The sequence below is a fragment of the Blastococcus sp. TF02-09 genome, from assembly GCF_003319105.1.
GTDB lineage: Bacteria > Actinomycetota > Actinomycetes > Mycobacteriales > Geodermatophilaceae > Blastococcus.
Genome location: NZ_QOHH01000004.1, coordinates 171,314 through 226,059, shown reverse-complemented (window position 1 = coordinate 226,059; position 54,746 = coordinate 171,314). Strand labels below are relative to the sequence as shown.

Annotated in this window: 64 protein-coding genes, 1 tRNA gene, 1 pseudogene and 1 riboswitch (2 of these 67 running past the window's edge); of the genes and pseudogenes, 22 read left to right on the top strand and 44 right to left on the bottom strand. The window is 74.3% G+C overall.

Features of this window, described 5'->3' with window-relative positions; translation table 11 throughout:
- Positions 1-639: the 5' portion of a tRNA dihydrouridine synthase DusB gene (gene dusB, locus DQ239_RS08495; RefSeq protein WP_113833967.1), read on the bottom strand. It extends 522 nt beyond the left edge of the window; only the first 639 of its 1,161 coding nucleotides appear in the window; its start codon is at positions 637-639; its stop codon lies beyond the left edge, outside the window.
- A 141-nt stretch (positions 640-780) separates the two neighbouring features.
- Here dusB and DQ239_RS08490 point away from each other — a divergent pair, with 141 nt between their 5' ends.
- Positions 781-1,857, top strand: coding sequence for a type IV toxin-antitoxin system AbiEi family antitoxin domain-containing protein (locus tag DQ239_RS08490; protein WP_158544802.1), 1,077 nt, complete (start codon positions 781-783; stop codon positions 1,855-1,857).
- 114 nt (positions 1,858-1,971) lie between these two features.
- Positions 1,972-2,604, top strand: coding sequence for a class I SAM-dependent methyltransferase (locus DQ239_RS08485; protein ID WP_199582776.1), 633 nt, complete (start codon positions 1,972-1,974; stop codon positions 2,602-2,604).
- 4 nt (positions 2,605-2,608) lie between these two features.
- On the opposite strand, the gene DQ239_RS08480 is transcribed toward DQ239_RS08485, so the two are convergent.
- From DQ239_RS08480 to DQ239_RS08445, 8 genes are all read right to left on the bottom strand, one after another.
- Positions 2,609-3,271: a methyltransferase domain-containing protein gene (locus tag DQ239_RS08480; RefSeq protein WP_113833966.1), complete on the bottom strand. Its 663-nt coding sequence runs from the start codon at positions 3,269-3,271 to the stop codon at positions 2,609-2,611.
- Between the two features lie 10 nt (positions 3,272-3,281).
- Positions 3,282-4,700, bottom strand: a complete 1,419-nt coding sequence (locus tag DQ239_RS08475; RefSeq protein WP_113833965.1) for a glycine--tRNA ligase — start codon at positions 4,698-4,700, stop codon at positions 3,282-3,284.
- Positions 4,701-4,771: 71 nt separating this feature from the next.
- On the bottom strand, positions 4,772-5,206 hold the full coding sequence (locus DQ239_RS08470; protein ID WP_113833964.1) for a hypothetical protein: 435 nt from the start codon (positions 5,204-5,206) through the stop codon (positions 4,772-4,774).
- A 74-nt stretch (positions 5,207-5,280) separates the two neighbouring features.
- Positions 5,281-5,670, bottom strand: coding sequence for an HNH endonuclease signature motif containing protein (locus DQ239_RS08465; RefSeq protein ID WP_233488929.1), 390 nt, complete (start codon positions 5,668-5,670; stop codon positions 5,281-5,283).
- A gap of 46 nt (positions 5,671-5,716) precedes the next feature.
- Positions 5,717-6,124 carry a rhodanese-like domain-containing protein gene (locus DQ239_RS08460; RefSeq protein WP_113833963.1) on the bottom strand — a complete coding sequence of 136 codons (408 nt, stop codon included), beginning with the start codon at positions 6,122-6,124 and terminating at the stop codon, positions 5,717-5,719.
- 25 nt (positions 6,125-6,149) lie between these two features.
- Positions 6,150-6,416 (bottom strand): antibiotic biosynthesis monooxygenase, encoded by a 267-nt coding sequence (locus DQ239_RS08455; protein WP_233488928.1) that lies wholly within the window; start codon positions 6,414-6,416, stop codon positions 6,150-6,152.
- Between the two features lie 35 nt (positions 6,417-6,451).
- The gene (locus DQ239_RS08450; RefSeq protein WP_113833962.1) at positions 6,452-7,216 is read right to left on the bottom strand and encodes an SDR family NAD(P)-dependent oxidoreductase; all 765 of its coding nucleotides are present in this window, start codon (positions 7,214-7,216) and stop codon (positions 6,452-6,454) included.
- Between the two features lie 25 nt (positions 7,217-7,241).
- The gene (locus DQ239_RS08445; RefSeq protein WP_113833961.1) at positions 7,242-8,393 is read right to left on the bottom strand and encodes an acyl-CoA dehydrogenase family protein; all 1,152 of its coding nucleotides are present in this window, start codon (positions 8,391-8,393) and stop codon (positions 7,242-7,244) included.
- A gap of 25 nt (positions 8,394-8,418) precedes the next feature.
- On the opposite strand from DQ239_RS08445, the gene DQ239_RS08440 reads away from it, so the two are divergent.
- The 3 genes from DQ239_RS08440 to DQ239_RS08430 are packed head-to-tail and all read left to right on the top strand — an operon-like array spanning position 8,419 to position 10,240.
- Positions 8,419-9,633 (top strand): CaiB/BaiF CoA-transferase family protein, encoded by a 1,215-nt coding sequence (locus tag DQ239_RS08440; protein WP_113833960.1) that lies wholly within the window; start codon positions 8,419-8,421, stop codon positions 9,631-9,633.
- A complete protein-coding gene (locus DQ239_RS08435; protein WP_113833959.1) occupies positions 9,630-10,010 on the top strand; it encodes a hypothetical protein in 381 nt (126 codons plus the stop codon). The genes DQ239_RS08440 and DQ239_RS08435 overlap by 4 nt, the downstream gene beginning before the upstream one ends.
- A 17-nt stretch (positions 10,011-10,027) precedes the next feature.
- Positions 10,028-10,240 carry a hypothetical protein gene (locus DQ239_RS08430; protein ID WP_113833958.1) on the top strand — a complete coding sequence of 71 codons (213 nt, stop codon included), beginning with the start codon at positions 10,028-10,030 and terminating at the stop codon, positions 10,238-10,240.
- 72 nt (positions 10,241-10,312) lie between these two features.
- Here the strand turns inward: DQ239_RS08430 and DQ239_RS08425 are convergent, their stop codons facing one another.
- The 9 genes from DQ239_RS08425 to DQ239_RS08385 all read right to left on the bottom strand — a co-directional run bounded on the left by DQ239_RS08425 (position 10,313) and on the right by DQ239_RS08385 (position 17,466).
- Positions 10,313-11,077 (bottom strand): isoprenyl transferase, encoded by a 765-nt coding sequence (locus DQ239_RS08425; protein ID WP_113833957.1) that lies wholly within the window; start codon positions 11,075-11,077, stop codon positions 10,313-10,315.
- Positions 11,074-11,880, bottom strand: coding sequence for a DNA repair protein RecO (gene recO, locus DQ239_RS08420; RefSeq protein ID WP_113833956.1), 807 nt, complete (start codon positions 11,878-11,880; stop codon positions 11,074-11,076). Before recO ends, DQ239_RS08425 begins: the two co-directional genes overlap by 4 nt.
- The gene (gene era, locus DQ239_RS08415; protein WP_113833955.1) at positions 11,880-12,782 is read right to left on the bottom strand and encodes a GTPase Era; all 903 of its coding nucleotides are present in this window, start codon (positions 12,780-12,782) and stop codon (positions 11,880-11,882) included. The genes recO and era overlap by 1 nt, the downstream gene beginning before the upstream one ends.
- A gap of 28 nt (positions 12,783-12,810) precedes the next feature.
- The gene (locus tag DQ239_RS08410) at positions 12,811-13,143 is read right to left on the bottom strand and encodes a cytidine deaminase (RefSeq protein ID WP_113833954.1); all 333 of its coding nucleotides are present in this window, start codon (positions 13,141-13,143) and stop codon (positions 12,811-12,813) included.
- A gap of 4 nt (positions 13,144-13,147) precedes the next feature.
- Positions 13,148-14,503 carry a hemolysin family protein gene (locus DQ239_RS08405; RefSeq protein ID WP_113833953.1) on the bottom strand — a complete coding sequence of 452 codons (1,356 nt, stop codon included), beginning with the start codon at positions 14,501-14,503 and terminating at the stop codon, positions 13,148-13,150.
- Positions 14,500-15,027 (bottom strand): rRNA maturation RNase YbeY, encoded by a 528-nt coding sequence (ybeY, locus tag DQ239_RS08400; RefSeq protein ID WP_113833952.1) that lies wholly within the window; start codon positions 15,025-15,027, stop codon positions 14,500-14,502. The genes DQ239_RS08405 and ybeY overlap by 4 nt, the downstream gene beginning before the upstream one ends.
- A gap of 6 nt (positions 15,028-15,033) precedes the next feature.
- Complete coding sequence (locus DQ239_RS08395; RefSeq protein ID WP_233488927.1) at positions 15,034-16,167, bottom strand: PhoH family protein; 1,134 nt, start codon at positions 16,165-16,167, stop codon at positions 15,034-15,036.
- 92 nt (positions 16,168-16,259) lie between these two features.
- Positions 16,260-17,084 carry an enoyl-CoA hydratase/isomerase family protein gene (locus tag DQ239_RS08390; RefSeq protein ID WP_113833951.1) on the bottom strand — a complete coding sequence of 275 codons (825 nt, stop codon included), beginning with the start codon at positions 17,082-17,084 and terminating at the stop codon, positions 16,260-16,262.
- A 22-nt stretch (positions 17,085-17,106) separates the two neighbouring features.
- Entirely contained in the window at positions 17,107-17,466 is a 360-nt protein-coding gene (locus tag DQ239_RS08385) for a histidine triad nucleotide-binding protein (protein ID WP_233488926.1), read from the bottom strand.
- Positions 17,467-17,670: 204 nt separating this feature from the next.
- Here DQ239_RS08385 and DQ239_RS08380 point away from each other — a divergent pair, with 204 nt between their 5' ends.
- Together DQ239_RS08380 and DQ239_RS08375 are read left to right on the top strand one after the other, a co-directional pair.
- Positions 17,671-19,893: a carbon starvation CstA family protein gene (locus tag DQ239_RS08380; RefSeq protein ID WP_199582772.1), complete on the top strand. Its 2,223-nt coding sequence runs from the start codon at positions 17,671-17,673 to the stop codon at positions 19,891-19,893.
- The gene (locus tag DQ239_RS08375; RefSeq protein WP_113833950.1) at positions 19,890-20,078 is read left to right on the top strand and encodes a YbdD/YjiX family protein; all 189 of its coding nucleotides are present in this window, start codon (positions 19,890-19,892) and stop codon (positions 20,076-20,078) included. The genes DQ239_RS08380 and DQ239_RS08375 overlap by 4 nt, the downstream gene beginning before the upstream one ends.
- Here DQ239_RS08375 and DQ239_RS08370 read toward each other — a convergent pair whose 3' ends face one another.
- From DQ239_RS08370 to hrcA, 3 genes are read right to left on the bottom strand one after another with little or no spacing between them, the layout of a single operon-like run.
- Positions 20,079-20,840 carry a 16S rRNA (uracil(1498)-N(3))-methyltransferase gene (locus DQ239_RS08370; RefSeq protein WP_113833949.1) on the bottom strand — a complete coding sequence of 254 codons (762 nt, stop codon included), beginning with the start codon at positions 20,838-20,840 and terminating at the stop codon, positions 20,079-20,081. It abuts the gene before it with no gap.
- Between the two features lie 4 nt (positions 20,841-20,844).
- Complete coding sequence (gene dnaJ / locus DQ239_RS08365) at positions 20,845-21,978, bottom strand: molecular chaperone DnaJ (protein ID WP_113833948.1); 1,134 nt, start codon at positions 21,976-21,978, stop codon at positions 20,845-20,847.
- Between the two features lie 14 nt (positions 21,979-21,992).
- On the bottom strand, positions 21,993-23,015 hold the full coding sequence (hrcA, locus tag DQ239_RS08360) for a heat-inducible transcriptional repressor HrcA (protein ID WP_233488924.1): 1,023 nt from the start codon (positions 23,013-23,015) through the stop codon (positions 21,993-21,995).
- Between the two features lie 260 nt (positions 23,016-23,275).
- On the opposite strand from hrcA, the pseudogene DQ239_RS08355 reads away from it, so the two are divergent.
- Positions 23,276-23,566: pseudogene (locus DQ239_RS08355) on the top strand (type II toxin-antitoxin system VapB family antitoxin); the annotation flags it as partial.
- 107 nt (positions 23,567-23,673) lie between these two features.
- On the opposite strand, the gene DQ239_RS08350 reads toward DQ239_RS08355, so the two are convergent.
- Together DQ239_RS08350 and hemW are read right to left on the bottom strand one after the other, a co-directional pair.
- Positions 23,674-23,991 (bottom strand): TraR/DksA C4-type zinc finger protein, encoded by a 318-nt coding sequence (locus DQ239_RS08350; RefSeq protein WP_113833945.1) that lies wholly within the window; start codon positions 23,989-23,991, stop codon positions 23,674-23,676.
- Between the two features lie 259 nt (positions 23,992-24,250).
- Positions 24,251-25,471, bottom strand: a complete 1,221-nt coding sequence (gene hemW, locus DQ239_RS08345; RefSeq protein ID WP_113833944.1) for a radical SAM family heme chaperone HemW — start codon at positions 25,469-25,471, stop codon at positions 24,251-24,253.
- A 48-nt stretch (positions 25,472-25,519) separates the two neighbouring features.
- On the opposite strand from hemW, the gene DQ239_RS08340 reads away from it, so the two are divergent.
- Together DQ239_RS08340 and DQ239_RS08335 are read left to right on the top strand one after the other, a co-directional pair.
- Entirely contained in the window at positions 25,520-26,308 is a 789-nt protein-coding gene (locus tag DQ239_RS08340; RefSeq protein WP_113833943.1) for an enoyl-CoA hydratase-related protein, read from the top strand.
- Complete coding sequence (locus DQ239_RS08335; protein ID WP_113833942.1) at positions 26,305-26,532, top strand: hypothetical protein; 228 nt, start codon at positions 26,305-26,307, stop codon at positions 26,530-26,532. The genes DQ239_RS08340 and DQ239_RS08335 overlap by 4 nt, the downstream gene beginning before the upstream one ends.
- A gap of 19 nt (positions 26,533-26,551) precedes the next feature.
- Here DQ239_RS08335 and DQ239_RS08330 read toward each other — a convergent pair whose 3' ends face one another.
- Together DQ239_RS08330 and DQ239_RS08325 are read right to left on the bottom strand one after the other, a co-directional pair.
- Positions 26,552-26,860: a hypothetical protein gene (locus tag DQ239_RS08330; protein ID WP_113833941.1), complete on the bottom strand. Its 309-nt coding sequence runs from the start codon at positions 26,858-26,860 to the stop codon at positions 26,552-26,554.
- 39 nt (positions 26,861-26,899) lie between these two features.
- Positions 26,900-27,556 (bottom strand): maleylpyruvate isomerase family mycothiol-dependent enzyme, encoded by a 657-nt coding sequence (locus DQ239_RS08325; RefSeq protein WP_113833940.1) that lies wholly within the window; start codon positions 27,554-27,556, stop codon positions 26,900-26,902.
- 78 nt (positions 27,557-27,634) lie between these two features.
- Between DQ239_RS08325 and DQ239_RS08320 the strand changes: the two genes are divergently transcribed.
- Complete coding sequence (locus DQ239_RS08320; protein WP_233488922.1) at positions 27,635-28,087, top strand: MarR family transcriptional regulator; 453 nt, start codon at positions 27,635-27,637, stop codon at positions 28,085-28,087.
- Between the two features lie 3 nt (positions 28,088-28,090).
- Here the strand turns inward: DQ239_RS08320 and selB are convergent, their stop codons facing one another.
- From selB to DQ239_RS20300, 3 genes are all read right to left on the bottom strand, one after another.
- Positions 28,091-29,833 carry a selenocysteine-specific translation elongation factor gene (gene selB / locus DQ239_RS08315; protein ID WP_113833939.1) on the bottom strand — a complete coding sequence of 581 codons (1,743 nt, stop codon included), beginning with the start codon at positions 29,831-29,833 and terminating at the stop codon, positions 28,091-28,093.
- On the bottom strand, positions 29,824-31,155 hold the full coding sequence (gene selA / locus DQ239_RS08310; RefSeq protein WP_113833938.1) for an L-seryl-tRNA(Sec) selenium transferase: 1,332 nt from the start codon (positions 31,153-31,155) through the stop codon (positions 29,824-29,826). The genes selB and selA overlap by 10 nt, the downstream gene beginning before the upstream one ends.
- A 28-nt stretch (positions 31,156-31,183) precedes the next feature.
- Positions 31,184-31,279: transfer RNA gene (locus DQ239_RS20300), tRNA-OTHER, on the bottom strand.
- Between the two features lie 62 nt (positions 31,280-31,341).
- On the opposite strand from DQ239_RS20300, the gene DQ239_RS08305 reads away from it, so the two are divergent.
- Entirely contained in the window at positions 31,342-31,680 is a 339-nt protein-coding gene (locus tag DQ239_RS08305) for a hypothetical protein (protein WP_113833937.1), read from the top strand.
- Between the two features lie 4 nt (positions 31,681-31,684).
- Here the strand turns inward: DQ239_RS08305 and DQ239_RS08300 are convergent, their stop codons facing one another.
- On the bottom strand, positions 31,685-32,341 hold the full coding sequence (locus DQ239_RS08300; protein WP_147252045.1) for a DUF6624 domain-containing protein: 657 nt from the start codon (positions 32,339-32,341) through the stop codon (positions 31,685-31,687).
- Positions 32,342-32,426: 85 nt separating this feature from the next.
- On the opposite strand from DQ239_RS08300, the gene selD reads away from it, so the two are divergent.
- On the top strand, positions 32,427-33,434 hold the full coding sequence (gene selD, locus DQ239_RS08295) for a selenide, water dikinase SelD (protein ID WP_113833935.1): 1,008 nt from the start codon (positions 32,427-32,429) through the stop codon (positions 33,432-33,434).
- A 4-nt stretch (positions 33,435-33,438) separates the two neighbouring features.
- On the opposite strand, the gene DQ239_RS08290 is transcribed toward selD, so the two are convergent.
- Entirely contained in the window at positions 33,439-34,281 is an 843-nt protein-coding gene (locus tag DQ239_RS08290; protein WP_113833934.1) for a patatin-like phospholipase family protein, read from the bottom strand.
- A 103-nt stretch (positions 34,282-34,384) separates the two neighbouring features.
- Here DQ239_RS08290 and DQ239_RS08285 point away from each other — a divergent pair, with 103 nt between their 5' ends.
- The gene (locus tag DQ239_RS08285) at positions 34,385-35,350 is read left to right on the top strand and encodes a zinc-binding dehydrogenase (protein ID WP_113833933.1); all 966 of its coding nucleotides are present in this window, start codon (positions 34,385-34,387) and stop codon (positions 35,348-35,350) included.
- Positions 35,351-35,364: 14 nt separating this feature from the next.
- On the opposite strand, the gene DQ239_RS08280 is transcribed toward DQ239_RS08285, so the two are convergent.
- A complete protein-coding gene (locus DQ239_RS08280) occupies positions 35,365-35,679 on the bottom strand; it encodes a multidrug efflux SMR transporter (RefSeq protein ID WP_199582800.1) in 315 nt (104 codons plus the stop codon).
- Between the two features lie 11 nt (positions 35,680-35,690).
- Positions 35,691-35,755, bottom strand: a riboswitch (guanidine-III (ykkC-III) riboswitch).
- A gap of 70 nt (positions 35,756-35,825) precedes the next feature.
- Between DQ239_RS08280 and DQ239_RS08275 the strand changes: the two genes are divergently transcribed.
- Together DQ239_RS08275 and DQ239_RS08270 are read left to right on the top strand one after the other, a co-directional pair.
- The gene (locus DQ239_RS08275) at positions 35,826-36,074 is read left to right on the top strand and encodes a sigma factor-like helix-turn-helix DNA-binding protein (protein ID WP_113833931.1); all 249 of its coding nucleotides are present in this window, start codon (positions 35,826-35,828) and stop codon (positions 36,072-36,074) included.
- Between the two features lie 2 nt (positions 36,075-36,076).
- Complete coding sequence (locus DQ239_RS08270) at positions 36,077-36,613, top strand: Clp protease N-terminal domain-containing protein (protein ID WP_113833930.1); 537 nt, start codon at positions 36,077-36,079, stop codon at positions 36,611-36,613.
- 13 nt (positions 36,614-36,626) lie between these two features.
- On the opposite strand, the gene DQ239_RS08265 is transcribed toward DQ239_RS08270, so the two are convergent.
- Positions 36,627-37,283: an MOSC domain-containing protein gene (locus DQ239_RS08265; protein WP_113833929.1), complete on the bottom strand. Its 657-nt coding sequence runs from the start codon at positions 37,281-37,283 to the stop codon at positions 36,627-36,629.
- Positions 37,280-39,109 carry a translation elongation factor 4 gene (lepA, locus tag DQ239_RS08260; protein WP_113833928.1) on the bottom strand — a complete coding sequence of 610 codons (1,830 nt, stop codon included), beginning with the start codon at positions 39,107-39,109 and terminating at the stop codon, positions 37,280-37,282. Before lepA ends, DQ239_RS08265 begins: the two co-directional genes overlap by 4 nt.
- A gap of 76 nt (positions 39,110-39,185) precedes the next feature.
- Between lepA and DQ239_RS08255 the strand changes: the two genes are divergently transcribed.
- The 3 genes from DQ239_RS08255 (at position 39,186) to rpsT (ending at position 40,531) form a co-directional block, all read left to right on the top strand.
- Complete coding sequence (locus DQ239_RS08255; protein WP_147252043.1) at positions 39,186-39,869, top strand: phosphotransferase; 684 nt, start codon at positions 39,186-39,188, stop codon at positions 39,867-39,869.
- A gap of 106 nt (positions 39,870-39,975) precedes the next feature.
- Entirely contained in the window at positions 39,976-40,155 is a 180-nt protein-coding gene (locus DQ239_RS08250) for a hypothetical protein (protein WP_113833926.1), read from the top strand.
- A 115-nt stretch (positions 40,156-40,270) separates the two neighbouring features.
- Positions 40,271-40,531 (top strand): 30S ribosomal protein S20, encoded by a 261-nt coding sequence (rpsT, locus tag DQ239_RS08245; protein ID WP_113833925.1) that lies wholly within the window; start codon positions 40,271-40,273, stop codon positions 40,529-40,531.
- 104 nt (positions 40,532-40,635) lie between these two features.
- On the opposite strand, the gene holA is transcribed toward rpsT, so the two are convergent.
- From holA to DQ239_RS08190, 11 genes are all read right to left on the bottom strand, one after another.
- A complete protein-coding gene (gene holA / locus DQ239_RS08240; RefSeq protein ID WP_233488920.1) occupies positions 40,636-41,640 on the bottom strand; it encodes a DNA polymerase III subunit delta in 1,005 nt (334 codons plus the stop codon).
- Between the two features lie 63 nt (positions 41,641-41,703).
- Positions 41,704-42,246, bottom strand: coding sequence for a dihydrofolate reductase family protein (locus tag DQ239_RS08235; RefSeq protein ID WP_113833924.1), 543 nt, complete (start codon positions 42,244-42,246; stop codon positions 41,704-41,706).
- A 57-nt stretch (positions 42,247-42,303) separates the two neighbouring features.
- Positions 42,304-44,631 (bottom strand): ComEC/Rec2 family competence protein, encoded by a 2,328-nt coding sequence (locus DQ239_RS08230; protein ID WP_233488918.1) that lies wholly within the window; start codon positions 44,629-44,631, stop codon positions 42,304-42,306.
- Positions 44,632-44,648: 17 nt separating this feature from the next.
- On the bottom strand, positions 44,649-45,506 hold the full coding sequence (locus DQ239_RS08225) for a ComEA family DNA-binding protein (protein ID WP_113833922.1): 858 nt from the start codon (positions 45,504-45,506) through the stop codon (positions 44,649-44,651).
- Between the two features lie 161 nt (positions 45,507-45,667).
- On the bottom strand, positions 45,668-46,546 hold the full coding sequence (locus DQ239_RS08220; protein ID WP_113833921.1) for a DegV family protein: 879 nt from the start codon (positions 46,544-46,546) through the stop codon (positions 45,668-45,670).
- Between the two features lie 92 nt (positions 46,547-46,638).
- Positions 46,639-47,403: a histidine phosphatase family protein gene (locus DQ239_RS08215; RefSeq protein ID WP_113833920.1), complete on the bottom strand. Its 765-nt coding sequence runs from the start codon at positions 47,401-47,403 to the stop codon at positions 46,639-46,641.
- Positions 47,400-47,861, bottom strand: coding sequence for a ribosome silencing factor (gene rsfS / locus DQ239_RS08210; RefSeq protein WP_113833919.1), 462 nt, complete (start codon positions 47,859-47,861; stop codon positions 47,400-47,402). Before rsfS ends, DQ239_RS08215 begins: the two co-directional genes overlap by 4 nt.
- Positions 47,858-48,592, bottom strand: coding sequence for a nicotinate-nucleotide adenylyltransferase (nadD, locus tag DQ239_RS08205; RefSeq protein WP_233488916.1), 735 nt, complete (start codon positions 48,590-48,592; stop codon positions 47,858-47,860). The genes rsfS and nadD overlap by 4 nt, the downstream gene beginning before the upstream one ends.
- 385 nt (positions 48,593-48,977) lie before the next feature.
- A complete protein-coding gene (locus tag DQ239_RS08200; RefSeq protein ID WP_113833917.1) occupies positions 48,978-50,414 on the bottom strand; it encodes a VWA domain-containing protein in 1,437 nt (478 codons plus the stop codon).
- Positions 50,414-51,301 (bottom strand): MoxR family ATPase, encoded by an 888-nt coding sequence (locus DQ239_RS08195; protein ID WP_113833916.1) that lies wholly within the window; start codon positions 51,299-51,301, stop codon positions 50,414-50,416. Before DQ239_RS08195 ends, DQ239_RS08200 begins: the two co-directional genes overlap by 1 nt.
- Before the next feature lie 54 nt (positions 51,302-51,355).
- The gene (locus DQ239_RS08190) at positions 51,356-52,609 is read right to left on the bottom strand and encodes a glutamate-5-semialdehyde dehydrogenase (RefSeq protein WP_113833915.1); all 1,254 of its coding nucleotides are present in this window, start codon (positions 52,607-52,609) and stop codon (positions 51,356-51,358) included.
- Between the two features lie 63 nt (positions 52,610-52,672).
- Here DQ239_RS08190 and DQ239_RS08185 point away from each other — a divergent pair, with 63 nt between their 5' ends.
- The 3 genes in view from DQ239_RS08185 to DQ239_RS08175 are tightly spaced (at most 1 nt apart) and all read left to right on the top strand, a layout consistent with a single transcriptional unit that may run on beyond the window.
- Entirely contained in the window at positions 52,673-53,611 is a 939-nt protein-coding gene (locus tag DQ239_RS08185) for a metal ABC transporter substrate-binding protein (RefSeq protein WP_113834050.1), read from the top strand.
- Entirely contained in the window at positions 53,608-54,405 is a 798-nt protein-coding gene (locus DQ239_RS08180; RefSeq protein ID WP_113833914.1) for an ATP-binding cassette domain-containing protein, read from the top strand. The genes DQ239_RS08185 and DQ239_RS08180 overlap by 4 nt, the downstream gene beginning before the upstream one ends.
- A 1-nt stretch (position 54,406) precedes the next feature.
- Positions 54,407-54,746, top strand: partial view of a metal ABC transporter permease gene (locus DQ239_RS08175; RefSeq protein ID WP_113833913.1) — the beginning only. It continues 674 nt past the right edge of the window; the window shows 340 of its 1,014 coding nt (coding positions 1-340); its start codon is at positions 54,407-54,409; the stop codon falls past the right edge of the window.

The window sequence follows — 54,746 nt, the reverse complement described above, 5'->3', positions numbered from 1 at the left end:
GGCCTCGACCAGCCGGGCGATCGGGGCCCAGTCGGCGGTGCCGCTGTAGAGCTGGTCGGCGGTGCGCCCGTGGAGCGTGACGGCGGCCGCGCCCTCGTCCTGGGCGATCCGACCGGCGTCGAGGTAGGTGACGTGGTCGGCGTCGATGCCGATGCGGGTCTTGATGGTGACCGGGACGTCCTTCGCAGCCCGGACGGCCGCGCGGACGATGTCGCGCAGCAGCACGCGGCGCCACGGCAGCGCCGAGCCGCCGCCCTTGCGGGTCACCTTGGGCACCGGGCAGCCGAAGTTGAGGTCGATGTGCGCGGGGCGGGTGCCGGCGACGCCCTCGTCGACCAGCATCTCGACCGCGCGGCCGACGGTGGCCGGGTCCACGCCGTAGAGCTGGACGGAGAAGGCGTCCCTCTCGTCCGCGGTCGCGCGGATCATCCGCAGCGTCTTCTCGTTCCGCTCGACCAGCGCGCGGGTGGTGATCATCTCGCAGACGTAGAGCCCGGCGCCGAACTCGCGGCACAGCGTCCGGAACGCCGGGTTGGTGATGCCGGCCATCGGCGCGAGCACCACGGCGGGGTCGACGGTGAGCGCTCCGAGCCGCAGCGACGGGAGCGCCGTCGTCGTCGGCTCGAGAGTGGCGGTCACGGCACCCAGAGTAGGCGGCGAGCTCCGTCACCCGGGCGCACCGGTCTGGCCCCGCCGCCCGTACCGTCCCCAGGCAGGTGGGCTGCCCACAGCTGTGTCCGGTCGACCGTCGAGCGGGTCGCGGTGGTGCAGCCTCGGCCCGTGAGCACTGTCCCCACCGGGCCCTTGGCCGTCGCCGAACCCGCCCGCCGCCGACTCGGGATCTTCACCACCGCCGACCTCGCCGCGCACGGGATGGGTCCGCGAGAGGTGGCGACCGCGGTGCGCCGTGGCGCCTGGGTACGACTGCGGCCCGGAGTCTTCATCAGCGCAACCGATCTGGCTGAGGTCGAGCGGACCGGTCGGCGCCCGGGTGTCGACGCACTGGCGGTCGCGGCAGTGCTCGACCGCCCATCGGCCGTCTTCAGCGGAGCGACGGCTGCGTGGATCTGGGGTCTCCCGCTGCCGATGTCCGAACCGCGCAGCGTGCAGCTGACCGATACACACCGCTGGCGTCGGGGGCGGGGCTGGTCGATGACGCAGGCCCGGCTTCCCGACGACGAGACGACCGTCCGGGGCGCCTACCGGGTGACGACGGCGGCGCGCACCGTGGTCGACCTGGGCCGCCTGTGGCCGGAGGTCCATGCGGTCGCCGCCGTCGACGCTGCCCTGCTCCGCCGGTTGACCACGCGGGACGAGTTGGAGCGGGTGCTCGCCCGGCAGGCGAGCGTGCCTGGGATCCCGCGGTCGGTCCGCGCGGTGGCGCTGGCCGACGGCCGGGCGGAGTCGTGGTTGGAGAGCTGCGGACGGCTGACCTTCGCCGCCCTCGGGCTGCCGGCCTTCGTGCCGCAGGTTGAGCTCTGGGTCGACGGCAGGCTGGTCAAGGTGGCCGACGGCTGGTACTCCGACGCCGCGCTGGCCGTGGAGTTCGACGGCCGTCTCAAGTACCGGAGCCCTGGCTACGGCCGCACTCCGGAGGAGGAGTTGTGGCGCGAGAAGCGGGACGAGGATCTGCTGCGTTCCCTGGGCATCCGGTTCGTCCGGGTCGCCGCCGAGGACATGTCACCGGCCCGACGTCCACGGCTCGACCAGCTCGTACGTCGCCAGCTGGCGACGGCGGGCCCGCGGGACCGCACCTTCGCCGAGGTGCCCCGCGACGCGGGCCGGTGGCGCTCGGGAGCCGCCGGAGACGACGGGTGGTTGAGTCGCGCCGACGACCGGGTCGGCCTCGGCGGCTGACGTCACGCCGCTCGGATCGACGTCCCGCCGCGGTATGCAGCGGCGGAACGTCGACGGACGCGGCGGGCCCGCGGAAGCGCGCAGCAACTCCGACGGTCTGGCATCCTCGCCGGCATGGGGATCACGGACTGGAGCCATAACAGCTGGTACCACCGCCTGCTGCTCGCCCAGGTGCCCGACGGGGCGCAGCGGGTGCTCGACGTCGGCTGCGGCGCGGGCACCCTCGCCCGGAAGCTCGCGGCCACGGTCCCGCAGGTGGACGCCTTCGACCGGTCCCCGGTCATGGTCGAGGAGGCGCGCAGGTCGGCTCCGCCCCACCTGGACGTCCGGGTCGCCGACGCGCTGACTGTGGACCTCCCGCCGGGGAGCTACGACGCCGTCCTCAGCTCGGCGGTGCTGCACCACCTGCCGCTGGCCGAGGCGCTGCCCCGGATGGCGGGCTGGCTCCGGCCCGGCGGCGTCCTGGCCGCGGTCGCCCTCCCCCGCCCGGACCTGCCCCGCGAGCTGCCGGTCGACGCGGCCGCGGCCGCCGCGCACCACGCCCTGGGCCTGGCGTTCGCCGCCGCCCGCCCGGTCACCGGGGCCGAGCTGCACCGCCACGAGGACGCCCACGACGCCATGCCCGTGCAGGACGGCGAGCTCACGACGCGGCAGGTGCGGGCCGAGGCCGGCGCCGTCCTGCCCGGCGTCCGGGTGCGCCGGCTGCTGTTCTTCCGCTACCTGCTCGTCTGGCAGAAGCCGCACTGAACGCTCAGGCGGAGCGCCGGGCCACCAGCATCCGACGGGCCCCGCGCTGGAACTCGTAGGGCACGTCGACGACCTCCACCCGGTGCCCGAGGCCGCGCAGGCGGTCGACCAGCGAGGGCAGGAACGGGACCGCGTCGCCGGCCCCCTGGGCCACCAGCGGGAACACCCTGGCCTCGCGTGCGACGCGCAGCAGCTCGAGCAGCGCCGCCTCGTGCCACGCTTCGTCGAGGACGTTCGACCAGGTGAACAGCAGGTGCGAGCAGAGCGCCAGGTCGAAGGCGCCGTCCTCGAACGGGAGGTCCGGGAGCCCGCCCGCCACGTAGGCCTCGGGATGCCGCCGCAGATCCGCGAGGAACTCCACGAGCGCCGCCCGGCGGATCTCGTGGTGCCGCTCCAGACCCCCGTACCAGGACCAGAGGTAGCGGTCCGCGTGCTCGGCGAGGATGGCCTCCCCCTCGACCAGCGCGGCCTCGGCGGCCGCACCCAGCGGCTCCGCGGCCTGGCGGTAGGCAGGGTCCACGGCGGTCACCCGGCCGCCCCGTGCGTTCGCCGTCGCGGCGAATCCCGAGGCGCCGGCCGAGCAGTCGAGGACGGTGCCGGCCAGGTCACCCGGAGCGAGTCCGAAGAACGCCTCGTACTCCTCGAACGACCGGGAGGTGACCAGCACCGCCCCCTCCTCAGCAGCCGGGCAGCCGGGCGGCGAGGTAGGACTCGACCTGGTCCAGGGCGACCCGCTCCTGGCTCATCGAGTCGCGCTCGCGGATGGTCACGGCCTGGTCCTCGAGGGTGTCGAAGTCGACGGTGATGCAGAACGGCGTCCCGACCTCGTCCTGCCGGCGGTACCGGCGGCCGATCGCACCGGCGTCGTCGAAGTCGACGTTCCAGTTCCGCCGCAGCGCGGTGGCCAGGTCCTTGGCCTTGGGCGAGAGGTCGGCGTTGCGCGACAGCGGGAGAACGGCGGCCTTGACCGGGGCCAGCCGCGGGTCGAGCTTGAGCACCGTCCGGGTGTCGACGCCGCCCTTCGCGTTGGGCGCCTCGTCCTCGGAGTAGGCCTCCACGAGGAAGGCCATCAGCGAACGGGTGAGGCCGGCCGCGGGCTCGATGACGTACGGCGTCCAGCGCGTGTTCGTGGCCTGGTCGAAGTAGGACAGGTCGGTGCCCGAGTGCTCGGTGTGGGTCTTCAGGTCGAAGTCGGTGCGGTTGGCGATGCCCTCGAGCTCACCCCACTCCGAGCCCTGAAAGCCGAAGCGGTACTCGATGTCGACGGTGCGCTTCGAGTAGTGCGACAACTTCTCCTTCGGGTGCTCGAAGTGCCGCAGGTTGTCCGGGGAGATGCCCAGGTCGGTGTACCAGCGGGTGCGCTCGTCGATCCAGTACTGGTGCCAGGTCTCGTCGCTGCCGGGCTCGACGAAGAACTCCATCTCCATCTGCTCGAACTCGCGGGTCCGGAAGATGAAGTTGCCCGGCGTGATCTCGTTGCGGAAGGACTTGCCGATCTGGCCGATGCCGAACGGCGGCTTCTTGCGCGCGGCGCCCATGACGTGGGCGAAGTTCACGAAGATGCCCTGGGCGGTCTCCGGGCGCAGGTAGTGCAGGCCGGACTCGTCCTCGACCGGGCCGAGGTAGGTCTTGAGCATCATGTTGAAGTCGCGCGGCTCGGTCCACGCGCCCTTCGTGCCGCAGTTCGGGCAGGTGATGTCGGCCAGCCCGTGCTCTGGCAGCCGGCCCTTCTTCTCCTCGTAGGCCTCCTCGAGGTGGTCGGCCCGGAAACGCTTGTGGCAGCTCTGGCACTCGGTCAGCGGGTCGGTGAAGACGCCGACGTGACCCGAGGCCACCCAGGTCTGGCGCGGCAGGATCACCGAGGAGTCCAGGCCGACGATGTCGTCGCGGCTCTGGACGACGGTGCGCCACCACTGCTTCTTGATGTTCTCCTTGAGCTCGACGCCCAGGGGCCCGTAGTCCCATGCGGAGCGGGTGCCGCCGTAGATCTCACCCGACGGGAAGACGAAGCCCCGTCGCTTGCAGAGGTTCACGACCTTGTCGAGGCGGGCGGGGTCGTGCTTGGTGGTGCTGTCGCTCACGGCGAGAGGCTCCATCCGGCTGGCGGTCGGCGGTTGACCCGTCCACGGTAGTTGGGCCGCGGCGGACGCCTCCGGGGGCGGTGCGCTCAGCTGCCCCGCAGCAGGACCAGCCAGCCCACGGCCGAGGCGAGGATCACCACGATCGGGAGCAGGGTCAGCACCACCCACGGCCAGCGGCGGGGCGTGCGGTCCACCGTCACGGGCTCGATCGGCCGGTGCTGCATCTCCGGCGAGCTGAAGGCCAGGGTCCGCTGCCGGACTCCGGCGCGGGGCTGGGACCGCAGCTCGTCGGTGCGGCTGCGGGCCAGGCGCCGTGCCTCTTCGGCGGCCGGATCGACCTCCACGGCCCGCGGCGGGGGCGGCGCGACGGGCCCCGCCACGGCCGTCGTCGGCGCGTCGAGCGGCGACGGACGGCCGTGGGGCAGTGCGGGCTGCGTCGGGTCGGCCGGCGGTGGCAGCGTGATGTCGCGGGTGCGGTCGCCGGGCGCCGGCGGGTCCTCGTCGTGCGTCCGGTCGGTCATGGGGGCGGCTCCGGTGGTCCACGGCCCGCCGGCGGCGGGATCTCCGGTGCCCTCAGTGCCCCTGACCGCGCGGGCTACGCCTTCCGGAGCGCCGGCACCGCGACGTCGTCGTCACAGTCGGCGAACTGCTCGGCGAGCAGCATCCGGACCTCGGCGTGCCGCACCAGGAAGGCGCGCTCATCCAGGCGCTTGCGCCGCATCCAGCCCGTCACCTCGTCGTTGCACTTGCTCGCGTTGCAGGAGCCGCAGGCCGGGGCGATGTTGTCCAGCGTGTAGCGGCCTCCGCGAGAGAGGGCGAGGACGCAGTCGCGCTGCAGCGGGACGCCGGTCGCCCCGCAGTAGGCGCACCCTCCCCAGACCTGCTGCAGCAGGGCCCACTGCTCCGGGGTCAGGTCGTGCTCGACGGCGTCCATGCGGCGCTTGCGCCGGCGGGCGTACCGGGCGGTGCGGGTGCGGCTGACCACGGGCCGACGGTAGGCGCCGCGGAGCCCCGGTCGTGGGAGCGGCGCGCTACTCCCGCACGTCGGCGGGCCCGGCCGACATCGGCAGCCCGGCGGCGATCCACGCCTCCACCCCGCCCTCGAGGTCGGTCGCCCGGTGCAGGCCGATCGACCGGAGGGACGCCGCGGCGAGGCTGGAGCTGTAGCCCTGCCGGCACACGACGACGACCTCGAGGTCGTACCCGGTCGCCTCCGGGATCCGGTGCTCGCCGGCCGGGTCGAGGCGCCACTCCAGCACGGTCCGGTCGATGACGACCGCCCCGGGCAGCTCGCCCTGCCGGCGGCGCTGCGCCTCGGTGCGCGTGTCCACGACCAGCGCGCCGTGGGACGCGGCCAGCTCGAGGGGCGTCACACGGCGGACCCCCTGCCGGCTCTCGGCGAGCACCGCGTCGATCCCCCTGGCGTCCACCGTCGTCACGGGTCCGAGCCTGCCAGCCCGCCCCTCACTCCGTGACGTAGACCCCGGGCTCGTCGAGGGCGTGCACCCACACCGGCGCCCCGGCGATCTTGACCGCCGCCGCCGACAGCGCCCGGCGGTAGGAGCCGACGCCGTCCCAGCGGGTCACCAGCGCCCACAGCGTCGGGTCGTCGGCCGCGCGGCCGAAGTCCCCGCCCCGGAACCCGGGCAGGGCGCCCAGGGCCTCGAGCAGCGGCCCGACGGCGGCCTCCAGCGCCGCGCCGTCCGCACCCGTCGCCCGGAGGCGGGTCACCGCGAACACCCCGTCGTCCCCCCTCGCGACGCCGGTCAGCGCGGGGCCATCCGGATGGCGCCGTCGAGACGGATGGTCTCGCCGTTGAGGTAGCCGTTCTCCAGGATCTGGCCGGCCAGCAGCGCGAACTCCGCGGTGTTCCCCAGCCGCGGCGGGTTGGGGACCGAGGCCTCCAGCGAGGTGCGGACGTCGTCACGCAGCCGGGCCAGCAGCGGGGTGTCCATGATCCCGGGCGCGATGGTGCACACGCGGATCGCCCGGCTCGCCAGGTCGCGCGCGGCGTTGAGGGTCATGCCGACGATGGCCGCCTTGGACGCGGTGTAGGGCAGCTGCCCGATCTGCCCTTCGAAGGCGGCCACCGACGCGGTCAGCACGATCGCGCCCCGCTCGCCGTCCACGGGCTCGTTGCGGGCCATGCGGGCGGCGCCCAGCCGGAGGGCGTTGAACGAGCCGGTCACGTTGAGCTTCATCACCCACTCGAAGTCCTCGAGGGAGCCCGGCTCGCCGTCCTTGTCCAGGACCCGCAGCCGGCGTCCGGCTCCCGCGCAGTGCACCAGCCCGCGCAGCGGCCCACGTTCGCCCGCGGCGTCCAGGGCGGCGGCGAACTGCTCGGTGTCGGTGACGTCGGCGGCGACGAAGCGGGCCGCGTCGCCCAGGTCCGCGGCCACCTGCTCCCCGGCCGAGCCGGGCAGGTCGATGATCGTCACCTGTCCTCCGGCGGCGACCAGCCGCTGGACGGTGGCCAGGCCGAGGCCCGAGGCGCCGCCAGTGACGGCGGTGGTGAGTCCGGAGAGCTGCATGGGTGGGGACGTCCTTTCCAGAGGGCTAGGTGCGGTCGCGGGCGACGAGCTGGGCGGCGATGACGTTGCGCTGCACCTCGTTGGTGCCCTCGCCGAGGATCATCAGCGGGGCGTCGCGGAAGTAGCGCTCGACGTCGTACTCGCGGGAGAAGCCGTAGCCGCCGTGCACGCGCATGGCGTCGAGCGCCACCTGCATGGCCGTCTCCGAGGCGAACAGCTTGGCCATGCCGGCCTCGAGGTCGGCGCGCTCGCCGCTGTCCAGCCGGTCGGCGGCGTCGAGGGTCATGAGCCGGGCCGCGCGCGTCCTCGTCGCCATGTCGGCGAGCAGGTTGCCCACCGACTGGTGCTGCCAGATGGGCTTGCCGAAGGTCTCCCGGTCCTGCGCGTAGCGGAGCGCGGCCTGCAGCGCCGCCTGGGCGACGCCGACGGCGCGGGCGGCGACCTGGATCCGGCCGACCTCCAGGCCGCGCATCATGTGGCCCCAGCCCTGCCCGGGCACGCCCCCGAGGACGGCGGAGGCGGGCACCCGCATCGCGTCGAAGGAGAGCTCGCACGCCTCGACCCCGCGGTAGCCGAGCTTCGGGATCTTGCCGGAGACGGTGAGCCCCTCGCCGGGCTCGACGAGCACCACGCTCATCCCGCGGTGGGCGGGCTCGGCGGCGCGGTCGGTCTTGCACAGCAGGCCGATGAGGCCGGAGTGCTGGGCGTTGGAGATCCAGGTCTTCGAGCCGGTGATGACCAGCTCGTCGCCGTCGGCCTCGGCATGGGTGCGCATGCCCTGCAGGTCGCTGCCGCCGGAGGGTTCGGTGAGCGCCATCGTGGCCCGCACCCGGCCCTCGGCCATCGCCGGCAGGTAGGTGCGCTGCTGGTCCTCGGTGCCGTACGTGTGGATCAGGTAGCTGATGACCGAGTGGCCGCCGATCGCGCCGGCGAGGCTCATCCAGCCGCGGGCGAGCTCCTCGGTGACGCGGGCGAAGCAGGCGGCGCTGACGTCGGCTCCGCCGTGCTCGGCCGGGACGAGGAGGCCGAAGAAGCCGAGCTCCTTCATCTCCTCGATGAAGGCCTCCGGGTACTCGTCGGCCGACTCGAACTCCCGCACCCGGGGGGCGACCCGTTCGTCGACGAACCGCGCGACCAGGCCGACCATCTCCTGCTCGTCGGTCGTCAGGGTGCTCATGGCGCGGACACTATGTTGTGCGGCTATGACCGCGGCCACACCCCCGTCCCTCCCCCTGGCCGGGATCACCGTGGTGGCGCTGGAGCAGGCCGTGGCCGCGCCGCTGGCCACCCGCCACCTCGCCGACCTGGGCGCCCGGGTGATCAAGATCGAGCGGGTGGGCGAGGGCGACTTCGCCCGCCACTACGACGGCGCCGTGCACGGGATGGCCTCGCACTTCGTGTGGCTCAACCGCGGCAAGGAGTCGGTGGCCCTCGACCTCAAGTCCCCGGACGGCGTGGCGGTGGTGCGTGCCCTCGTGGCGGGTGCCGACGTGTTCCTGCAGAACTTCGCGCCGGGTGCGGTCGCCCGGCTGGGGCTCGACGGCGAGACGCTGCGGGCGGCCGACCCGCGCCTCGTCGTCGTCAACATGTCCGGGTACGGCGCCAGCGGGCCGCGCCGCGACCGCAAGGCCTACGACATGCTCATCCAGGCCGAGACCGGGCTGGTGTCGGTGACCGGCACGCCGGAGACCGCGACGAAGACGGGCGTCCCTGCCTCGGACATCGCGGCGGGGCTGTACGCGGTGAACTCGGTACTGGCCGCGCTGTTCCGGCGCGAGCGCACCGGGGAGGGCGCGACGGTCGAGGTGTCGATGTTCGACGCGACCGCCGAGTGGCTGGGCCACCAGATGTACATGCAGATGTACGCCGGCCGGCAGGTGCCGCGGATGGGGCTGAGCCATGCCGCGATCGCGCCGTACGACGCCTATCCCACCCGCGACGGGCAGGTGCTGATCGGGGTGCAGAACGACCGCGGCTGGCAGGACCTGGTGACCAAGGTGTTCGACCGCCCCGACCTCGCCGACCACCCGCGACTGCGCACCAACGTGCTGCGGGTGGCGAACCGGGAGGAGTGCGACGCCGTCGTCGCGACCGAGACCCGCACGTGGACGACGGCGGAGCTCGACGCTCGCCTGGCCGAGGCGGGGGTGCCGGCGGCCGAGCTCAACGACATGCGCGGCCTGATCGAACACCCGCAGCTCAGCGCCCGTGACCGGTGGCGCGAGGTCGGCAGCCCGGTCGGGCCGCTGCGGGCGATCCTCCCGCCGATGACGTTCACCGATGTGGAGATGGCCATGGGCGACGTCCCCGCGCTCGGCCAGCACACCGACGCCGTCCTCACCGAGTTCGGCTACTCCGCCGCGGAGATCGACGCCCTGGTGGCCAGCGGCGCAGTCGGTCGCGAGTCGACGACGTGAGCCCCCCGGACGACGCTTCGCCGACCGACGCGGAGAGCCACGAGATCCAGCTGCGCTCCATGTTCGGTCTCCGGGCGGACCTGTCGTACGTGAGGGCGGTCGACGCGGACCCGGAGTCCACCACCGACCAGCTCGGGATCCCGTTGACACCGGATGAAGCGGCCGACATCGACGCACGATCCGCACTGGGTCCTACGGTCAGGGCGCTCGTGGCGGCAGCGGAGGATCTCGACGGCTACGGCGGCATCTGGATCGATCAGGCCGCGGGCGGTGTCATCCACCTCGCGGTGGCGGGGACCTGGCCGGAGGAGACGACCCGGCTTCTGCGGTCGCTCGTGCCCGCCGGGCAGCAGCTCGTCCTCGAGGAGGTCGGCTGAGCCTGGCCGACCTGGACTTGCTGCTGGCACACCTCGCCGACGTCGTCGCCTCGGACCCCGCCATCCGGCCGCACCTCGCCATGCTGGAGCGGGAGGAACACCTCAACACCGTCAGGCTCACGATGCTGACCGACACGCCGCAAGAAACGCTCGACCGGATCGCGCGGGAGTTCGGCGGGCCCGGCTTCGTCCTGGACAGCGCCACGGAGGGCGGCTACTCCCCGCTGTGATCAACGCCCGCTGAGCGCCCTCTCAGAATTCGGGAGAGGGCCGTGGACGGGCGTTGATCACCGCTCGGCGCTTCAGGCGGAGCCGAAGCGGCGCTGGCGGGAGGCGTACTCCTCGCAGGCGGCCCAGAGGTGGCGGCGGTCGAAGTCGGGCCAGAGCGTGTCGAGGAAGACGATCTCCGCGTAGGCCGACTGCCACAGCAGGAAGTTGCTGGTGCGGTTCTCCCCCGAGCTGCGGACGAACAGGTCGACGTCGGCCATGTCCGGCTCGTCGAGGAACCGGGCGACCGTGCTCTCGTCGATCTTGTCGGGGTTGAGCCGGCCGGCGGCCACCTCGCGGGCGATGGCCGCCGCGGCGTCGGCGATCTCGGCCCGGCCGCCGTAGTTCACGCACATGGTGAGCGTCAGGACGTCGTTGTCCTTGGTGAGCTCCTCGGCGATCTCGAGCTCCTTGATGACCGAGCGCCACAGGCGCGGACGGCGCCCTGCCCAGCGCACCCGCACGCCGAGCTCGTGCATCTCGTCGCGGCGGCGGCGGATCACGTCGCGGTTGAAGCCCATGAGGAAGCGGACCTCGTCGGGGCTGCGCCGCCAGTTCTCGGTGGAGAAGGCGTAGGCGCTGATCGCCTTCACCCCGAGCTCGATGGCGCCCTCGACGCAGTCGAACAGCGACGACTCCCCCGCCTCGTGGCCCGCCGTCCGCGGCAGCCCGCGCTCCTTGGCCCAGCGCCCGTTGCCGTCCATGACGATCGCGACGTGCCCGGGGATCTTGTCCTTGGGCAGCTCGGGCGGACGCGCGCCGGACGGGTGCGGGTTGGGCGCCTTGACCTCGCGCTTCACGCGCCGGTCCCGACGACGAGCGGCTCGGCCGGCCGGAGGACGGTGGGCCGGGCGTCGGAGCGGTCGACCAGCGGCAGCGAGCGCAGCCCGCGCTCGAGGTGCCACTGCAGCATGGCGGCCACCAGGCCGCTGCTCTCCCGGCGGTTGATGCCCTGGCTGGCGTCGGCCCGCGCCCAGTCGCCGGTCAGCAGTGCCTCCATGAGTTCGATGGTGACCGGGCTCGGCATCGCCGAGCCGGTGGGACGGCAGGCCGGGCACACGGTGCCGCCGGCCGGGACGGAGAAGTGCCGGTGCGGACCGGCCTCCCCGCAGCGGGCGCACTCGCCGAGCGCGGGCTCCCAGCCGGCCACCGACATCGCCCGCAGCAGGAAGGCGTCGAGCACGAGGCCGGGCTGGTGGGTCCGCTCGCCGAGGGTCCGGAGCGCGCCGACGACGAGCAGGAACATCCGCAGCGACGGCTCCTTCTCCTCGGCGGTGAGCCGGTCGGCGGTCTCCAGCACCGCGGTGCCGGCGGTGTAGGCCGGGTAGTCGGCGACGATCTCCTGGCCGTAGGACCGGATGGACTCCACCTGGCTGACGATGTCGAGGTTGCGCCCGGTGTAGAGCTGCAGGTCGACGTGGGTGAAGGGCTCCAACCGGGCGCCGAACTTGCTCTTGGTGCGCCGCACGCCCTTGGCGACGGCGCGGACCTTGCCGGTGCGGCGGGTGAGCACGGTGACGATCCGGTCGGCCTCGCCCAGCTTCTGCGTGCGCAGGACGATGCCCTCGTCCCGGTAGAGGGCCTTCGGGGTGTGCGCGCTCATCAGTAGCCCAGCCGGTTGAGCTTCTTGGGGTCGTCCTGCCACTCGCCGAGCACGGTGACGTGCAGGTCGAGGTGGACGCGCGAGCCGAGCAGCGTCTCCATGCCCACCCGCGCCTCGGTGCCGATCGCCTTGATGATCGACCCGCCCTTGCCCAGCAGCATCGGCTTCTGGCTGTTGCGCTCGACGTGCAGCAGGGCGTGGACCTCGACCAGGTCGCGGTCGGGGCGGCGGGTGACCTCCTCGATGGTGACCGCCAGGGAGTGCGGCACCTCCTGGAACACCTTCTCCAGCGCCGCCTCGCGCACCAGCTCGGCCAGCTGGCGGTCGACGTCCTCGTCGGTGGTCTGCTCCTGCGGGTACAGCGGCGGGCCCTCGGGCAGGAGTTTGATCAGCAGGTCCTCGAGCAGCTCGACCTGGTCGCCCTGCACCGCGCTGACCGGCACGACCTCCGCGGCCTCGACCAGCTGGCTGGCGGCCATGAGCTGCTCGGCGACGACCTTCTTGGGTGCCGCGTCGGTCTTGGTCACCACCAGCACGATCGGCGCCTTGACCTCGCGCAGCTGGCGGGCGATGAACTTGTCGCCGGTGCCGACGGGCTGGTCGGCCGGGACGCAGAAGACCACCACGTCGACGTCGGACAGCGTGTCGCGGACGACGTCGTTGAGCCGCTTGCCCAGCAGGCTCTTGGGCTTGTGCAGCCCGGGGGTGTCGACCAGCACGATCTGGCCCTGCGGCTTGTGCACCACCCCGCGGATGGCGTGCCGGGTGGTCTGCGGCCGGTTGCTGACGATGCCGACCTTCTCGCCGACCAGCGCGTTGGTCAGCGTCGTCTTGCCGGCGTTCGGGCGGCCCACCAGGGCGACGAAGCCGCTGCGGTGCGGCGTCTGGTCAGGGCTGCTCACGCCCACAGTCTCCCACCGACCACCGACGTCAGAGCGACAGGCGCAGGGTCCCGTCGGGGCCGGCCAGGTGCACGGGTGCCGACGGCGTCAGGTCGCGCACGGCGGCCAGCCCCTCCTGCTCCACGGCGTCACCCTCGGAGACGATCGCGGCGGCCTCGAGGCCCTCGACCCCGCTGGAGACGGCGGCGGCCACCGCGGCCTGCAGCGCGGACAGCTTCAGCGAGGGCAGGCCGACACTCGCGGCGACGTAGGTGCGGCCGTCGGTGTCGCGGACCGCCGCTCCCTCGGCCGCGCCGGTGCGGGCGCGGGCGGAACGGGCGAGCGTGACGAGCTTGGCGTCCTCGGGCTGCAGTTCAGGCACGGGCTCAGGATTCCACCGGGGCCGGCTCCTCGTAGCGGGTGGCCCCCCTGCCGGTCGCTCCGGCCGTCTCGTCGGCGTCGTCCCCGGACGGTTCCTCCACCCGGCACACGAGCAGGGTGTCCACCCGGTTGCGCCGTCCACCGGTGCTCTCCGCGACCAGCCGCAGCCCGCCGATCTCGGCCGACGCGCCCTCGATGGGCACGCGCCCGAGCTCCCGGGCCAGCAGGCCGCCGACGGTCTCGACGTCGTCTCCCTGGGGCAGCTCGACGCCGAACAGCTGGGCGAGGTCCTCGACCGGCAGGCGTGCGGTGACCCGGATCGAGCCGTCCGGCAGCTCCTCGACCGGGGGCCGCTGCACCCGGTCGTGCTCGTCGGCGATCTCGCCGACGATCTCCTCCAGGATGTCCTCGATGGTGACTAGCCCGGCGAAGCCGCCGTACTCGTCCACCACGATCGCGATGTGGATGCGCTGGGCCTGCATGTCGCGCAGCAGCTCGTCGACCGGCTTGGACTCCGGCACGAACGTCGGCTTGCGCATCAGCTCCTCGACCCGCGGGCCGCCGCGCTCCTGGGAGTTCTGCGACCGGCGCACCAGGTCCTTGAGGTAGACCACGCCCACGACGTCGTCGACGTTCTCGCCGATCACCGGGATGCGGCTGAACCCGCTGCGCAGGGCCAGCGCGAGCGCCTGGCGGACGGTCTTGGTGCGCTCGATCCAGACGACGTCGGTGCGCGGGACCATCACCTCGCGGGCGATGGTGTCGCCCAGCTCGAACACCGAGTGGATCATCTGGCGCTCGCCGGACTCGACCACGCCGCGCTCCTCGGCCATGTCGACCAGCTCGCGCAGCTCCACCTCGGAGGAGAACGGGCCGTCGCGGAAGCCGCGGCCGGGCGTGATCATGTTGCCGACCAGGATGAGCAGCGTGGCGACCGGCCCGAGCACGCGGCCGAGCAGCCGCACCACGCCGGCGGTGGCCAGCGCCACGGAGTAGGCGTGCTGGCGCCCGAGAGTGCGCGGCCCGACGCCGATGAGGACGTAGCTGACGACGGTCATCGTCGCGGCCGCGGTGAGCACGGTCCGCCAGCCGCCGCCCCACGCGTCGTAGAGCAGGACGGTGCCCAGCACCGCGGCGACCATCTCGCAGGCGATGCGGAGCAGGAGCAGCAGCGAGACGTGGCGGGCGCGCTCGAGCACGACCTCCTCCAGCGCCCCCGCGCGCTTCGCGCCCTCCCGCCGGAGCTCCTCGACGCGGGCCTTGGACACCCGCTGGAGGGCGGCGTCCATGGCTCCGAAGAGCCCGGCGAGCGGGACGAGGCAGCAGGCGATCACCAGGAGGACGATCGCGCCCGAGCTCATCGGGGGGTCTGCTCCCTGCTCGACGGCGCCGGCTTCACCGGCGCGCGCTCCTCGCCGGTGACCGGCTCCCGCGGTGCGGACCGCCAGCTCTCGATGAGCTGCGACTGGAGACCGAACATCTCCTTCTCCTCGTCGGGCTCCATGTGGTCGTAGCCCAGCAGGTGGAGCACGCCGTGGGTGGCCAGCAGCACCAGCTCGTCGTCCATGGTGTGCCCGGCGGCCCGCGCCTGGCGGACGGCCACGGCCGGGCAGAGGACGACGTCGCCGAGCAGCGCCGGACCCGGGTCGGGGTCGTCGGGACGGGCGGTGTCGAGCTCGTCCATGGGGAAGGCCAGGACGTCGGTGGGCCCCTTCTCCCCCATCCACCGCTCGTGCAGGCTGCTCATGTATTCGACGTCGACGCAGAGCACCGACAGCTCGGCCATCGGGTTGACGTCCATCTTCCCGAGCACGAAGCGGCAGATCCCGGCCAGCTCCGCCTCGTCGACGGCGATCTCGGACTCGTTGGACACCTCGACGGGCATCTCGGCTCAGCTCCCCTGCCGGCGCGGCCGGGCCGGTCGTGCGGGCGCGGTGGTGGTGGCCCGCGGCTGCCGGGCGGCGTCGAAGCGCTCGTAGGCGTCGACGATGTCGCCGACCAGCCGGTGCCGGACGACATCGGTGCTGGTCAGGTCGGCGAAGTGCACGTCATCGACGCCGTCGAGGATCTCGCGGACGATCTTCAGCCCGCTCTGCGCCCCGCCGGGGAGGTCGACCTGCGTCACGTCACCGGTGACGACGATCTTCGACCCGAACCCGAGGCGGGTGAGGAACATCTTCATCTGCTCGGCGGTGGTGTTCTGCGCCTCGTCGAGGATCACGAACGCGTCGTTGAGCGTACGGCCGCGCATGTAGGCCAGCGGAGCGACCTCGATCGTGCCCGAGGCCATGAGCCGCGGGATCGACTCGGGGTCGACCATGTCGTGCAGCGCGTCGTACAGCGGCCGCAGGTACGGGTCGATCTTCTCGCTGAGCGTGCCGGGCAGGTAGCCCAGGCGCTCGCCGGCCTCGACGGCCGGGCGGGTCAGGATGATCCGGTTGACCTGCTTGGTCTGCAGGGCCTGGACCGCCTTGGCCATGGCGAGGTAGGTCTTGCCGGTACCGGCGGGGCCGATGCCGAAGACGATCGTGTGCGCGTCGATCGCGTCGACGTAGCGCTTCTGGTTCAGCGTCTTGGGCCGGATCGTGCGCCCGCGGCGGCTGATGATGTCCAGGCTGAGGACGTCGGCCGGCCGCTCGGACCCGCCGCTCCGGAGCATGGCGACGACGCGGCGCACGGAGTCGGGGCGCAGCTGCTGGCCGGTGCCGATGAGCGCGATCAGCTCGTCGAACACGCGGACGGCGAAGGCGTTGTCGGCCGGCTGGCCGGTCACGGTGATCTCGTTGCCGCGCACGTGCACGTCGGCCTCGACCTCAGCCTCGACCAGGCGCAGCAGCTCGTCGGCGGAGCCGAGCAGCGCGACCATGGAGACCGACTCGGGCACGGAGATGGTGGCGCGGACGGGGGCGGGGCGGGTGCCGGCGGAGGGCCCGCCGGCGGGGTCGTCGACGGCGGCGGCCTGCGCCGATGCCTCACGGGACGTGAGGGCACCCTCGACGGGGACGTTCGGGGAGGTGTCGGGCAAGAACCCTCGACCCTGCCTTCCTGGCTGGGAGTGGCGGACCGCTCGATGCTACCCGCGTCCGGCGACCCCACGCGCGGATCACCGGACCGGGGTCACCTCCCGGTGTAGGTCGCCCTGCCCGGCCCGTCGGTGAGGAAGGAGCGCACCGCGCCGCGGAGGTCGTCGCTGGCGAACAGCGCCCCCGAGACCGTGGGCACGAGCGCGTCGGCGGCGCGGGCGCCCTCCCGGACGGCCGTGGCCACGAGCTGCTTGGTCGCGGCGTGGGCGACCGTGGGGCCGGCCGCGACCTGGTGGGCGTACGCGCGGGCGGCCTCGGCGAAGCCCTCGTCGGGCAGCACCCGGTTGACGACGTTCCAGCGCTCGAGCACCGCGGCGGGATAGCGCTCGCCGGTGAAGATGAGCTCGCGGGCGCGCGCCGGGCCGGCCCGCTCGGCCAGCCGCTGGGGCCCGCCCATCGACGGGGTCAGGCCGACGACGATCTCCACCAGCCCGAAGCTCGCCCGCTCGGCGGCCAGGAGGATGTCGCAGCACAGGCTGATCTCGAAGGCCGCGGTGAGGGTGAGCCCGTGCGCGGCGAAGACGGTGGGCACCGGCAGGTCCTCGATCGCCTGGGCGACGCGCAGCAGCTGCGCCCACAGCTCGCCGCCACGGGCGATCGGCTCGGGCCCCTCGGCGATGTCGCGGAAGAAGGTGACGTCGACGCCGCCGGACACGACCTTGCCGCGCGCCTCGAAGAGCACCGCCCGCGCCCGGTCGGGGCGCTCCGGGTCGGTCAGCTGGCCCAGCTGGGCAACGGCGGCGTCCAGCGCCTGGAACACCGCGGGGGTGAACAGGTTCAGCGGCGGGTTGTCGAGGACGACGACGGCGACGTCGCCGTCCCGCTCGACGCGGACGGGCGGTGCACTCTGCTCGGTCACGTGCCCACCCTGTCATCCCACGTCAGCCGGGGGGCCAGCCCAGCCCGCGGCCGCCCAGGACGTGCAGGTGGAGGTGGTCCACCGACTGCCCCGCCTGCGGACCGGTGTTGGTGACGACGCGGTAGCCCGGCTCGATGCCGCCGTCGGTCACCAGCCCCTCCTGCAGGGCGACGGCGTGGGCGGCGCGGGCGACCTCGGCGAGCAGCTCGCCGTCCGCGGCCGCCAGCGCGCCCAGGTTGCGGTGGTGCTCCTTCGGGATCACCAGCACGTGGGTGGGCGCCTGCGGGTTGATGTCGCGGAAGGCCAGGACCCGGTCGGTGCTGAGGACGACGTCGGCGGGGATCTCCCCGTCGACCATGCGGCAGAACAGGCAGTCGGACACGCCCCGCACCTTAGATCGCGGCCCCCACGCCCGGCCTTTCCGCGGAAAAGCAGCCTGCTTTTCCGCGGAAAAGCGGCCTGCTTTTCCGCGGAAAAGCAGAGTGGGGCGGGTGCCGTCTCGGGCAGCCGGGACCGGCCGGGCTCCCTATGCTCACCGGTGACCGAGAGGACCGGCAACGGTGCCGGCGTCGGGACGGAGGACGTCATGTCCAGCTCTGTCACCACGGGCAGCCCCGCGCACGACGACTCGCCCGCTCCCCCGGACCGCCGGCGCATGACGCCGCGGTCGATCGCGATCTGGAGCCTGGTCGCGGTCGTGGGCGCAGTCTGCTGGACGGTCCTGGCGCTGGCGCGCGGCGAGACCGTGTCGGCGCTGTGGATCCTGTTCGCGGCGCTGTGCTCCTACGCCATCGCCTACCGCTTCTACGCCCGGTTCATCACCTACCGGGTGCTCCAGGTCGACGACCGGCGGGCCACCCCGGCGGAGCGGCTGGAGAACGGCGTCGACTTCGACGTCACAGACCGGCGGGTGCTCTTCGGTCACCACTTCGCCGCCATCGCCGGCGCCGGGCCGCTGGTCGGGCCGGTGCTGGCCGCCCAGATGGGCTACCTGCCCGGCACCATCTGGATCGTCGTCGGCGTCATCTTCGCCGGGGCCGTGCAGGACCTGACGGTCATGTTCTTCTCGATGCGCCGCAACGGGAAGAGCCTCGGCCAGATGGTGCGCGAGGAGATCGGCGTCGTCGGCGGGATAGCCGCGCTCATCGCCGTCTTCGCCATCATGATCATCATCCTGGCGGTGCTCGCGCTCATCGTGGTGAACGCGCTGGCGGAGTCCCCGTGGGGCGTCTTCTCCATCGCGCTGACCATCCCGATCGCGCTGTTCATGGGCGTCTACCTGCGCCGGTTGCGACCCGGGCGGGTGCTCGAGGCGACCGGCATCGGCGTCGCGCTCCTGCTGCTGGCGATCGTCGGCGGTGGCTGGATCGAGGACACCGGCCTCGGCGACGCGCTGACCCTGTCCCGGGAGTGGCTGGTCCTCGCGCTGGTCGTCTACGGCTTCGTCGCCTCGGTGCTGCCGGTGTGGCTGCTGCTCACCCCGCGCGACTACCTGTCGACCTTCATGAAGATCGGCGTGATCGTCCTGCTGGCGGTCAGCCTGGTCATCGCCCGTCCGGTGCTCCAGGCCGAGGCGGTCACCGACTTCGCGCGCGAGGGCACCGGCCCGGTGTTCGCCGGATCGCTGTTCCCGTTCGTGTTCATCACCATCGCCTGCGGGGCGCTCTCCGGCTTCCACGCGCTCATCGCCTCCGGGACGACGCCGAAGATGGTGGCCAAGGAGAGCCAGGTCCGCCTCATCGGCTACGGCGGCATGCTCATGGAGTCGTTCGTGGCGATCAGCGCGCTCATCGCCGCGTGCGTCATCGACCAGGGCCTCTACTTCGCGATGAACAGCCCGGCCGGGGCCACCGGAGGGACGGCGGAGGCAGCCGCCTCGTTCATCAACGGCCTGGGCTTCGACACCACGGCCCAGTCCCTGGGTGCGGCGGCCGCGGCGGTGCAGGAGGACACGCTCATCTCCCGCACCGGCGGCGCCCCCACCCTCGCCGTCGGCATCTCGCAGATCTTCAGCGACGCGTTCGGCGGCGGTGGCCAGGCGTTCTGGTACCACTTCGCGATCATGTTCGAGGCGCTGTTCATCCTCACCGCCGTCGACGCCGGCACCCGCGTGGGCCGGTTCATGCTGCAGGACACGATCGGCAACGTCTGGAAGAAGTTCGGTGACCTGTCCTGGCGGCCGGGCAACATCATCGCCAGCGCGGTCGTCGTCGGGCTCTGGGGCTCGGTGCTCTACATCGGCGTCACCGATCCGCTGGGCGGGGTGAACCAGCTCTTCCCGCTGTTCGGCATCGCCAACCAGCTGCTCGCCGCGATCGCCCTGACGCTGGTCACGGTGCTGCTGATCAAACACGGCAAGCTGCGCTACGCGTGGGTGACCGCCCTCCCGCTCGCGTGGGACCTCGTGGTCACCATGACCGCGAGCTACCAGAAGGTGTTCTCCTCCGACCCGCGGGTGGGCTACTTCCAGCAGGCGGCCGACTACCGCGCCGCCCGGGACGCCGGCGAGGTGCTGGCCCCCGCGACCGACCAGTCGCAGATGGACCAGGTCATCTTCAACTCCACCCTCAACGGCGTCCTGCAGGCGCTGTTCGCGGTGCTGGTGCTGGTCGTCGTCGCCAACGCGGTGGTGGTCATCGCGCGGGCGATCATGGTGGGCCGGCTGCCGACCACGGAGGAACCGCCCACGCCGTCGCGGCTGGTCGAGCCGGCCGGCTTCTTCCCCACACCCGAGGAGAAGGAGGCCATGGCCGAGCACCGGCGGCTCGTGGGCGCGGGCGCGGGCCGCCCCGAGGCGGAGGAGAAGTGACCGCCGCCGTCGTCCGGGCCTGGGAGGGCGTGCGCTGGTACCTGCGCGAGTTCACCGGCGAGGCCCGCTGGGACCGCTACCTCGAGCACTGCACCGCGCACGGGCACGAGCCGATGACCCGCCGCGAGTTCGAGCGCCGCCGCTCCGACGCCCTGGAGGCGAACCCGGTCAGCCGCTGCTGCTAGCTACGCCCAGCGGGTGCGGACGCTCAGGGCGGCCAGCGCGGCGGCTCCGGCGGTGGACGTGCGCAGCACCTCCTGGCCCAGCCGGACCGGCTCGGCACCCGCGGCGCGGAAGGCGAGCACCTCGCCGTCGGTGAGCCCGCCCTCGGGGCCGACGACGACGGCGACGGTCCCGCTGTCGGGCACCGTGAGCCCGGCCATGGGGTGACGCGCCTGCTCGTGCAGCACCACCGCGAGGTCGATGTCACCCAGCAGCCCGCACACCTCGCGGGTCGACATGGGCTCGGTCACCTCGGGCACCCGCGGACGGCGGGACTGCTTGCTGGCCGCGCGCGCCGCGGCCCGCCACTTGGCCACGCCCTTGGCCACCCGGTCGTCCCGCCAGCGGGTCACGCAGCGCGAGGCGGTCCACGGCACGATCCGGTCCACGCCGAGCTCGGTGGCCAGGTCCACCGCCAGCGGTCCCCGGTCGCCCTTGGGCAGCGCCTGCACCAGGACGAACTCCGGCTGCGGGGCGGGCACCTCGAAGCGGGCGCTCACCGCCACGCGCAGCCCTTGCGGACCGGCGGAGACGACCTCGCCCTCAGCGACCGTGCCTTGGCCGTCGCCGACGCGCACCCGCTCCCCCGGCTCCAGCCGCAGCACCTCGACGGCGTGCCGGCCCTCGGACCCGTCGACCAGCAGCTCCGGGGACTCCGGCAGCTCGTCGAGCAGGAACAGCGGTGCGCCGTCGAGCTGGGGTGCTCCGGCGTCGGTGGTCGTCACGCCGTCAGCGCCCGTGGAAGGCGTCGCGGACCCGGGAGAACAGCCCGCCCTGGGCCTCGCGGTTGGACTCCGGCTGGTCCTCGCCGCGCAGCGCGGCCAGCTCGCGCAGCAGCCGCTCCTGCTCGCCGTCGAGCCTGGTCGGGGTGACGACGTCGACGTGCACGACGAGGTTGCCGCGGCCAGTGGCGCGCAGCCGCGGAGCGCCGTGGGCCCGGAGGGTCAGGACGCTGCCCGACTGGGTGCCCGGCGTGATGACCAGCTCCTCCTCGCCGTCCAGGGTCTTGAGGTTGAGCGTGGTGCCGAGCGCCGCGGCGGTCATCGGCAGGGTGACCCGGCAGTGCAGGTCCTCGCCGTCCCGGGTGAAGACGTCGTGCGGGCGCTCGTGCACCTCGACGTAGAGGTCGCCGGCCGGGCCGCCCCCGGGGCCGACCTCGCCCTGGCCGGTGAGCCGGATCCGCATGCCGTCCTCGACGCCGGCGGGCACCTTCACCGAGATGTTGCGCCGGGCGCGTACCCGACCGTCACCGGCGCACTTGGCGCACGGCTCGGGGATCACGGTCCCGGTGCCCGCGCAGGTCGGGCAGGTGCGGCTGGAGACGACCTGACCGAGGAAGCTGCGCTGGACGCTCTGCACCTCGCCCCGCCCCGAGCAGGTCGTGCAGGTGGTCACGTGCGTGCCCGGGGCCGTGCCGGCGCCCGCGCAGACGTCGCAGAGGACGGCGGTGTCGACGGTGAGCTCCTTGACGGTGCCGAACACCGCCTCGTCGAGCTCCAGCTCGATCGGGATGAGCGCGTCGCGCCCCGGGCGGGTGCGCCCGCGGGGGCCGCGGGTGGTCGCGCCGCCGAAGAAGGCGTCCATGATGTCGCCCAGGCCGCCGAACCCGGCACCACCGAAGCCGTTGGCGCCGGCCCCGCCGCCGGTCTCGAACGGGTCACCGCCGAGGTCGACGATGCGGCGCTTCTCCGGGTCGGTCAACGCCTCGTAGGCGCGGGTGACCTCCTGGAAGCGCTCCTTGGCCTCGGGGTCGGGGTTGACGTCGGGGTGCAGGTCCCGGGCCAGCCGCCGGTAGGCGCGCTTGATGTCGGCGTCGCTGGCCTCGCGGGCCAGGCCCAGGACGCCGAAGTAGTCGGTTGCCATCGAGTTGTTCGTCCTCAGCTCTCGGCCAGGAGCTGGCCGACGTAGCGGGCCACGGCGCGGACCGCGGCCATGTTCGTGGGGTAGTCCATGCGGGTCGGGCCGACGATGCCCAGCCCGCCGAGCGCGCGCTCCGGGGAGCCGTACCCGACGGTGACCAGCGAGGCCCCGGTGAGGGCCTCGTGGGCGTTCTCCTCGCCGATGCGCACGAGCACGGTGCCGGCGTCGACCTCGCTGATGAGGCGGAGGACGACGACCTGCTCCTCCAGCGCCTCCAGCAGCGGGCTGACGGTGCCCTGGAAGTCCAGCGCGCTGCCCCGCGCCAGGTTCGCCGTCCCGCCGATGACCAGCCGGTCCTCACCGGGCTCGACGAGGGTCTCCAGCAGCGTGGCGCTCACCGTGGCCACCAGGCCGCGGAGGTGCGCCGGCGCCGTCTCCAGCAGGTCGGGCACCTTGCCGCCGGCCTCGCTGAGCTTCACCCCGTCGAAGGCGGAGTTCAGCAGGGTGCGCAGCTCCGCGACCGCGCCGGCGTCGATGTCGGCCGGGCAGTCGACGACGCGCTGCTCGACGCGCCCGGTGTCGGTGATGAGCACCAGCATGAGCCGGGAGGCCGACACCTGGACGACCTCGAGGTGGCGGACGGCGCTGCGGGACAGCGTCGGGTACTGCACCACGGCGACCTGGCGGGTCAGCTGGGCCAGCAGGCGGACGGTGCGGCCGAGCACGTCGTGCAGGTCGACCGCGCCGTCCAGGAACCGCTCGATCGCCCGGCGCTCGGCCATCGACAGCGGCTTGACCGCCGAGAGCCGGTCGACGAAGAGGCGGTAGCCCTTGTCGGTGGGCACCCGGCCGGCGCTGGTGTGCGGCTGGGTGATGTAGCCCTGCTCCTCCAGCACCGCCATGTCGTTGCGGATGGTGGCCGGGGAGACGCCCAGGTCGTGCCGGTCGGCCAGCGCCTTGCTGCCCACCGGGTCGTTGGTCGAGACGTAGTCCTGGACGATTGCCCGGAGAACCTCCAGGCGGCGTTCGTCGTGCGCCACGAGACACCTCCCCGTACCGGTCGACCTGCCGCGCGGCACCCGCGGCGCGGTCCCGGAGGCTGCAGCCGGGGACCGACACCCGCTGGCACTCGCACGGTCGGAGTGCCAGACCAGCATACGCGAAAAGACCCCGTCCCCCTCCCCGCTCGCGAGCTCGCGGCGAGCCTCCGGACGGGGCCGGACGGGACTGGGCGCACCGCAGTCCTGGCCGATAAGGTGGCGCGGTCGGCGCCGACCGGAGAGAGAGCGGAGACGGTCCCCTGATCTTCAAGGCGGTTCGAGACGGGCGCCCGTACCCCGACCACGGTCTGTCCCCCCGCGACTGGGCGATGATCCCGCCGCGGCAAGTGCGCATGGACACCCTGACGACGACGAAGCGGCAGCTGGCGCTGGACGCGCTGCTGGCCGACGACTCGACCTTCTACGGCGACCTGTTCCCGCACGCCGTCCAGTGGCACGGGGAGCTCTACCTGGAGGACGGCCTGCACCGGGCGCTACGGGCCGCGCTCCAGCAGCGCAACGTGATCCACGTGCGGGTGCTGGACCTCGACGCGCTCACCCCGGTCCCGCGCTCGACCGGCCCGGCCACGGCCGCCATCCCGGTCCAGCCCCCGGTCCCCGACCCCCGCCGGGCCTGACGCCGGCGGCCGGACGCTGCTCAGCGGGCGGCGGTGCACCGCACGCAGGTGCCGGCGAAGGGGCGCAGCTCGAGGCGCTCCTCGGGGATCTCGGCCTGGCAGCCGGTGCAGCGCCCGTAGGTGCCGGCCTCGATGCGGGCCAGCGCGGCGTCGATCTCGCCGAGCGTGACGAGCAGGTCCGCGCTGCGGCGCTGGGCCACCGGGTCGGGCACCGACTGGGCGCACTCGGCCAGGGCCTCCTCGCGCTGGCGCGCGCAGTCGGCGCGGTGCTCCTCGAGGAGGGCGCGGAACCGGTCGTGCTCGCCGGTGACGGGAGCGGTGTCGAGGCTGGAGGACATGGGGTCTCCTAGGGCGACGCAGGACGACGCGGGCACCGGGTGGTGGCGCGCTGGGGAGAGCGGTCGAGACTCCGCGCGGGAGTCAGGAGAGCTGCGGCGGAGCCGGCAGCATGCCGCCGGAGCGCACCGCGACGGCGCGCGGCGCGGCGGGATCAGGGAACGCGTACACGTCCATGCCCACCGCCTCTGCCCGGTCCGGCTCGCTGCCGGAGGGCCGGACTCTAGCCCAGAAGAAGGGCCGCGACCCCGCCTTTTCGCCTCAGTCGGTGAGGTCGCGCACCACGGCGTCGGCGAGCAGCCGGCCGCGGTCGGTGAGGACGGCGCGGCCCGCGGCGTGCGCCGCCGGATCCAGGAGCCCCCGCGCCACCGACTCGGCGGCCCGCGCGCGGCCCAGCTCGGACAGGAGCTCCAGCCGCAGCCCCTCGCGGAGCCGGAGCCCGAGCATCACGGTCTCCAGCGCGCGGTCGGCGTCGTCCAGCAGCTCGGCGTCGGCGTGCGGGCTGCACCCGGCGGCGAGCCGATCGGCGTAGGCCGCCGGGTGCTTGACGTTCCACCAGCGCAGCCCGCCGACGTGGCTGTGCGCGCCGGGGCCGACGCCCCACCAGTTGGCGTTGGCCCAGTACAGCTCGTTGTGCCGGCAGCGGGCGGCGTCCGTGGTGGCCCAGTTCGACACCTCGTACCAGTCGAACCCGCCGCCGCGCAGGGTCCGGTCGGCCTGCTCGTAGCGGTCGGCCAGGACGTCGTCGTCGGGCATGGGGAGCTCGCCGCGGCTGATCCGCCGGGCCAGGCGGGTGCCCTCCTCGACGATGAGGGCGTAGGCGCTCACGTGGTCGACCGGGGAGGCGAGCACCGCGTCGAGCGAGGCGGCCCAGTCGGCGTCGGTCTCCCCCGGCGTGCCGTAGATGAGGTCGAGGTTGACGTGCTCGAAGCCGGCCGCGCGGGCGTCGTGCGCGGCCTGCACCGCCCGGCCCGGGGTGTGCCGCCGGTCCAGCACGGCGAGGACGTGCTCGGCGGCGGACTGCATGCCGAGGCTGACCCGGGTGAACCCGGCCTCCCGGAGCCGCTCGAGGTACCCGCGGTCGACGGTCTCGGGGTTGGCCTCGGTGGTGACCTCGACGTCGTCGGCCACCGAGAACAGCCGGCGCACCTCGGCGAGCACCGCGGCGAGGTCGGCCGCCGGGAGCAGGGTCGGGGTGCCCCCGCCGACGAAGACCGTCGAGACCGTGGGCAGGTCCGGGCCGAGGACGCGGGCGGCCCGGCGCAGCTCGTCGACCGCCGTCCCGGCGTACTCGGCGCGGTTGGCGCCCGGGCCGAGCTCGTCGGAGGTGTAGGTGTTGAAGTCGCAGTAGCCGCAGCGGGTCGCGCAGAAGGGCACGTGCACGTAGAGGCCGAACGGCGTGCGCGTCAGGCCCTCGCGGGCGGACTCCGGCAGCACGAGCTCCGGCACGGCACGCTCGACCAGGGGCAGGACGGTGTTCATCTGCTCCCAGTGTGCCGCGCCGGGTTCGGAGGGCGGCAGGATGCGGCTGTGACCCACGACCGAGTGATCCAGGTGACCGTGTCCGCCGGCGTCGCGACGCTCACCCTCGACTCCCCGGCCAACCGCAACGCGCTGTCGAAGGCGATGCGCGCGCAGCTGCGGAGCGCGCTCACCGACGCCCTGGCCGACGACGCGGTGCGCGTGGTGGTGCTGGACCACACGGGCCGGGTCTTCTGCTCCGGCATGGACCTCGCCGAGGCGGCCGGGGGCTCGTCCGACGACCAGGGCGTCCGCGAGTTCCCCGAGCTGCTGCAGCTGCTCTGGTCCTCCCCCAAGCCCGTCGTCGCCGTCGTCCGCGGGCCGGCCCGGGCCGGCGGGGTGGGGCTGGCCGCCGCCTGCGACGTCGTCGTGGCCGCGTCGTCGGCGAGCTTCGCCTTCTCCGAGGTGCGCCTGGGGCTCGTGCCGGCGGTGATCTCCGCGGTCGTGCTGCCGCGGATGACCACGCACGTGGCGCACCGGCTGATGCTCACCGGCGAGGTGTTCGACGCCGCGACCGCGGCGGCGGGCGGGCTGGTCGACCTGGTCGCGGAGCCCGACCGGCTCGACGACGTCGTCGCCGGGCAGCTCACCGCGCTCGCGGCGGGCGCGCCGGGCGCGCTGGCCGAGACCAAGCGGCTGCTGCGCTCGCGCCAGCCGGACCTGGTTTTCGGCGACCTGCTGGCGCTCTCGGCCCGCTTCTTCGCCGGCGAGGAGGGCCAGGAGGGCATCGCGTCGTTCCGCGAGAAGCGCCCGGCGCGCTGGGTGCCCGCGACCGGATCTGGTTCGCTGCCCCGGTGAGCATCAAGGACGCGCTCGGGCTCGGCCCCTACGACGGGAAGACCGTCCTCCCGGTCTCGGTCTGGCTGCCGGTGCTGGTGATCTTCTCGACGCTGGCCGCTGTGCTTCTCGTGAGCCTGGACGGCGAGGGCGCCGGCACGCAGCTCGCCGTCGTGGCGGTTGCCGGGATCCTGGTGGTGGCCGTCTCCACCGCGATCACCGTCCGGCGCGATCGTCGGCGCTGATCTCCCGACGGCGGGGCCATCACCGGTCCAGTCCGTCCAGATCGGTTGCCGCGCCCCGGATGTTCAGCCGCAGGCCATCCGCCTGCTCCTCGATCCGCCAGTCGAGGAACGCGCAGCACGTCCGCTCCACGCCCACCAGGTCGTGCAGCTCGGTCCGGGTCGCGTCGTCGGCCCGGTAGACGAGGAGCAGCTCCTCCGCCTCGCGCGCCCGGCGCACGAGGGCCCGGTCGTCCAGCCGCCGCCAGCGCCGCAGCTGGGCCGCGCCGTCGGCGGCGCCGAGCGTGCAGGCGACCGGGAGCACGGGCAGGTCCCTGCGCGACGCGTCCACGGCGCGATGCTCCTCGCTCCGGCCCCGTCCGTCGAGGGCTCAGCGCACCCGCGACGTTCCCGGGCCGGTGAGCTGGTCCCGCACCGCTGCGGTGCGGCCGGTCAGCACCATGAGCAGGGCCTGCACCGGGCCCTCGACCCGCTCGCCCTCCCCGACCGCCCACTCGGCGTCGGTCGCGACCAGGCGAAGCCCCGCCAGCCGCCGACGCGGCGAGAAGGTGGTGGACATCGGCCACGGCATGTCCCACACCCGCGTGGCCGCCCTCGTCGCGGCTGCGACCGGCATCGGTCGTGGACGGCCGAGCGGCACGGCGACGTCCTGGCCGTGGACGAGCACGTCGAGGAGCGGCTCGAGGGGCGTGACGCCCGGGGCGGTGCGGCGGGAACCCGCCATGCCCCGGATCTGCGCGACGAGCTGCTCCGTCGGGAACGCGGCGTGCCGGACGGCGGAGTCGTGGATCATCCGCAGCAGGCTGCCCCGCGCCCTGAGCAGGTCGAGCACGGCCCGGCGGGTGCCGGTCTGCGCCAGCGCGAGGTGTGCGGCGACGTCACGCACCCGCCATCCCGCGCACAGCGACGGGTGCTTCCACTCCGCGGGTGCCAGGTCGTCCAGCAGGTCGGCGAGGCCGAGCCGCTCGGCGTCGATGGCCGCCCACACGGCGTCGAGGTCCGAGGTCCTGATCGGCTGAGGTCCCATGGGGCACCCCTCGGGAACTAGTACGATGATCGGACCAGATTAGTTCGAGGTTCTGACGACCGTCAAGGAGTTCTCCGCGTGGCCGACGTCCCTCCCGAGCCGGACGAGCTCAACACCGGGCTGCTGCTGTTCGTCGCCTACCGCGCCATGGAGAACCGCATCTTCGCGGCGCTGGAACGGGCCGGGTTCGACGACTTCACCCTGGCGCAGGCGCGGGTCATGCAGCGGATCGGCCCCGACGGCACCCGGCTGACCGAGCTGGCGGAGTCGGCACAGGTCACCAAGCAGACCGCGAGCCACCTGGTCGACCAGCTGGAGCGCACCGGCTACGTGCGCCGGACACCGGACCCCACCGACGCCCGCGCCCGGCTCGTGCGGCTCGCCGAGCGCGGCGTCGCAGCCCAGCCCGTGGCGGCGGCCGTCCTCGCCGAGGTGGAGGACGAATGGCGCGCCCACCTGGGCGAGCGCCGCTGGCGGCAGCTGCGCGAGGCCCTCGCCAGCCTGCGCGAGATCACCGACCCCTACCGCTGAGCCTCAGCGCAGGCGGCGGGTGTTGTCCGGCAGGCGGACGGTGACGCCCCGGGCGTCCAGCCACTCCATGAGCGGGACGGCGACGCGGCGGCTGGTGCCCCACGCCTGCCGCGCCTGGCTGACGGTGAACGGCGCCGGCAGCCCGGCCAGCCGCGCGCGGGCGAGCTGCTCGATGCCCGGCGCCAGGTAGACGGCCTCGGCGATCCGGACCAGCTGACCGCTGCGCACGGCCGCGGCCAGCTCGCGCGGCCCGAGCCCGGTGGCCGCGAGCTCCGGCGTCTCGGGCGCGGCGAAGGGGTCGGCGGCGAGCCGGGCGCGGACGCCGTCGACGGCCCGCTGGACGGCGTCGGGCAGCTCCGCCGCGGCGTCGACCACCCGCCCGTCGCGGAGCGCGAGCGGCGCGCGGACCAGGGCCCGGACCAGCTCGACGTCGGGCAGCTCCAGGGCCCGCCGCACGACCTCCACCGGCGGTCCGGGCTCCAGCGGGCGCAGCGTCCGGTAGCGGGTGACGACGTCGGGCACCCGGGCGGCGAGCGCGTCGGCCAGACCGGGGGCGAGCAGCCACGGCCCGCGTTCGTCGGCGTCGCCGGGCACGGTCCAGCCCATCGCGGTGAAGTCCGCCGTCCGGACGAACCGCCGGCGCGCCAGGTCCGCCACCGCGCCGTCCGCACCGTCCTGACCGGCCAGCTCCGCGCCGCGTCGGCGGGCGGCACCCCGGCGTCGGAGCTCCGGCGGGTCGACGTCGCGGACGTCCGCGCCGAGCACCCGTCGGGTGCCCGGCTCGCGCACCAGCAGCCGGTCCCCCACCCGCAGCGGCAGCGGCGTCTCCAGCCGGAGCCGGACGACGGCGCCGTCCAGCGGGCGCAGCCGGGCGCCAACCGTCGCCGACCCCGCGTGCACGACCGCCTCGCCGGGGAGGCGGTCCTCGACCGCGCCGACCAGCGACACGTCCAGCTCCGCGGTGCTGCGGAAGGCGCCGGGGGTGAGCAGGGCGTCGCCGCGGGAGATCTCCTCGACCGCGACCCCGCGCAGGTTCAGCGCCACCCGGGCGGTGGCCTCGGCGCGCTGGACCGGCCGGCCCAGCGACTGGACGCCCCGGACGACGACGTCCCGGTCACCCAGCCGCAGCCGGTCCTCGGGTGCGACCGCGCCCGCCGCCAGCGTCCCGGTGACCACGGTGCCCGCGCCCTTGATGGTGAACGCGCGGTCGATCCACAGCCGCACGGGCGCCGCGGGATCGGGCGCGGGCAGGGCGGTCAGCAGCCGCTCGAGCGCGGTGGTGAGCTCCGGCAGTCCTGCCCCGGTCAGGGCGCTGACCGCGACGGCGGGGACCTCGCCCATCGACGTGGCGGCGAGCCGCTCGCGTACATCGGTGAGCACGGGCGCGGGATCGGCGAGGTCGGACTTGGTGACGGCGAGCAGCGCGTGCCGCACGCCCAGGGCGTCGAGGACGGCGACGTGCTCGGCCGTCTGCGCCGACCAGCCGTCGTCGGCCGCCACCACCAGCAGCGCGGCCGGCACCGATCCGATGCCGGCCAGCATGTTGCCGATGAACCGCTCGTGGCCGGGGACGTCGACCACCGCGACCGTGCGCCCCGAGGGCAGCGCCGTCCAGGCGAAGCCGAGGTCGATGGTGAGCCCGCGGCGGCGCTCCTCGGCCCAGCGGTCGGGCTCCATCCCGGTGAGCGCCCGGACCAGTGCCGACTTGCCGTGATCGACGTGGCCCGCGGTGGCGATCACGTCCACGCGGCCGCCACCTCCAGCACCGCGTCGGCCAGGGCGTCGTCGTCCGCGGGTGCCAAGCTGCGCAGGTTCAGCAGCGTGCGGCCCTCCTCGAGGTAGCCGACCACCGGCCGGGCACCGCGCCGCAGGGGCTCGGCGAACCCGGCGGGCAGGGAGATCGCGACGCCCGCCAGCGGCTGCTCCGGCGCTCCTCCCCCGCCGACGCGGGCCGGTGCGTCGACGACGGCGGCGTCCAGGCCCGCGGCGACGAGCCGCTCCGCCACGGCGGCGGCCCGGGCATGCAGCGTCGCGGGCTCCGCCGCGAGCATCTGCTGCACCGGTGGCAGCGGCCCGCGCAGCGTCGCCTCGAGGGCCGCGAGCGTCGTCTTGTCCACCCGCAGGGCCCGGTACAGCGGGTGCCGGCGCAGCCGCTGGACCAGCTCGGCCCGCCCCAGCACCAGTCCGGCCTGCGGACCGCCGAGCAGCTTGTCGCCGCTGGCGAGCACCAGGTCCGCGCCCGCGGCGAGGGTCGACTGCAGGTCGGGCTCGTCGGGCAGCAGTGGGTGGGCGCGCAGCAGCCCCGAGCCGACGTCGGCGACCAGCGGGACCCCGGTGCCGGCCAGGGCGGCGGCCAGCTCGTCCACCGGAGCGGCGCGCGTGAAGCCGCAGACGACGAAGTTGGACGGGTGCACCTTGAGCACCGCGCCGGTGTCCGGGCCGAGTGCGCGGCGGTAGTCCTCGACGGTGACCCGGTTGGTCGTGCCGACCTCGCGCAGCCGGGCGCCGGTGGCCTCCAGCAGCTCGGGGATGCGGAAGCCGTCACCGATCTCGACCAGCTCGCCGCGCGCCAGCACCAGCTCGCGGCCCTGCCCGAGCGCGGTGGCGACGAGGCTCAGCGCGGCGGCGCAGTTGTTCACGACGAGCGCCGCCTCGGCTGCCGGGACGGCGTCGAGCAGGGCGCCGATCGCGGCCTCCCCGCGCGGGCCCCGCCGTCCGGTGCCGAGGTCGAGCTCCACGTCGGTGGCGCCGGCCGCGACGGTGATCGCCTCGACCGCCGCCGGGGACAGCGGCGCCCGGCCGAGGTTCGTGTGCACGAGCACCCCGGTGGCGTTGAGCACCGGCTGCAGGCTGCTCGCGGTGGCCGGCAGCGTGTCCAGGACGGCGGCCGCTGCGTCGTCGGCGGCGAGCTCACCCGCGCGGATCCGATCCTGGACACCGGCGACGGCCGCCTTGACGAGGGCGCGACCGAGCCGCTGCTCCGCCGCCCGCACCAGCGGCTCGGCGAGCAGGACGTCGGTCCGCGGCACCGCGCGGCGCGGATCCTGGCTGCGGGGCTGGTCGGGCATCGCACCGCAGCGTAGGCGGCGGACGTGATGGCGGAGGCGGACGGGAATCGAACCCGCCTGACCGAGGTACTCGGCCACGTCGGCTTTAGAGGCCGCGGGGGCCACCAGACACCCTGACGCCTCCGTCGCGCAGCCTACGTGCCGGCGCGACGAAAACTGTCGGAGGTCGGTGCCAGCATCCCCTCCGTGAACCGCACCGAGTCCCGCTCCCCCGCGCTCCTGCCGCCGGTCACCCTCACGCCCGAGGAGGCCGCCGCCGTCGCCGTGGCGCTGGCCGCCCAGCCCGACGGTCCCTTCGCCGACTCCGGCCGGCACGCCCTGGAGAAGGTGCTGACGGTCCTCGAACCGGACCCGCGCCGGCGCGCGGAGCTCCGCGAGGCCGGGCGGCGGACCTCCGCCCAGCTCGGTCGCGCCGGTGCCGAGCGCGGCTCGCGGTCCCGGCACCCCGCGGGCCGCGCGCGCGGTCGGCAGCCCGAGGCACCTCGGCCGCCACGGCTGGTCCTGCTGCCCGGCGGCCTGGCGTGACCAGTCAGTCGGTGGCGCAGACCGCCGTCATCTCGTCGAGGTAGTCGGCCAGCGGATCCAGTCCGGCCGCGGCGCGCAGCTCCTCGACGGCGTCCTCGTCGGCAAGCGGTGTCGCCGGCTCCGGGCCGTCGGGTCCGCAGCCCACCTGCGTCCCGTAGCGCTGCGGCCGCCCCTCCCCGACCGCGACACGGTCCTCCAGGTAGGCGAGGTTGCCCGGCGAGCCCTGCCCGGCCTCGACCGCGACGCGCAGCAGGTCCAGCGCCCGGGCCTGGACCGCGGGATCGAGGTCGGAGTGCTGGGCGATGGCCCACGCCGCGTCCTCGCCGTCCTCGCCGACCCGGTCGTAGGTGGGCCAGCCGTGCCGGTCGAGGATCTCCGCGAGCCTCTGGGTGCGGGCCCGGTCGCCCTCCGGGTCGGCACCACCGGCGCGGGCGGCCTGGTCGCGATCGAGCATGGCGAGCAGCTCGTCGTGCAGTGCCTGGTCGAAGGACGGCGAACGCGGCCGCGGCGTCGTCGGTGCCGCAGCGTCGCTGGACGGTGGGGCGGTCGCCGTCGCGCTGGACCCGCTCGCCGTCGCCGTGGGGGTCCGCCCGTCGACCCCCGCGCAGGCGACCAGGCTCAGCACCGTGGTGAGCAGCACGACGGGCACGGACCTGCGCACGGTGCCTCCTCGGTCGGCGTCCATGCTGGCGACCCCCTCCCCGGCTGTCGAGCACCCCGCGCACGAGCGAACTAGCGTCGGAGCCGTGACGACGACCGCCCCTCCCGTCCGGCTCAGCCAGTACGCCCACGGCGGGGGCTGCGCCTGCAAGATTCCGCCGGGCGAGCTCGAGGCGGTGGTCGCGGGCCTGACCGTCCACGGCCCGGCCGACCCCGCCGCCCAGCTGGTCGTCGGCCTCGACGACGGCGACGACGCGGCGGTCGTCCGCCTCGCCGGCGGGCAGGGGCTGGTGCTGACCACCGACTTCTTCACCCCGGTGGTCGACGACGCCCACACCTTCGGCCGGATCGCCGCGGCCAATGCCCTGTCGGACGTCTACGCGATGGGTGGCACGCCCGTGGTGGCGGTCAACCTGCTAGGGTGGCCGCGCGACGTGCTGCCCGCCGAGCTCGCCGCCGAGGTGCTGCGCGGCGGCCTGGAGGTCGCCCACGAGGCGGGCTGCCATGTGGGTGGCGGGCACTCCATCGACGATCCGGAGCCCAAGTACGGGATGGCCGTCACCGGGGTGGTCGACGTCGACCGGATCATCACCAACTCCGGCGCGGTGGCCGGCACCCCGCTGAGCCTCACCAAACCGCTCGGCGTCGGCGTGCTCAACAGCCGGATGAAGGCCACCGGCGAGGTGTCGGAGGAGGCGGTCGCCTCGATGACCGCCCTCAACCGCGAGGCGGGGCAGGCGGCCGTGGCGGCGGGCATCCGCGCCGGCACCGACGTCACCGGGTTCGGCCTGCTGGGCCACCTCTACAAGATGGCGCGGGCCAGCGGCGTCACCGCCGTGGTCGACGCCGCCGCCGTCCCCTACCTGGCCGGGGCGCGGGAGGCGCTGGCGGCCGGGTTCGTCTCCGGCGGGACGCGGCGCAACCTGGACTGGGTGCGCCCGCACGCCGACCTCTCCGCCGTATCCGAGGACGAGGCGCTGCTGCTGGCCGACGCCCAGACCTCCGGCGGGCTGCTGCTGGGCGGTGAGGTGCCGGGCGCTCCGGTCATCGGCGAGTTCGTGCCCCGCGGGGAGCACGTCGTCGTCGTCCGCTGAGGGTTCAGCCCCAGAACGCGCGGGCGGCCTCGAGGGTGGCGGCGGCCTGCGCACGGCCGGCGCGGGCGGAGGGCCGGCGGGTGGCCGGGTCGAGCACGTTGCTCCCGAAGGCGGCCAGTGCGGCGTCGTCGGCGGTCACCACGTGCACCTCGGACTCCTTCTCCAGGATCTCGATCTCCCGGTCCAACCCGGGGCCCAGCAGGCCACCGGGTATGCCGCGTGTCGGCGTCACCACGAGGACCTTGTCGCAGCCCGCGGCCAGGTCGGCGTTGGTGACCGAGCGCATGCCGCCGTCCATCAGCCGGCGTCCGGCCACGGTGACCGGCGGCCAGACGCCCGGCACCGCGCAGCTGGCGGTCACCGCGTCGAGCAGCCGCACGCCCGAGGACGCGTCGAACGGCAGGAACTCCCCGTCGGCGGTGTCGACGGCGGTGACGACCAGCGGCGCGGTGGGCCACTCCGGGTCGCCGATCCGGCCCTCGATGATGGCGCGGCGCTGGGCCTCGGGAGGGGTCTCCACGGCGAGGGCGAGAGCGCCGAGGCGGGCGCGCGCGTCCTGCTCGCCGGTGTTGCCCTTCATCGCGTCGGCGAAGGCGGCCATGGCCGAGACGCCGTCGAACTCCACCTTCAGCTCGCCGATGGGCGGGACGAGCTGGCGCTCGTAGAGGTCCTGCAGGTCGCCGCTGAGCCGCAGCTGCGCGCCCACGACCGAGCCGGCCGACGTCCCGACGACCAGGTCGGCGGAGGTGACGTCGACGCCCTCGGCGGCCCAGCCGCTGAGCAGCCCGAGCTCCCACGCGATACCGGCGACGCCGCCGCCACCGAGAACGAGTGCACGTGTCGCCATCGAGCGGGCCCCTTTGCGTCGACCGGGTGGGATCAGCGCCAGGCTAGGGGTGCGGTCAACCACCCGCGTCGCCGGCGTGCAGGGCCTCGGTTAGCGTCCGGGCATGCTCGCTGCCTTCGTCTCGACGCCCGCCCCGAAGGACCCGCTCTCCGTCCTCGAGGTCGGTGAGCGCCCCGAGCCGGTGGTGCCCGACGGCTGGACGACGATCCAGGTCAAGGCCGTCTCCCTGAACCACCACGACCTGTTCAGCCTCCAGGGCATCGGCCTGCCGGAGGAGCGGATGCCGATGATCCTGGGCACGGACGCCGCGGGCATCGACGAGGACGGCAACGAGGTCGTCGTCCACGGCGTCATCGCCAGCCCCGGCTGGACGGGCGACGAGACGCTGGACCCGAAGCGCTCCCTGCTGTCCGAGGTGCACCAGGGGTCGATGGCCGAGCGGGTCGCCGTCCCCCGCCGCAACCTGCTGCCCAAGCCGGCCGACCTGTCCTTCGCCGAGGCCGCCTGCCTGCCCACCGCGTGGCTGACCGCCTACCGGATGCTCTTCGTCCGGTCGGGCCTGCGCCCCGGGCAGACCGTGCTCGTGCAGGGCGCGAGCGGCGGCGTCGCGACGGCGCTCATCGTGCTGGGCCGCGCCGCCGGCTACCGGATCTGGGTGACCGGCCGCAGCGAGGAGAAGCGGGCCGCCGCCCTGGCGCTGGGTGCCGAGCAGGCGTTCGAGAGCGGCGCCCGGCTGCCCGAGCGGGTCGACGGCGTGATGGAGACCGTCGGCAAGGCGACCTGGAGCCACAGCGTCAAGTCGCTCAAGCCCGGCGGCGTCATCGTCACCTCCGGCGCGACGACCGGCTACGACCCCGGCGCCGAGCTCAACCGGATCTTCTTCACCCAGCTGTCGGTCATCGGCTCGACGATGGGCACCAAGGACGAGCTGGAGGCGCTGATCCAGATGTGCGCCGTCACCGGCGTGCGCCCGATCATCGACGTCGAGCTGCCCCTGACGGAGGCCCGCGAGGGCTTCGCCCGCATGTACGAGGGCCGGATCAACGGGAAGGTCGTCTTCACCCTCTGATGCGGGCGGCCGCGTCAGTGGGCCAGCTTCAGGCCCACGACGCAGCCGATCAGGCCCAGGATCAGCAGCACCTTGACCAGCGACACCGGCTCGGTGCCGGTCGCCATCGCGTAGACGACGGTGAGGGAGGCGCCGATGCCGACCCACACCGCGTAGGCCGTGCCGACCGGCAGGTCGCGCATCGCGTACGCCAGCCCCACCATGCTCAGCACGAGGGCGACCCCGAAAACGACCGACGGGACGAGCCGGGTCAACCCGGCCGACCTGCCCAGAGCGGTCGCCCACACCGCTTCCAGCATCCCGGACACGACGAGCACGGCCCACGCCATCGAGTACTCCTCTGGCGCCATCTTGTCGCACACCGGGTACGGCACCGCTCGTCCGGGAGCCGTGGTCGGGCTCCCCTCCACCTTCTCACGCGCCTGTATGTCAACCCGGGTTGACGTGTCCGGTTTCGCAACCTAGGTTGACAGCCATGGCGGACACAGCACAGGTGGCCAGAGCGGCCAGCAGCAAGGACCCGGCCGTCGGGCTGGCGGCGGTCCGCTCGCTGCGCGTCCTCGTCGAGCGCCTCGAGGAGCTCCAGGTCGGCAACGCCCGCGAGCTGGGCTGGACCTGGGAGCAGATCGCGGAGCGGCTCGGCGTCAGCCGGCAGGCGGTCCACAAGAAGCACTCGCGCGGCAGGTCCCGGAACGCCAGGGTGCCGCTCCGACGGAGGGACTGACCATGTTCGAACGATTCACCCCCGAGGCGCGCCAGGTCGTCGAGGGGGCGCAGCAGGAGGCCCGCGAGCTCCGGCACGACCGGATCGGCACCGAGCACCTGCTGCTCGCCCTGCTCACCCGGCAGGGGACGACGTCCTCGACGCTGCTCGGGCGGCACGGGGTCACCCGGGCCGCGGTGGTCACCGGCGTCAGCCGGTTCACCGGGCCCGCGCTGGACGCCGAGGCGCTGACCGCGGTCGGCATCGACCTGGACGCCGTCCGGAGCACGGTCGAGGCCGCCTTCGGACCCGGCGCACTCGACGGCGCCGGGGGCAGGCGCACGCGGACCGGCCACATCCCGTTCACGCCGCGGGCCAGGAAGGTGCTCGAGCTGTCGCTCCGCGAGGCGCTCGCGCTGAAGTCCCGCCGGATCACCGACGCCCACCTGCTGCTCGGGCTGCTCTGGGAGGGCGAGGGCCTGGCGGCTGCGGTCCTGCACGAGCGCGGCGTCGACCTCCTGGCCCTGCGCGACGAGGTGCGGCTCGCGGCGAACTCCTGACGCCGCCGTCGGCTCAGGAGGCGGTGACGGTCCGGGCGGCGATCTGCGCAGCCAGCTTCGGCTGCGACTTCACCGGCAGGTAGCGCAGCGCCGGCGCCAGCTCGGGCAGCTGCGACTTCTGCGTCGTGGCGATCCGGAACGCCGTCTCCACGGTGATCCCGTGATCGGGCCGGACCACGACGTCGACCTCGTCGCCGGCGCCCAGCTCACCGGTCTCCAGCACCCGCAGGTAGGCACCGGTCGCGCCGTGCGCGGCGAAGCGCTTGACGAGGTCCGGGATGCCCCAGAACCGGGCGAAGTTGGCGCACGGGGTCCGCCAGGCGGTCACCTCGACCAGCGCCGTCCCCACCCGCCACTGCTCGCCGAGGACGGCGTTGCGCAGGTCCAGACCGGAGGTGCGCAGGTTCTCGCCGAACCGCCCGGGCGGCAGCTCGCGGCCGAGCTCGGCGATCCAGAAGTCGGCGTCTTCCTGGGCGTAGGCGTAGACCGCCTGCCCCTCCCCGCCGTGGTGCTTCTTATTGACCTGGACGTCGCCGTCCAGACCGAGCTCGTGGACGGCGACGCGACCGGCGACCGGCTTCTTGTCGATCCCGCTGCGGTTGGGCCGCTTGTCGGGCAGGTGCAGCAGGTCGGCACCGGAGACGCAGACCGCGTCGACCCGTCCGGTCACTTCTTGCTGGCGGTGGACTCGTTGGTGGAGAGCGCGGCAACGAACGCCTCCTGGGGGACCTCGACGCGGCCGACCATCTTCATCCGCTTCTTGCCCTCCTTCTGCTTCTCCAGCAGCTTCCGCTTGCGGGTGATGTCACCGCCGTAGCACTTGGCGAGCACGTCCTTACGGATGGCGCGGACCGTCTCGCGGGCGATGACCCGGGAGCCGACGGCGGCCTGGATGGGCACCTCGAACTGCTGGCGCGGGATGAGCTCGCGCAGCTTGCCGGCCATCATCACGCCGTAGCTGTACGCCTTGTCCTTGTGCACGATCGCGCTGAACGCGTCAACGGCCTCGCCCTGCAGCAGGATGTCCACCTTCACCAGCTGCGACTCCTGCTCGCCGGCCTCCTGGTAGTCCAGGCTCGCGTAGCCGCGGGTGCGGGACTTCAGCGCGTCGAAGAAGTCGAAGATGATCTCGCCGAGCGGCAGCGTGTAGCGCAGCTCGACCCGGGACTCGCTCAGGTAGTCCATGCCGCCGAGCTGGCCGCGCCGGCTCTGGCAGAGCTCCATGATCGCGCCGGTGTAGTCGCTGGGCGCGATGATCGTGGCGTTGACGATCGGCTCGTAGACCTTGTCGATCTTGCCTTCGGGCCAGTCGCTCGGGTTGGTCACGGTGATCTCGCTGCCGTCCTCCATGACCACCCGGTAGACGACGTTGGGCGCGGTGGAGATGAGGCTGATGCCGGCCTCGCGCTCCAGCCGTTCGCGGACGATCTCCAGGTGCAGCAGGCCGAGGAAGCCGACGCGGAAGCCGAACCCCAGCGCCGCCGACGTCTCCGGCTCGTAGGTGAGCGCGGCATCGTTGAGCAGCAGCTTGTCCAGGGCCTCGCGCAGCAGCGGGTACTCGCTGCCGTCGATCGGGTAGAGGCCGGAGTAGACCATCGGCTTCGGGTCGCTGTAGCCACCGATCGGCTCGGCGGCCGGCTTCTGCTGCAGCGTGACGGTGTCACCGACCCGGGACTGGCGGACGTCCTTCACGCCGGTGATGAAGTAGCCGACCTCGCCGACGCCGAGGCTGTCCACCGGCTTGGGCTCCGGGGAGATGACGCCGATCTCCAGCAGCTCGTGCGTGGCACCGGTCGACATCATCTTGATCCGCTCGCGGGCGGAGATCCGGCCGTCGACGACGCGGACGTAGGTGATGACACCGCGGTAGATGTCGTAGACGCTGTCGAAGATCATTGCCCGGGCCGGGGCCTCGGCATCGCCCTCGGGCGCGGGGATCTGGGCGACGATCGCGTCGAGGAGCGCGGGGACGCCCTCGCCGGTCTTTCCGCTGACCCGCAGCACGTCGTCCGGGTCGCAGCCGATGATGTGCGCGATCTCCGCGGCGTACTTCTCGGGCTGGGCGGCCGGCAGGTCGATCTTGTTGAGCACCGGGATGATCGTGAGGTCGTTCTCCATGGCCAGGTACAGGTTGGCCAGGGTCTGCGCCTCGATGCCCTGCGCGGCGTCGACCAGCAGCACCGCGCCCTCGCAGGCGGCCAGCGACCGGGACACCTCGTAGGTGAAGTCGACGTGGCCGGGGGTGTCGATCATGTCGAGGACGTACTCGGTGTCCCCGACCGTCCACGGCAGCCGGACGTTCTGCGCCTTGATGGTGATGCCGCGCTCGCGCTCGATGTCCATGCGGTCGAGGTACTGGGCACGCATCTGCCGGGCCTCGATGATCCCGGTGACTTCCAGCATCCGGTCGGCCAGCGTCGACTTGCCATGGTCGATGTGGGCGATGATGCAGAAGTTCCGGATGAGGGCCGGGTCGGTGGCAGCAGGAGTCGTCACAGTGCCGCCATCGTCCCACGCGGGGACGACGGATAAGCGATTGCCCGAGGACGATCTCGTCGCGCACCGTGGCGCGGTGTCCCTGCCCGGTAGTCCGCGCCTGCCCTACGACCGGCTCCCCGACGGCCTGCGGAGCGCGATCGACGCGGCGCTGGGCTCGCCGGTCGTCGCGGTGTCGCCCCGGACCGGGGGTTTCTCCCCCGGCCCTGCCGTCGTCGTGACCTGCGCCGACGCAAGTTCTGCCTTCGTCAAGGCGGTGGGGACGCCGCTGAACCCCGACACGCCCCAGCTGATGCGCGCCGAGGCCGTCGTGACGGCCGGCCTGCCGGCGTCGCTCCCGGTCCCCGCGCTGCGGGCGCACCTCGAGTGGGCCGACGGCCCGGACGAATGGGTCGCGCTCGTGTTCGAGGCGTTCGACGGCGAGTCCGCGCCGCTGCCGTGGACGTCGCGCGCCGCCACCGCCGTGGTGGACGGGCTCACCGAGCTGGCGCGGGCGGCGACCCCGTGCCCGGTCCCGGGCCTGCCGACGCTCGGCGAGCGGGTGGACGGGCCGCTCTCGGCGTGGGCGGAGCCGGCCGCCGCACCCCCGCCCGACCTGCACCCGTGGGAGGCCGGGAACCTCGCGTGGCTCGGGACGGTCCCCGACCGGCTGGCCGCGAGCGGCTGGCTGGGCGGGGACACGCTCGTGCACGGCGACCTCCGGGCCGACAACCTCCTGTTCGGGGCCGATGCGTCGGTCGCTTTCGTCGACTGGGCTTAAGCCGGGCGTGGCGCCGACTAGAAAAACACCTCGTCCTCCCCACCGCTCGCAGGCTCGCGGCGGGCCCCTGGACGAGGCCGAGTGGCTGGTCGGCCGCTCACCGCTCGTGGCCGCGGCAGCGCCCGGCCAGGTGACCGACCTCGTGCTGGCCATGACCGGCATGTGGGCGCGCAGCATGCGGCGGCCGCCGCCTCCGGGTCTGCCCACCCTCCGGTCGTTCCAGCGCGCCTTCCACGACGCCGCGCTCGCCTGGGGGATGCGGCGGGTGGCCGCCAGACTGGTGTGACCGCCGCCGGTTGGGTGAACGGTGCCGGACTGGTATCTTGGGAGGCCGGTCCGGCGGGCGCTTCGTGGTGCCCCGGACGCACTGTCGAATCCCCTTAGATTTCCGAGGCTCACGCGTGGCGAACATCAAGTCCCAGCTCAAGCGGATCAAGACCAACGAGAAGGCGCGTCAGCGCAACGTCGCGGTCAAGTCCGCCCTGAAGACGGCCGTGCGGCGCGTCCGCACCGCCGCCGAGTCCGGTGACGCCGCCGCCGCGGCGACCGCGCTCGCGAACGCCACCAAGGCGCTCGACAAGGCCGCCAGCAAGGGCATCATCCACAAGAACCAGGCCGCCAACCGCAAGTCGGGTCTGGCGAAGCTCACCGCCGGTCTCTGATCCGGCGCCCGCGTCCTCGTGACGCGGACGTGCACGAGCCCCTCCCCTCGCGGGACGGGGCTCGTTCGCTTTTCCGGGCTCGGGAGCTCCGCCGGCGAGCCCGCTCAGCGACCGGCGGGCACCCGACCCCGGCCGGTCGTCGCGCGGAGGTCGACGATCCTGCGCACCGCGCGCTCGAGCGCGTAGTCGGCGCTCGCCGCGACACCCTTGACGTCCGCGTTCAGCTCCGCGGTGACCGCAATCGCCTGCTGCAGCCCGTCGATGCTCCAGCCCCGGGACTGCGCCTGCGCCTTCTTGACCTTCCACGGCGGCATCTTCAGCGTGCGGGCCAGCTCGCCCGGATTCCTCGAGCTCAGGGACGCCACCCGCGCGGCCGTCCGCACCCCGTCGGCGATCGCGTCGGCGATGAGCACGTGGGCGACCCCGCGCTGCAGCGCCCAGCGCAGCATCTCCAGAGACCCCTGCCGGTCGCCGACCAGGACACGTTCGGCGACGGTGAAGCCGGTGACCTCAGCCTGACCGCGGTGGAACCGCGCGACCGCGTCGCCGTCGATGGTCCCGCCGAAGTCGGACACCAGCTGGCTGGCCGCTGCCGAGAGCGCACGCAGGTCGTTGCCGACGGCGTCGACGAGGGCGCTGAGCGCGTCGGCGGTGATCCGGCCCCCGAAGGTGCGCACCTCGTTGCGCACAAAGGCCGCCCGGTCGCCGGCGGAGCTGATCTTCGGGCACTCGTCGACGGCGGCGCCCGCGCCGACGAACGCCTTGACCAGCGCCTCGTTCCGCTTGCCCCCCGAGTGGACGATCACCAGCGTGATGTCCGGGTCGGGGTCCTTGGCGTAGGCGGTGAGCGCCTCGGCCAGGGCGGCGGCGGACTCGTGCACCCCGGTGACGATGACCAGCCGGTGCCCGCCGAACAGCGACGGCGCCAGGACGTCGGCCAGCTGCCCGGTCGGCAGGCCCTGCGCGGCCAGCTCGTGCAGCTCGGCGTCCGGGTGGCGCTCCAGCACCGCCGCGCGCACGGCCGAGACGGCCCGCGACCGGAGGAGCTCCTCCTCGCCGGTCACCACCCGCAGGCGCGAGAGCGGGGGCACGGACGCGGCGGCTGGCACGACTGCATGGTGCCACGGAGGAGCGACAGCTCTGACCCGCCGGACAGGTCCTGCCGCCGACCCTCAGCTGCTCCGGGTCGCGTAGTGCACGAAGAGGGCGCCCGTGGCGGAGCGGCGTGCGGAGACCAGGTCCAGCCGCTGGCAGGCCGAGCCGTCCTGGAACAGCCGGCGTCCGCTGTGCGCGACCGTGGGTGCGAAGACCAGCCGCAGCTCGTCCACCAGTCCCGCCGCGAGCAGGGACTGCGCGAGCGTGATGCTCCCGTGCACCCCGATGTCGCCGCCCGGCTCCGCCTTGAGCCGGGCGACGTAGTCCTCGGCGCGCTCCCGAACCGCAACAGCGCCGGACCAGGCACCCGGCAGCGGTGACGAGGTGAACACGTGTTTCGGGGTGGAGTTGATGAAGCCGGCGAAGGGTTGCACATCGGACGTCGGCCAGTAGTCGGCCCAGTAGTCGTAGGTGCCTCGACCTAGCAGCACGTCGCTCTGCGCCGAGACGACCTCGCCGAGGTTGTCGAAGACGTCGTCGTCGACGTCGAACATCCAGTTCCCGGGCTCCTCCGCGACGCCGTCGAGGGACACGAGTTCGTACAGGACCACCGTGCGCACCGGCTGCTCCCACCGTTCGGATTCGTCGGCACTGCAGACCGCCGGGAGCAGCGGAACTCATCGCACAGCCCGGCCGCGGGCGGCCACGCCCCACTCGTCCGCCGACCCCACGACCGCCAGGTCGCCCTGCTGGTCGGTCCGGTGCACGCGCATGCCTGCCCGCGCCAGCGTCTCCAGCAGCGAGCGGGCCGGGTGCCCGTAGGTGTTGTCGGCACCCACGGAGATCAGCGCGGTGCGGGCGCCGGTCGCCGCGAGGAACCCGGGGTCGGCGTCCGCGCTGCCGTGGTGCGGGACCTTGAGCACGTCGGCGCGCAGATCGACCCCGCCGGTCCGCAGCCGCGCTTCCGCCTCGGCCCCGAGGTCACCGGTCAGGAGGACCCGCAGACCCCGGACGGTGGCCCGCACCACCAGCGACAGGTCGTTGGCCTCCACGGCGGCCGTGGCCCGCGCCGGTTCGGGCGCGAGGACGTCGAGCACCACGGCACCCACCTCCCGCGTGTCGCCGGGCGCCAGCCGGATGCGCTCGGCGCCCGCCCGGCTGATCAGGGTGTCCACGGCGCCGGCGCGGTCGTCGGCCGGGGACAGGGCACCGGTGGCCACCGTGCCGACATCGCGACCCTCGAGTGCTCCGGACAGCCCACCCACGTGGTCGGCGTCCAGGTGCGACAGGAGCACCAGAGGGAGCCGGTCGACCCCCAGCACCTCCAGGCAGCGGTCGACCGCCGCGACGTCGGGGCCTGCGTCCACGAGCACGGCCTCGCCTTCGGCCCCCGTCGGCAGGACCAGGGCATCGCCCTGGCCGACGTCGCAGGCGACGACCACGGTGTCCGGCAGCGGCCAGCCGCGGACGACCTGGCGCACCGGCCAGCCGATGACCACCAGCCCGACCAGCGCGGCCACGGCCAACGGGCGGAGCCGGCGGAAACGCCACAGCGCCCACCCGACGGCGGCCAGGAGGAGGGACAAGAGGGCCGCACCTCCCGCACCTGCGGGCCAGCCCGCCACCGCGTCGGGGAGCTGAGCGGCGCGCTCGGCGACCAGGACCAGCCAGCGGGTCGGCCAGCCGGCGCACCAGACCAGGAGATCGCCGGCCGGCGTGGACACCGCGCCCACCACGGTGGCGAGCAGTCCGAGCACGGTCGCCGGCGCCACGGCCGGGGCGGCGAGCAGGTTGGCCGGCAGCGACACCAGGCTGACCGTTCCCGAGAGCGCGGCGACCAGCGGCGCGGTCGCCAGGCCGGCGGCCGCGCTGACCGCGAGGGCGTCCGCCACCAGCGGTGGCCAGCCGCGTTCACGTAGCCGGCGGGACCACGTCGGGGCGAGCAGCACGATGGCCGCGGTGGCGAGCACCGAGAGCGCGAACCCGGGATCCCGCGCCAGGCCCGGGTCCAGCTGGAGCAGCACGCACACCGCGGCGGCCAGCGCCGGTACCGCCACCCGCGCGCGGCCCGAGGCCAGGGCCAGCAGCGTCACCGCACCCATCGCCGCGGCCCGGAGGACGCTGGGCTCGGGGCGGGCGAGGACGACGAAGCAGACCAGCGCGACGGCGGCGACGGCCGCCTGGACCCGCCGGTCGACCGCGCGCCGGCGCAGGGGCCAGAGCACCGCGGCTATCACGATCGCGACGTTGGCGCCCGACACCGCGGTCAGGTGGGAGAGCCCGGCCTGCCGGAAGTCCTCGACCAGCACCGGGTCCATCCGCCGTGTGTCCCCGACCACGAGGCCCGGGAGCAGCCCGCCCGGGCGCGGGTCCAGGGTTCGGGCCGCGGCGTCGGTCAGCCCGTCCCGGAGCCCGCCGGCCATCCGCTGCCATGAGCCCGGCTCTCCCACCCGGTCCGGCGGCCCGCGCGCCGACAGCACCGCCACCACGTCGTCACCGGCGCGCGGCGGCGCCGCGACGACCCGCGCCCGCACCGGCTGGCCGGGCGGAAGCTCCCGCCACCCCTCCGCGGGGGCGAACAGCAGCACCGGGGCCTCCAGGTGCTGGACCTGGTGCTCCTCGTGCAACGCCGTCACGGTCGCGTCCGCGACGATGCGGGGCCGGCCGCTGCCGGTGAGCAGGTGCGGGTCCCCCTCCAGCCGCAGGTCCACCGTCACGGCCCGGTGCGCGTCGGCCCACTCGCGCAGCGGAGACGCCTCCCGTGCCGCACCCCGCACCGCGGCCGTGCCGCAGGTGAGCGCCAGTGCCGCCAGAGCGGCCAGCAGCGTGGTCACCCCGGGCGCGCTCCAGCGGCGCACGCACACGGCGGCGCCCAGGGCCGCCACCGTCCCGGCGAGCAGCGGCCACGGCGCGAGGAAGGGAGCCGCCAGGCTGACCGCCCACACGGCGGCCGCCGCGGGGACCAGCCGCAGGTCGAGCCACTGCCAGCGCCCGTCCGGGGACACCTCCCTGCCGTCGTGCCTCACACGGTCACCAGCTCGGCGAGCTCCGCGAAGATGGTCGGGCCGATGCCCGGGACGTCGTCGAGCTGGTCCACACTGCGGAACGGCCCCTGCTCGTCGCGGTGGTCGACGATGCGCTGGGCGAGGACCGGCCCGATGCCCGGGAGGGCGTCGAGCTCCTGGGCTGTCGCGCGGTTCAGGTCGACCAGCCCGCCGCCCGCCGCGCCGCCGCCCGCCGATGGGGCCGGCTGGCTCCCGGCCACGCCGGGCACCCCGACGGCGATCTGCTGGCCGTCGGTGACGAGGGCGGCCAGGTTCACCGAGGCCGGGTCGGTGCCCGGGAGCAGTCCCCCGGCCGCCTCGAGGGCGTCGGCCACCCGGGAGCCCGTGGGCACCGTGACCAGCCCCGGTCGTGCGACCTGGCCCACCACCGCGACGACCACGGGGGTGGCCGTGCCGGCCGCCTCCCCGACCGCGGGCGAGGACGTCGGCGCGGGAGGTGCTGCGCTCCCGGTCGCCGGCTCCGGCGCGGGCTCGACGCGCGGCCGGTCCGCCCAGGTCCAGGCGACCAGGAGGAGAGCGGCGAGCAGCCCGGCGATCCAGAGCGACCGGGCGCCCCGCCGGCCGGGGTCCCAGCGCACGGCCGGGCCGGGAGCGCGGTGCCGGCCCATCCCTGCGGGGAGGTCACCCGTGCCATCGACCGGATCGCCGGCGTCCTCGCCGCTCCGGTCCGGTTCCGCCGGGACGTCCTCGTCGCCGACGGGCCGGTCGTCGTCCTCGCCCGGGACCCAGCCGCCTCGGGACCCCTCGTCGAGCAGCGCCCTCAGCCGGGCTCGGATGACGTCGGCGTCGTCGGATCGGCGAGAGGTGTGGCGCACCCCGCGGACGTTAGGAAGCCGCTCCGCCGGCCGGCAGCGGCTCCGGGGATCTGTGGACGGGACCCCCGCCTGTGGACGCCTCGCAGCGGACCGTCGCCCCGAACGGTCATGGTCGGGTCATGCCACCGCCCGCCGTCCCGGTCCGGAGCTGCCGGAGCCGCTCAGTGCTCCGGCGCGGGAGCCTGACCGCCGTCGAACGCCGGGGCCACCACGACGCCGACCGCTCCGGGCCCGACGTGCGCCCCGATGGCCGCACCGAGCTCGCTCACGTGCAGCTCGGCGAGGGAGGGCACCTTGTCGCGCAGTTCCGCCGCCAGGCGCTCGGCCTTCTCCGGCGCGGCGAGATGGTGCACCGCCAGCGACACCGGCGCGCCGTCGGCCTCCTCGACGACGCGCTGGACGAGGCGGTTCAGGGCACGCGCGGAGGTCCGGACCTTCTCCAACGGCAGCACCCGGCCGTCGAGCACGTGCAGCAGGGGCTTGACCGCGAGCGCCGAGCCGAGCAGCGCCGCCGCCGGTCCGATGCGCCCGCCGCGGCGGAGGTGCTCCAGGGTGTCGACGACGAAGAACGTCCGGGTGGCGGCGGCCGTCCGGCGGGCCGCGTCGGCGACGGCGGCGGCATCGGCACCGGCGGCCGCCGCCCGCGCCGCGGCCAGGACCGCGAAGCCGTTGCCCATCGCCGCCGATCGCGAGTCGACCACGGTGACGATGTGCTCGCCAACCTGCGAGGCGGCCAGGCGGGCGGCGTCCCAGGTGCCCGACAGCTCGGCGGAGAGGTGGATGGACACCAGCCGGTCGGCGCCCGCGTCCAGCAGCCGGCGGTAGGCCGCCACGAAGTCCCCGGGCGTGGGCCGCGAGGTGGAGACGCGCCCGCCGCGGGTGCTCAGCACGCGCGCGACGTCGGCGGGACCGACCGACTCGCCCTCGGTCCCGGAGTGGCCGGCCAGCACCACGTAGAGCGGGACCACGTCGATGCCATAGCGCTCGAGGACGTCCGGCGGCAGGTAGGCCGTCGAATCGGTGACGACGGCAACGGGCACGCGGCGAGGTTAGCGGGCCGTCGTCGCGATCCCCGAGATCGCGGCTGCGCGGGGCGCCGCGTCCGGCTGCTGCCGGCGCCGGGGTCGGACGGTCAGACGACCGCGTCGGCGTCGCCGACCGGCCCGGCGCCACCCTCCTCCGGGTTCGCCCCCGCCCGCACGGGGAGGTCCTGGCCGGCCGCGGCGGCCCGGCGTGCGGCTCCGTCGCCGTCCACGACCGAGGTCTTCGGCGCTGCCACGTTGTGCCGCATGAGCCGCCAGGAGCCGGACTGCTCCTGGAGCTCGCTCCACGAGCAGTTGCCCAGGGGGCCGAACATCCGGCGCTGTCCCGGCCCGAGGCCGAGCAGCCGTTCGACGAGCCGGCCGCTGGTGCCGCCATGCGTGACGACCACCGCGACCCGGGCCGGCGGGAGGTCGCGCAGCGCGGCCAGGGCGCGCTCGGCGACCTGCTCGGGCTCCTCTCCCCCGCGCCCCCGCACCGGGCGGCCGGCCAGCCAGTCGGCGTACTGGTCGGGATACGTGGCGGCCACCTCGTCGCGGGTGAGCCCCTCCCAGCTGCCCATGCCGTGCTCGCGCAGCCGGGGGTCGAGCAGGAGCGGCACCCCGAGCAGCGCGGTCAGCGCTGCCGCGGTGTCCGCGGCGCGCTCGAGGTCGCTCGAGACCACCACCGCGTCGGCGCCGAGACCGGCCGAGGCGATCAGGTGCGGCGCGGCCTCGACGGCCTGTCGGCGGCCCACCTCGTCCAGCGGCGGGTCGAGCCGACCCTGGAAGCGCCCCTCGGCGTTCCACTCGGTGCGGCCGTGCCGCCACAGGATCAACCCTTGGACGGGCAGGGAGGGCTCCGCGGGACGGCTCACCGGTCGGAGGTGTCCTGCACCGGCTCTGCGGCCTCGCCCGCAGCCGCGTCCTCGCTCGCCGCCGCATCCTCGCCCGCAGCCGCGTCCTGCGCCGGCAAGGCGCTGTCCACGAAGGGGATCGTCGGGCAGTCCTTCCACAGCCGCTCGAGGGCGTAGTACGCCCGCTCCTCGGCGTGCTGGACGTGGACGACGACGTCGACGAAGTCCAGGAGCACCCAGCGGTTCTCGGTCGTGCCCTCACGCCGCACCGGCTTGATCCCGCGCTCGCGCAGGCGTTCCTCGACGGCGTCCACGATGGCCTGCACCTGGCGCTCGTTGGGCGCCGAGGCGAGGACGAAGGCGTCGGTGATGGCGAGCCGCTCGCTGACGTCGACGATCGAGACGTCGGTGGCGAGCTTGTCGGCGGCCGCCTGAGCGGCGAGCAGCGCGGTGTCCCGCGCCTCGGCCGAGGCGGTCATCGGGGTACCTCCTGGTAGTCGGATGGGGTGTCGGTGTCCGGTGACGGATCCGGGACCGCGGGCGGGCGGGCGTGGGCCGGCCGGTTCCCCGGGGCGCCGCGGTCCTCGCCACCGCTGACGGCTGCGGGCGCACGGCGGCGCAGGCCCTCCCGGTACAGGCCCCGCTTCTCGATGTACTGGACGACACCGTCGGGCACGAGGTACCAGACCGGCATGCCGCGGGCCACGCGGCCGCGGCAGTCGCTGGAGCTGATCGCCAGCGCGGGGATCTCCACCAGGCTCACGCGTCCGGCGGGCAGGTCGGAGTCGGCCAGCGTGTACCCGGGGCGGGTCACGCCGATGAAGTGGGCCAGCTCGAAGCACCGGTCGCCGTCGCGCCAGGTCATGATCTGGGCGAGGGCGTCGGCGCCGGTGATGAAGAACAGCTCGGCGTCCGGCCGCTGGGCGCGCAGGTCGACCAGGGTGTCGATCGTGTACGTCGGGCCGCCGCGGTCGATGTCGACCCGGCTGACCGAGAAGCGGGGGTTGGACGCCGTCGCGACGACCGTCATCAGGTAGCGGTCCTCGGCCGGGCTGACCTGCCGGTCGCTCTTCTGCCACGGCTGACCGGTCGGCACGAACACGACCTCGTCCAGCCCGAAGAGGCCGGCGACCTCGCTCGCGGCCACGAGGTGCCCGTGGTGGATGGGGTCGAACGTCCCGCCCATCACGCCGATCCGCCCGCCTGTCACGGACCGAGGGTATCCGTGCCCACCGGAGCCGGCCCTGAGCGGACCGGCTCCGGTCTGCGGACCCGCGACGCACGTCCCGGTGGGACGCTGCGTCCCGGCCCGCGGCGACCGGCTCCCCCGTGCAGCCGGTCGCAGGCCTCGCCGCCTGCCGGCGGCCGGACGGTGCCGCTGCCCGGAGGCACCGGCACCGCGCTGGACAACGGCCCAACCGCCCCGGGGTTACGCGCCGGTACCGAAATGCCTGGGGGTCACGCCCACACGGACGTCTGCCGCGTCGGTCGACGGGTCACCGGTCGAGCTGTCGAGGTGTCGAGCTGTCGACAGCGCCACGTGTGGACAGTCCCGACGCCGGCGGCGGGCCGCAGGTGGACCGGCCGCGGCGTGCTCAGAGGGTGGTGATGAACTCCGCCAGCTGGGACGCGTTCCGGCACTCGACCATGTCGATGACCTCGCCGTACCGGTCCGCCGCCGAGTCACCGGTCCCCCACTGCCGCTCCGGCTCGGGGTTGAGCCAGTGCGCCGAGCGGGACCGCCGGACCATGCTGGCCAGCAGCGGGACCGCGGCGGGCCGGTAGTTGGTTCGGCCGTCGCCCAGCACCAGCAGCGAGGTCTTCGGCCCGATCGCCGAGGCGTACTTGTCGGCGAACACCTCGAACGCCGTGCCGTAGTCGCTGTGCCCGTCGAAGGCCACGACCTGCGCCTCCGTGCCGATCCGCCGGACCGCGTCCGCGACGTCGGCACCCGGGCTGAAGAAGCGGGTGACCTCGTCGGTCGAGTCGACGAAGGCGAAGGCCCGCACGCCGGTGAAGTGCTCGCGCAGCGCCTGGGTGAGCATCAGGGTGAAGTGGCTGAAGCCGGCCACCGAGCCGCTGACGTCGCAGAGCACGACCAGCTCGGGCTTGTGCACCTTGCGCGGGCGGTGGTGGGTGACGACCGGGACGCCACCCGTACCGAGGGAGGCGCGGACGGTCTTGCGGAAGTCCAGCCGGCCCTGGCGCCCGATCTTGCGGCGCGCGGACAGCCGCACGGCCAGCCGGCGGGCCAGCGGCGCCACAGTGCGGCGCAGCTCGGCGAGGTCGCTGGACTGGGCGCGGAGGAAGTCGATCTGGTCGGCCAGCGGGCGGACGGCGTTCTTCGCGACCCGCTCGCGCCCCTTCTCACTGGCCGTGCGGCGGCGCACCTCGGTCTCGACGGCGTTCTTGAACGCCTCGATCCGCTCGCGGACGGTCTGCCGGGCCACCTGCTCGTTCAGCCCACCGCGGTCACCCTCGGCGAGCAGACCCGCCAGCAGCTGGGCGATCAGCGTGTCCGGCGAGAGCGCCCGCATCACGCGGTAGCTGAAGTAGGACTGCCCGGTGGGGCTGGGCTGACCACTGCCGAGCCGGTCCACCGCACGGCGCGCAAACCGGCCGATCTCGTCCTCGTCGCCCTCGAGCAGCAACCGGAACAGCTCGTCACGCATCGCCTTCGCGAGCGCGGCGTCGTCCGGACGCGGTCCGCCCTGCCTCGGCTCCCCGCCCTCGGCACCCTCCTCGGACTCCCCGGAGTCGTCGGTCGGCGCGGGCCGGTCCGACAGCGGCCACCAGAGGTCGAAGAGCACGTCGTACGCCGGGCGCTGGGCACCGCGCTGCAGCAGCACCGCGGCCAGCCCGTGCCGCAGCTGCTCGCGGTCGAGCAGGTCGACGACGGTGAGGATCTCGGCGGCGTCGACCGCCTGGCTGATGCCCACCGGGATCCCGGCCTCGCGCACCGCGCGCACGAAGCCGTCCAGGTGCCCGGCCAGCCCACCGAGCTCCTGCGAGCGGGTCCCCGGCGCGCTCATCAGTTCAGCCGGAGCTCGGCGGCGGCGCGCTGCTGGTCGCTGGCGTGCTTGAGCACCACCCCGAGCGTCGAGGACATGGCCCCCTCGTCGAGGGTGTCCAGCCCCAGCTCCAGCAGCGTCTGCGCCCAGTCGAGGGTCTCGGAGATCGAGGGCGACTTCTTCAGCTCCAGTGCCCGGAGCGCGCGCACCGTCTTCACCAGCTGGTCGGCCAGACCGGGCGCCAGGTCGGGCACCCGGGACAGCACGATCTCGCGCTCGCGCTCGGCCGAGGGGTAGTCCAGCGCGAGGTAGAGGCAGCGTCGCTTGAGCGCCTCGGACAGCTCGCGGGTCGCGTTGGAGGTCAGGACGACCATCGGCCGGCGGGTGGCGGTGATGGTGCCGAGCTCCGGGATGGTCACCTGGAAGTCCGAGAGCACCTCCAGCAGCAGCCCCTCGACCTCGACGTCGGCCTTGTCGGTCTCGTCGACCAGCAGCACGGTGGGGTCGGTGCGCCGGATGGCGGTCAGCAGCGGGCGGGAGAGCAGGAACTCGTCGCCGAAGATGTCGTCGTGGACGGTGTCCCAGTCGGCGCCGTCACCGGCCTGCGAGGCCTGGATGCGCAGCAGCTGCTTCTTGTAGTTCCACTCGTAGAGCGCGCGGGCCTCGTCGAGGCCCTCGTAGCACTGGAGCCGGATCAGCTCCGAGTCGGTCGCGGCGGCCAGCGCCTTGGCGAGCTCGGTCTTGCCGGTGCCCGCGGGCCCCTCGACCAGCAGCGGCTTGCCCAGGCGGTCGGCGAGGAACACCGTCGTCGCGATCTGGGCGTCGGGCAGGTAACCCGCCTCGCTCAGTCGCTTCTCGACGTCGGCGACGGAGGAGAAGTGCGGGGACTGCGACGGCGGACGGGGCACGACGGCTCCAAGGGGCGGTGGGGTGGGCCGGATGAGGGGGTGCGGGCGGACCGCTCAGCGGACGTGACCGCGGCCGGTCACGACGTAGGTGGTGGAGGTCAGCTCGGGGAGCCCGAGCGGGCCACGGGCGTGCAGCTTCTGGGTGGAGATCCCGATCTCTGCGCCGAAGCCGAACTCGCCGCCGTCGGTGAACCGGGTCGAGGCGTTCACCAGGACGGCGGCGGCGTCGACGCCGGCGGTGAAGGCAGCGATCGCGGTGGCCGAGTCCGCGACGATCGCCTCGGTGTGCCCGGTGGTCCAGCGGGCGATGTGCTCCAGCGCCTCGGGCAGGTCGTCGACCACCCGCACGGCCATGTCCATCGACAGGTACTCGGTGGCCCAGTCCTCGTCGGTCGCCGGGACGACGCCGTCGTGCGCCGCGCGGGCGGCGTCGTCGCCGTGCAGCGCCACCCCCGAACCGGCCAGCGCCGCCAGCAGCCGCGGCAGGTGGGGGTAGTCGCGGTGCACGAGCAGGGTCTCTGCGGAGTTGCAGACGCTCACCCGGTGGGTCTTGGAGTTGAGCACCACGGCCTCGGCGATGACCGGGTCCGCCGAGGCGTCGACGTAGACGTGGCAGTTGCCCTCGCCGGTCTCGATGACCGGCACCCGCGACTCGCGCACCACGCGCTGGATCAGCGAGGCGCCGCCGCGCGGGATGACGACGTCGACCAGGCCGCGGGCACCCAGCAGCTCGCCCACCGAGGCCCGGTCGGCCGGCAGCAGCTCGACGAAACCGGCGGGCAGCCCTGCCTTCTCCCCCGCCTCGGTGAGGACGGCGATGAGCGCGGTGTTGGTGCCGAAGGCCGAGGCCGAGCCGCGCAGCAGGGCGGCGTTCCCGCTCTTGAGGCAGAGCCCGGCCGCATCGACGGTGACGTTGGGCCGCGCCTCGTAGACGATGCCGACCACGCCGAGGGGCACGCGGACCTGGCGCAGCTCCAGGCCGTTGGGCAGCCGCGAGCCGCGCACCACGTCGCCGACGGGGTCGGGCAGGGCGACGAGCTGACGCAGCGCAGCGGCCACGCCCTCGATCCGGCCGGCGTCCAGCCGCAGCCGGTCGACCACCGACTCGGGCGTCCCGTCGGCCCGCGCCGCCTCCACGTCGGCGGCGTTGGCGGCCAGGATCTCGTCGGTGCGCTCGACCAGCGCCTCGGCCATGGCCACCAGCGCGCCGTCCTTGGCGTCGGTGGGGAGGGTGCGCAGCACGCGGGCGGCCGAGCGCGCGCGCAGGGCGGCAGCACCGATCAGCGGCAGCTCCGTGACGTCGAACACGCCCTCAGGCTACGTGACGAGCGGGTCGGGACCGGGGCCGCACGCTGTGCGAGAATGGTTCTCATGAGCATCTCCACTCCGCGGTTGCCGATGACCGCCGCGGCGACCACCGCACTGCTGCTCCTGGCCGGGTGCGGGAGTGACGACGGCGGGAGCGGCGCGGGCGACCGGCTGGACGTCGTCGCCGGCTTCTACCCGCTGGAGTGGGCCGCCTCGCGCATCGGCGGGGACCGCATCGAGGTGTCGTCGCTGACCGCCCCGGGCGCCGAGCCGCACGACCTGGAGCTCACCCCGCAGGACGTCGCGGGCGTGTCCGACGCCGACCTGCTCGTCTACCTCGGGGGCTTCCAGTCGGCGGTGGACGAGGCCGCCGAGTCGCAGGCGGGCGACCACGCGTGGGACGTCGCCGAGGCCGCGGACCTCTCGCTCACCGCGGAGGAGCACGAGGACGAGCACGCCGACGAGGCGCACGGCGGGGAGTCGGCGGACCCGCACTTCTGGCTGGACCCGACCCGGCTCGCCGACGTCGGCGACGCCCTCGCCGACCAGCTGGCCGACATCGACCCCGACGGCGCCGACACCTACGAGCGGAACGCCGCCGCCCTGCGCGAGGACCTGGAGGCCCTCGACGCGGAGATGACCGACGGGCTGACCGGCTGCGCCGTGGACACCCTCGTCACGAGCCACGACGCATTCGGCTACCTGGCCGCGCGCTACGGTTTCGAGGTGGTGGGCGTGACGGGGCTGAGCCCGAGCACCGAGCCCTCGGCCGACCAGATGGCCGAGATCACCGACCTGGTCGCCGAGCGCGGCGTGACGACGGTCTACACCGAGACGCTCGTCGACCCCGCCATCGCCGAGACCGTGGCCGACGAGGCCGGCGTCCGCACCGCCGTCCTCGACCCGCTCGAGGGCCTGACCGACGAGTCGGCCGGCGACGACTACCTCGCCGTCATGCGGGCCAACCTGGCCACGCTGCAGCAGGGCCAGACCAGCTCATGACTCCGGAGTTCCCGGCGATCCGCCTGCGCGGGGCGACGATCGGCTACGGCGACGTGCCGATCGTCCGCAACGTCGACCTGACGATCGCCGCCGGTGAGGCGGTCGCCGTCCTCGGCTCCAATGGGTCGGGCAAGACCACGCTGTCGCGGGGCCTCTTGGGCCTGGCGACGATGCTCGACGGCGACATGCAGGTGCTGGGCGCCCCGGTCGGCCGGCTGCGCGAGCGCGGCCGGGTGGGGTACGTGCCGCAGCGGCACTCGATCAGCGGTGCCGTGCCGGCGACGGTGCGCGAGGCCGTCGCCGTGGGGCGGTTGGCCCGGCTCGGCCTGTTCCGCCCGCTCGGGGCCGCCGACCGCCGCGCCGTCGCCGACGCGGTCGCCGCGGTCGGCCTCGGCGACCGGCTGGACGACAAGGTCGCCGCGCTCTCCGGGGGGCAGCAGCGCCGGGTGCTCGTGGCCCGTGCGCTGGCCGCCGAGCCCGAGCTGCTGATCATGGACGAGCCCACCGCGGGGGTCGACGCGGCCAGCCAGGAGGCGCTGGCCGGCACCCTCGCCACCATCTCCGCGAGCGGCACGACCCTCGTCGTCGTCACGCACGAGAGCGCGCCGCTGGCCGGCGTCCTCACCCGGGCGGTCGTGGTCGACCACGGCCGGGTGGCCTACGACGGCCCGCTGAGCGAGGCCGGCCACCACGACGAGCACCTGCACCACCACCCACCGGAGCGCGAGCCGGCCGGCTACCGGCTGGACCAGCCCACCGTGACGCCGCGGTCCGCCACGACCAGGGAGCGCTGACGTGGGACTCCTCGACTACGACTTCATGCAGCGCGCGCTGCTCGCCTCGCTGATGGTCGGGCTCGTCGCGCCCGCGGTGGGCGTCTTCCTCGTCCAGCGCCGGCTCTCCCTGCTGGGCGACGGGCTCGGCCACGTCGCCCTGACCGGCGTCGCCGTCGGGGTGCTGACCGCTACCAGCCCGGTCTGGACGGCGCTGGTCGCCGCCGTCCTCGGGGCGGTGCTCATCGAGCTGGTCCGCGCCCGCGGCCGGACCAGCGGCGACGTCGCCCTCGCCGTGCTGTTCTACGGCGGCATCGCCGGTGGCGTCGTGCTGCTGAGCCTCGCGCCCCGCGGGCAGGCGA

Coding starts and splice junctions, on each gene's coding strand:
- hemW (WP_113833944.1), bottom strand. CDS start 25,471: ATGAACACCGTCCTGCCCCTGGTCGAGCGTGCCGTGCCGGAGCTCGTG.
- DQ239_RS08270 (WP_113833930.1), top strand. CDS start 36,077: ATGTTCGAACGATTCACCCCCGAGGCGCGCCAGGTCGTCGAGGGGGCG.
- rsfS (WP_113833919.1), bottom strand. CDS start 47,861: ATGACCGCCTCGGCCGAGGCGCGGGACACCGCGCTGCTCGCCGCTCAG.
- DQ239_RS08285 (WP_113833933.1), top strand. CDS start 34,385: ATGCTCGCTGCCTTCGTCTCGACGCCCGCCCCGAAGGACCCGCTCTCC.
- DQ239_RS08450 (WP_113833962.1), bottom strand. CDS start 7,216: ATGCAGCTCTCCGGACTCACCACCGCCGTCACTGGCGGCGCCTCGGGC.
- DQ239_RS08200 (WP_113833917.1), bottom strand. CDS start 50,414: ATGAGCGCGCCGGGGACCCGCTCGCAGGAGCTCGGTGGGCTGGCCGGG.
- selA (WP_113833938.1), bottom strand. CDS start 31,155: ATGCCCGACCAGCCCCGCAGCCAGGATCCGCGCCGCGCGGTGCCGCGG.
- DQ239_RS08380 (WP_199582772.1), top strand. CDS start 17,671: ATGTCCAGCTCTGTCACCACGGGCAGCCCCGCGCACGACGACTCGCCC.
- DQ239_RS08475 (WP_113833965.1), bottom strand. CDS start 4,700: ATGGAGCCTCTCGCCGTGAGCGACAGCACCACCAAGCACGACCCCGCC.
- recO (WP_113833956.1), bottom strand. CDS start 11,880: ATGAGCGCGCACACCCCGAAGGCCCTCTACCGGGACGAGGGCATCGTC.
- dnaJ (WP_113833948.1), bottom strand. CDS start 21,978: ATGGCAACCGACTACTTCGGCGTCCTGGGCCTGGCCCGCGAGGCCAGC.
- DQ239_RS08180 (WP_113833914.1), top strand. CDS start 53,608: ATGACTCCGGAGTTCCCGGCGATCCGCCTGCGCGGGGCGACGATCGGC.
- DQ239_RS08440 (WP_113833960.1), top strand. CDS start 8,419: ATGACCGCGGCCACACCCCCGTCCCTCCCCCTGGCCGGGATCACCGTG.
- ybeY (WP_113833952.1), bottom strand. CDS start 15,027: ATGCCCGTCGAGGTGTCCAACGAGTCCGAGATCGCCGTCGACGAGGCG.
- DQ239_RS08280 (WP_199582800.1), bottom strand. CDS start 35,679: ATGGCGTGGGCCGTGCTCGTCGTGTCCGGGATGCTGGAAGCGGTGTGG.
- DQ239_RS08325 (WP_113833940.1), bottom strand. CDS start 27,556: ATGGGACCTCAGCCGATCAGGACCTCGGACCTCGACGCCGTGTGGGCG.
- DQ239_RS08185 (WP_113834050.1), top strand. CDS start 52,673: ATGAGCATCTCCACTCCGCGGTTGCCGATGACCGCCGCGGCGACCACC.
- DQ239_RS08405 (WP_113833953.1), bottom strand. CDS start 14,503: ATGAGCTCGGGCGCGATCGTCCTCCTGGTGATCGCCTGCTGCCTCGTC.
- DQ239_RS08275 (WP_113833931.1), top strand. CDS start 35,826: ATGGCGGACACAGCACAGGTGGCCAGAGCGGCCAGCAGCAAGGACCCG.
- DQ239_RS08470 (WP_113833964.1), bottom strand. CDS start 5,206: ATGACCGACCGGACGCACGACGAGGACCCGCCGGCGCCCGGCGACCGC.
- DQ239_RS08350 (WP_113833945.1), bottom strand. CDS start 23,991: ATGTCCTCCAGCCTCGACACCGCTCCCGTCACCGGCGAGCACGACCGG.
- DQ239_RS08290 (WP_113833934.1), bottom strand. CDS start 34,281: ATGGCGACACGTGCACTCGTTCTCGGTGGCGGCGGCGTCGCCGGTATC.
- DQ239_RS08485 (WP_199582776.1), top strand. CDS start 1,972: ATGGGGATCACGGACTGGAGCCATAACAGCTGGTACCACCGCCTGCTG.
- DQ239_RS08445 (WP_113833961.1), bottom strand. CDS start 8,393: ATGAGCACCCTGACGACCGACGAGCAGGAGATGGTCGGCCTGGTCGCG.